We start from the raw sequence: 49,614 nt of genomic DNA, 5'->3' as shown, positions 1-49,614 counted from the left end.
CAAGAGTAAGCGAACGATGCGTTCGAAACTTCCGCCGGCTTCCGTCGCACGCCACAGGGCAATCAGCTCGTCATCTGTCAGGAAACGTTCGCGCTTCGTTGTCGGCGCGACGGGGACTTGCGAAAACGGGTTATCCGCCAAGGTTCCACGCTTCATTCCCCACGAATAAGCAGCCCGTCCATAGGCGACCGTGCGGGCCGCCATTGCCGCGCGGCCCTTGCGGCTTAGACCGTCTAAAACCTTCACGACGGCGGCGCGGTCGAGATCGCCGGCCGGCAAGTTGAGGCGATCCACAAAGGCGAATCGCAATGCTCGCGCCGCTTCCTTGGCGTATCGTGGACGTTTCGCCGAAAGGTGGAGCGCCTCCCAGTCATCAACAAGGCGGCCCAAGGTGAAGGCGCCATGGACGGCTTTGCGGCGCGCGTCAACGGCGGCGGCCTTACGGTCGCTTGCAGGGTCTTTTCCCTTAGCGACGTCGCCAGCGATCGCCCGCGCGGCCTCCCGCGCCTTGGCGAGCGACACCGCGGCGCACGATCCGAGCGGCACGCGGCGCTTACGACCGTGCACTGTGTATTGCGCTAGATAGGACTTAGAGCCGCCGGCCGTTACGCGGACGCCCAAGCCGCGCTGCTCGTCGTCAAAGACGAGCACGTCCTTTTTGCCCTCCGGACAGGTCAGCGCGGCGATCCGCGCCATGGTCAGCTTCATTGCTTCGCAACCCTTGGGAAAGTAAGCGGGCCTATGTGCGGACCCCGAGCGGACCCAGCGAAGGACATTTCCTGTCGCCGCATGTCGCTCCCTGTGTCAGTAATATGCGATGAACTTCAGGTAATTCAACAGCTATTGCGGGTCAGCGCATTTTCTGTCATTTTCTGTCACGTTAATATGACTTACTCTTAATCAGCGGGTCCAAGGTTCGAGCCCTTGTGCGCCCACCAATAAAATCAAAGACTTATGTGAAAACTGCCGGCGATGATTTCTCGCCTAGGTAGCATATAGGTAGCAAAATCGAGCGCCGGAAATGAGCGAGCCGCCTCTCGGGCGGCTCTTTAAGTTTGGCGTGTCGCCATGTTCAACGGCGATGCGATCCTTGCGAAGCGCGGCCGCCGTTCGATTGTCGTCGCTGCGCCGCCGCGTCGTCCTTGTCGTCGTCGGTGATCTCGCGGCAGACGATCTTCCCGTCGAGCGGAAAGGCTTGCAACATGATGTTGAAGCCGCCGCTGTCCTTATGCGGGAAGACCAATCCGACGTTCAGCCAAAAGTCGTCCTGGCCTTCGCGCCGGATGACTGAATAGGCGCGGTGTGTCGGTTGCTTGGGCTGCTCTTTCTCGGCCATGTCGAATGTCCCTTCTGGCTCGGTTGCAATGTCCTGCGTGGGCAGGCGGCGAGGGACGCACGGCCTCGCCGCCCGCCAGCGCGGACAAGCCTTGGGGATGTGGGGAACTATTGGCAGCTTACGCCGCAAACAGCGGCGGTCAAGGAATGGCGGCGGCGCTGGCTTGGGTCAGAAAGCGATCAAGCTCTTGTTCCGGCGGCCGTCGACGATGTGGAGGAACCGCGCTTCGGCGTCGTCGTATTGGAAGAATATCCAATTCCGATCGTGCACAACGCCGTGCAGCATCGTGTCGTAACCGTGGTTGCGCTTTCCGAGTCGCGGTTGGCTTGCGATCAGTTCGCAGAAGCGATTCAAGTCGTCGATGAAAACGTCGGCGCGAGCCGCGCCGAATTGAGCCTCGATATATTGGGCGATCCTATCGGCGTCATCGACGAAGCTCGCAGCGTAAACGACGCGGCGCATAGGTTAGGAGTTAGGCGCGGCGGCGAGTCGCGGCCCGTTTCTTCAGCTCGACTGCCAGCGCGTCCTTGCCTTCGATGACGCGGCCCTGGCGAATCTCGGATAGCCCTCGCTCGATGGCGGCGCGGCCGCCGGGGCTACGCACATAATCGGTCATGGCCGCAACCTCTTCGGTGAGGGCGATCGGCGTCACGTCCAATTTATCGGCTGTCTTGGTCATGTCGAAAGTGTACCACAAAAGGCCGGGAAAAGCATGAAATGGGCGGGATCGCTTCAGGGTGAGATAGCTGCGTCGCATGGATCGAGTCATTAATCCGCTCATAAATTCCGAATATATGACCCGATATATGACCTCGGCGAAAATTGCCGTTTGATTTCAATTGAGTGGAAGAGCGGCGAGGCCGGCAGCCACGCCCGACCCAATAGAATTTTTCCTTGATCTCATTTCCGCGCCGGCTGGCGCGTGTCGCGTCGAAGTAGGGGAAACAGAGGGGGAAAAGGTGGGGGAAACCGTTTCCCCCACTTGCCGGCGATAACAACCTGATTTCGTGAGAGTTTATCTGCGCTCCCGCGCCCGACCCAATAGCCTTTTCAGGTCTTATTGAGGCAGCAGCGGCCGCAACTGTCCGTCCACACTACGCCATGTCGTGGTCAGTGGATCGGTGGCGCGCAGCTCGTCGCGCGAAGCAAACAGGAATAACGATGAGCCAGCCGCACCCGGTGGTTGGATCGATTGCAGCGCGCCGATCATCGAGCGGACGCGATACTCGTCGCTGGTGACGATCAGCACGCGAAATGCCTTCCATCCGAATTGGCGCTCGGGGAGCCGGGCGGCGTGGGCGGCAAGGTAGCAGCGCAGTTTGCGCTCGATGCTGGTCTGGGAAAAATCCGTGCGCATGATCGGCATCGACCCGCGATCGATTTCGACAAGAAAGTTTCGTGGCGCTCCGTTCTTCAACATGAGGGCGAATGCGATGTCGGGGACGAGGCCGATCTCATGTCGGCGTCCGCTATGCGTGACAGCGGCACGCATTGTGAACGGATTTGATTGAATGTGATTCGCACCCGCTCGCGCGCCGACAATCTCGCCGGCGTCGATGAAACGATGGCCGGCGCGCTCGGCCGCAAGCTGCGTCGCAATCTCAAAGTCAGCGATCTGCAACTGATGCTCGATGAAAGGCCGGCCGGCCTCTCGGTTCTTGCGGCCCCAATCGATATGAGACAAGTCGATCTCGCCATGCGCGCGCAAGAGCCGCGCGCCGCGGTTGGCGAGCGCGTAGACGATCGGTGCGGAGCCTGCTGTCGGATAGTAGTCGAGTTGCGCGCGCGGTCGGTCGATATACCCCGCGTGATAGAGGTGGCACAGGCGATCGTTTGTTCGGTCGAGTGATCGCCCGGCAAGCGAGGCGACATGGGTCGAGCGCAGGAAGCGATGTCGCGCGATGTGCCGGATGATCGCGAAGTCGTCTTCGGTCACGCGAAAGGCCGGCGACTCCGACGCCCGGCGGAAGCGCGGCCGGCGGGGCAAAACCGGAGCTATCGCAGCTTTGCTCATAGCCTAATTCTAACAACCGCAGCGCCCTCCTCCTTTAGTCCTGTGTCGCGGCGTGGATAGTATTGAGGCTGTCTGTCGGGGTCGGCCGCGGCGTGTCGGGCTGTGGCGGGGTTGGACGCGCTCCAGCAAGTTTACCGTCCGACACGCGGTTCTGACGTGTACTCGTCGCGACCGAACGCGAAAAAGTGACTCTAAGGCGACATTTCGCCACAAAGATTGCTTCACGCGCGCCCCTAGAAATGGACTCTTGGCTTCTGTAGCATTTCCCCTGACGGCTTGGAGGGTCACATGGAGTATGAACAGCGCCCGTTTGGGGACCCCGATTTGGTGGGGAATCCAGAAAATCGCTGCCCCGTATTGCTGCTATTGGACACGTCAGGCTCAATGCAGGGGCAGCCTATCAAGGAATTGAACGCGGGACTTGAAGTCTTTCGCGATGAACTGTTTGCAGATTCACTTGCAGCCAAACGGGTCGAAGTAAGCATAGTTACGTTTGGTCCCGTTCAGACTGTCGTCGATTTTACTGGTTTGCAGACATTTACTCCTCCCCAGCTTGCCGCAAGTGGGGACACCCCCATGGGGCGCGCCATCGAACAGGGGCTCGAACTGCTATCGGGCCGGAAGAAAGCTTATCGCGACAACGGAATTGCGTTCTATCGCCCGTGGGTCTTTCTGATCACCGACGGCGGTCCCACGGACTCAATTGCAAGAGCGAAGGAACTGATCAGCGCCGGAGAGACATCGAAATCCTTTAGCTTCTTTGCCGTCGGCGTTGAAGGGGCCAATTTCGAAGTCTTGACGAGTCTATCACCTGCTAGAGAACCGCTTCGGCTACAAGGACTTCGATTCCGCGATTTGTTTCAGTGGCTCTCCGCATCTCTTTCATCCGTCTCTCGATCAAAACCGGGTGATCAGGTTGCGTTGCCCAATCCGACCGGGTGGGCAACGGTGGGATGAATAAGCAAGAATGTTGGACTTGGGCTGGGGCAAAGGTCGCAGGAACCTCTCATATCAAGTCCGGCCTCGGCTGTGACGATAACGGCATTTGTTCGGAGGTCGCGACGCCTCGTGGGCCGGTCCTTGTAGCGGTCGTCTCTGACGGTGCGGGAAGCGCCAGATACTCCGCCATTGGGTCGGCGCTCGTTTGCGTTACTCTCACGAAGCTCGCGCGAGGCTTTGTCGCAGAGGGTTATTCTGTCAGCGACATATCTCATGACGTGGGCGATGTGTGGCTTACGCAAGTTCGGGAACGGATTTCAATAAGCTCAAGTTTGAGAGATAGAAGCCCGCGCGAGTATGCCGCTACGCTCGTTGCCGCGATCATAGGTCCGGCAGATGCAACGTTTCTTCACGTTGGAGACGGCGGCGCTGTAATTAAGTGCGAAAACGAAGATAGCTGGGAAATCCCGTCGTGGCCCACGCAAGGCGAATTTGCGTCTACTACGTTTTTTGTTACCGACGACAAAAGGCCTCCTCTGCAACATCGCTACGTTGATCGACCCGTTCGCAGCCTCGGCATCTTTACCGATGGGCTGGAGCGTCTGATTCTAGATTTTACAAAAAAGGTTCCATTCGACCCCTTCTTCGACAAGGTGATCGCTCCGCTCCGTGCTGAAGCTACCGGGCGTTCCCGCCGATTGTCCCGAGAACTTGAACGCTTTCTCGACAGCGCAAGTATCAACGATCGCACTGATGACGACAAAACTCTCATCCTCGCGAATCGGAAGACGGTCTTGTGAGGTGATATGCGTCTGACCACTGCTCAGGGGACGGCGATCTCACTCGGCCAAAAGCTCGGTGTCGGCGGGGAAGGTACGGTCTACAAGTCGGCGACTCGTGATGACATCGCGATCAAAATCTACCATCAGCCGCATAGAGTAAAGCGTGAAGAAAAAATACTCGCGATGACCTCAGCGGGACTGGCTAGAGGGCCGTTCGTCGCTTTTCCAATTGAACCGGTTTTCGAAAATGGGGCGTTCGCTGGCTTCACGATGCCATTCGCGCCAAAGCGAAAGCCAATTCATGAAGTCTATTCCCCCTCGAGCCGCAGACAAGAGTTTCCTCGGGCCAACTTCGCCTTTCTTGTGCGAGTCGCTTTGAATATCGCGAGCGCGGTAGCGGCTGTGCATGAACGAGGATGCGTCGTAGGCGACATGAACCACTCCGGTATCCTAGTCGCGACGGATGCTACGGCGACCCTTATTGACACGGATTCCTTTCAGTTCTCATTCAACAACAAGCTCTTTCTCTGCGAAGTCGGCGTTGAAGAATTCACTCCTCCCGAGTTGCAGGGCAAGTCCCGGGCAGGGTGCATCCATACGAAGAACCATGACAATTTCGGTTTGGCGGTTCTAATTTTCTATTTGCTGTTCATGGGACGCCACCCGTTCGCGGGACAGCCTATCGGCAAAGCCGATCCACCGACAATACAGGAGGCGATCAAGAATTTTCGTTTTGCCTATTCGTCACGCCATAACGAGACGCGGTTGGCTCCGCCTCCTCATACCGCGACGCTTGCCGACGTGCCCCCCGATGTTCGGGATGCTTTCGAGACAGCCTTCGGCCAGATCGGGGTGATAAAAGGTCGCCCAGCGGCACCGGAGTGGGTTCGCATTCTCTCCACCTGTGAGAAGGCGCTTGTTACGTGCAAACAATCACCCAGCCACGAGTACTTTGGGCAAGCGAAGAACTGCCCATGGTGTCGCATGGAGCGGGCGGTTCCGGGATTTTTTGCATTTCCAGTCACATTCCAAGAAAGCTCCGACCAAGCGGATACCCTCAAGGGCCTTTTGTCTCGGTTCCACGCCATCGCGCATCCCGCTCCTACGGCCGACCTCGCAAGCTTAATGCCGTCGCTCGGCTTGTCGCCGTCAATAGACTTCTCAACAGTGGACGAACGACAAAAGCAGCGTGCCGCCTTGGGGCTTATCCTGGCGGTCGCGGGATCGGCGACGTTGGGCGCTCTTCCGAGCAACGTCGCTCCGCTCGCGCTGGGGGCAATTCTGCTAAGCGCAGTTGTTTATTTTTTTGCGCCAAGAGTTTCCCCCCTACTCGACGCCGTCGAAGCAAAGGCCGCGGTCGAATGGAGGTCGACGAAGGAGAATTGGGAAACCCAGAATTCGACGCGGAACTATTACTCGCTACACGAACGGGCCAGAGAACTAGCGCGGGCCGCTGAAAAATTCGACGGAGAGGAACGGGCGAAGATCGAGGCGCTGTATGCGGAGCGACATAAGAATCAGCTCAGGGCTTTCTTGAGCGGCTTTCAAATCGAAAGAGCGGACATCAAGGACATCGGTCCGTCTCGTAAAGTAGTCCTGCGCTCCTATGGAATCGAGACCGCCGCAGACATCGAATTGAATAAAGTTCGTTACATAAAGGGCTTCGGTCCAAAAAGGGCGCAAACAATGGTCGATTGGAGGAAATCGATCGAAAGGAGGTTCACATTCAACTCGCACGCCGCTGTTGATCCCGCCGATGTCGCACGCGTCAAGGCTGAATTTTCTCGCAAACGCTCCGACATGGTCACGAAATTAGGCACATTTCTCGGCCACATTGAAGCCGAGAGATCGAAGATCAATTCGCGCCGAGCGATGATCGACCCCGCGTTCATCGATTGCTGGAAATCGTACCAACAGGCATTGGTGAATTCAGCGGCCGCAAAAAATCACGCGCCACAAACAAGTGGCGGCAAATACCTTCTCGCACTGGGGATCGGCTTCATAGCGTCATCAACCCTCTCGCTATCCTCCCGGAGAGCTTCGACACTTCAGCCGACATTGCACTACGCCACCTTGCCAGCGAAGTCAGAGAACGTAGATCGGCAACCTCCGACGGGTCCGGTGACCGACAGGCCGGATCCGATCTCTAATCAGCCTACTAGTTCATTGCCGGCGCGCCCGAATACGGCACCGGAATCCCCGTCGCTCTCGCAGCCTTCTCCCACAGTCACGGCGCCAGAGCCGCCTGCGTCCGTCACAACTGGCCCGACGAAGCTGACAGAACCCCAGATGTTACCTCCCCTTCCCATGACCGAGGTGAAACCCGCGCCCGGATCGCTAGTGCAAGAGCAACCGACAGATGAACCCATCGATCTGTCCCGGCCGGATGATGCGTTGAAGGTACAAACTCGATTGCATGAGCTGGGCTATTTACACACAAAACCAAACGGCAGGTTCGGCTCCGCGTCCAAACGGGCATTGTCAGATTTTCAGTCCGCCCGAGGCTCTACCGACGTGAGCGTTGTGGATCAAAACACATTTCGGGCGCTCTTCGCGCCTGATGCTCCGAAGCCCCAGCAACCCGCCGGAGTGGTACCCAGTGCGCTTCGCGGATTGTGGTCTCAAGACGCGTGTAATCGCGCAACTGGCAGACCGCCCGTAGTGTTCGACGCGATGAGCGCATCAGTCTACGGCGGCGCGTGTACGTTCGAATCATTCAGCGGCGTAAATGCTCTCTGGAGAGCGAAGGCGACTTGCTCCGCAGACGGCGAAAACTGGAATTCCGACATAACGCTGTCGCTAAAAAATAAAGTCTTGCTCTGGTCTAGCAGCAAGGGGAGCGTCCGATACTTCCGGTGCCCGTGACCAGTGCGTGGTGCTTACGCCCATCCCGCGACGTGTGCACCGAACGCCTTATCCCAAAGCCCCCGAGGCCACGTTTTCCCTAGAGTTTCCGTGCAGCACCACGGTGGTGCCGTCATAACGCGTAACTACTTTATTTATTTGATGCTCCCCAGGGGCGAAGCCTCTCCGTCCATTTTGTTAAAAATCACGGCGTTATCTATCGCGCACCGCGCACCTTTCGCCTACTGAGCCGAGCTTGTTGCGGCTTATCTCATCCAGCAGGACGGCAATTACGCTATCCGCGACCATTCTTTGTTGCTCAAAAGTAACGTCCAATTTTCGCCTAAGCCTTCGCTTGGCTGCAACGAGATTGGTTTCTCTCGCGTGAGGACCGCTTATGGCGGATATTGTTGAAAAACTCCGGAAAGCGGCACCCGTCAAAATTGATGCGAATCACTTTTCAGTCGAGCGTCGTCGGTTAATGCCATCGTGCAGGATCAGCGGAAGCCCACCATTCAGTTGACGCTTTGGCAGGTAGGCCCCCGGCTCGTTTTCCAATCAGCGCACCCGCGGCCTCGAGAAATTTCGACCAGCCTCCCAAAAAGACTTTTTCAACAGTATCGGCGCATAGTGGTCGTTGTCGACGATCTACCTCTGGGCACGGTGCGCGGTATCGCATCACGCCACAAGAAACTGCCGAATCTTTTTCTCAACCTCCGCACGATCTCGCCCGAAGCGCGCGCGGCTCGTGTCGATTAGTCGATGCGCGGACGGTCGCAGCGGCCGGGGCGCTGGGTAGAGATGGAAGGGGATAGGGGAGGACGGCTGTCCGTTCCGCAAGAGGCGCGCCCAGGCGGTGAAGTTGCGAAGATCGAGAAGCGCGTCATCGCCGCCAAGCCCGATCTGCTCGGCGAGCATCAGGGCGTCGGATGCGCCGGTGCGGCAAGCGATGATCGATCCAGCGTTGCCGAAGATCGCGGCGCGCAGTGGCAGGGGAAGCTGGTCGAGATATTGATGAGCGAGGGTGAGGGTCAGTCCGTATTTTCTCGCTTCGCTCAAAATGAGCGAAAAGCTCTCGGTGGCGAAGGACTGAAACTCGTCGGCGTAGAGATGGAACACCCGCCGCTGATCGGCCGGCGTGTCCGCGCGCGAGAGCGCCGCCTGCGCGAGCGCAGTGACCAACAATGCGCCAAGAAGATGCGCGGTGCTCTCGCCGAGCGCGCCTTTCGAGAGATTGCATATAACGATCGCTCCCTCGTCCATCAGCCGGCGCGGGGTGATCGAACTTCGCGGCTGCGCCAGCATGTTACGCAGTGAGGGCGTCATCAGCGCCTTACCGATCTTGTTCTGAATGGGCGCAATAGCCTCGCGTCGAAAACTCTCCGTGTAGCCGGCGTATTCATTCTGCCAATATGCCCGCACGACGGGGTCGCGCACATGGCGATGCACGAGCTGCACCCGATAGGGCGTATCGATCAGCAAGCGGGGGAGCATAAGCAAGGTCGCGCCCGGAACGTCGAGCAACGCCCGCACGGCGTTGGTCAGAATGTAATCGAGGCGCGGCCCCCAGCTGTCCGGCCACACATGCCGGAAGGCGGAGACGATGCCGTCGGCGACGATCGGCGCAAGATCGGGCGGCACGCGCGAGAGGGGATTGAAGCCGATCGGCCGCTCAATGTCCGCGGGGTTGATGTAGACAAGATCATTCGTGCGCGAGCGCGGGATGTGCTCCAGCGCCGCGTGTGCAAGATCGCCATGCGGGTCGAGCAACGCGACGCCCGCGCCGCTCTCGAAGTCCTGGCGCAACAGGTTGAGCAATAATGTGCTCTTCCCGGTGCCGGTCTGGCCGACGAGATACAAATGCCGGCGGCGTTCGTCCTCGTCGAGCATGACGAATTCGCCCGATGCGCGAGCGCCCAGCATGAGGCTGTATGTGTGCGTATCCATAGCCGGAAGAGAGCCGGCGTGCCGTGCGCATCGGACAAGGGAATTGATGCGGGCAGCGCCTTCTTCCCGGAAGGCGCGCCGGGGCTACGTGGCGTCGCTGTCAATTGTGCGTGATGACGCGACTGCCGAGCCCCCCGCTCACTGTCGGCTCGTTTCCGGCCACGATCCGAAAGGGATGGTGGCCTGATAAATTTTACAACGATTTCGGAGACCCGTGGCCACTTAAAACTGGCCAACTATTTCCTCGATGAGGTTCGCGTACCACGCTGCCCCTAACCCCAATTGGATTTCAGCTTGCCCGGCAGGCGTCACCCCGAGCGTCGCCGAATGGACACCGACAAGGTAATATGGCTTTCCAGTTACGAGGTTCGTATTACCCTTATCGTCGACCCAAGCGCTCTTTGGTTTCGTAATCACTGGACTGCCGCTTGTGCCAGGGTGAAGATTTGCGTCGGTCAGAAAGAGTGGCGATCCTCGGAAAGGCACTCCATATGCACTCGCTACCATCGCGTTCCGAAAGATCGGAAGATTATTCACATTGTCATATACTCCCAGCGGGTAACCTATCACAAAAATGTCTTCGCCAGGATCAAGCCCATACTGGGGAGGCAGGAAGTCCTTGGCCGCCCAGGCTCGGACAAAAAATTTCCCTTGAATCTGGGTCTTGTCGATCTTCAACACTGCGATATCCGCATCCGGGAACTTCGGATGCGTTTTCCATAAGTGGTTAGTACCCGCATAGAGGGCAACGTCAAAATCTCCGTTCTTCGTTATGTCGTTCGGATCGAGATGAAGCCTGAGGCGGAGAGTATCTGGAAAAACATTCTTTTTGTCGTCGCGAACGACGTGCTGATTCGTAACTAAAAACAGGTCATCATTCCTGCTGTAGAAAAAGCCTGTGGCAGACCCCAAGATCGCGCCTGCCTTGAGCTGCATAATCAGAGATACTGTTGCGACAATTTCATTGATAGCCATATTCTTAAACCTGCCCGCCTATACGTGTTTAACCACTAATCGAGTCGGCATGCGGAAACAATACACTCGCGCAGTAATTCGCCAAAGACGATCACCTGTTTGTCGCAGACGGCTCCGAGGCCACGAATATTCCCCCTGGTGAGACATGAGCGACATTCCCCCTGGAGCCGACACGCTTCTGCGTGGGCGCTTGGCGGCGGTTCGGTCAAGGCCGGCCGGAGGCCGCCCGCACAGCGGGTCGCCTTGAGGGAAGCGCCCGGCCAAGCGCCATAATTGGTGGGGAGGTCGAGGTGCTGGCTCGATGGGGGAGTGAGAGGACGACGCCCGTCTTGTCTGTCGCGTCTTGAGTCAATCTCGATGCAGGGCCGCGCGCGTCGGCGCTGCTTTCCGTCATGCCATGTTACCGCATGATGCTCGATGTCGATCCTGTCCGGGATACCCGCCCGACTCCGGGGCTTTTCCCGAGGCTCTTTCCCAAAAGAGACGAGGGCGAAGGCGGTGCGAAAAGCGCCCACGCTTTTCGCCCTAGCCGAAGTCGGGCGCGCGCCCACGCGCGGCCCGAAAAAGACACGGAGTCGGGCGGGTAGCCCGACGCGCGCGGCCCGTGCTTCCTCATTCTTTCCACTGTCTACCCCGCCTTACCCTAAAGGCGGGGTGTATGGCGGGGTCGGATGACTTTCGATGATAACGGTCGCGATTGTCCGTTACGGGATGCCTACAGGCTGACAACGGCCGGCTCGGTGATGAGCAAGCTAGTTGACGATGTGTTGTCGTTGGCTGGGTTTGATGTTGCGGGCGCGTTGAATGGGTTGTCGTTGGCGGGTGGCTCTGGCGATTGTTCGGCTGGGGACACGATTACGGTGCGGACGACCGAGCCGGTGAGGCCAGTGGTAGGCGAGGTGACGGTGTAAAGTATGATGTGCTCGCCGGGCGCGCTGGTGTCGATCGAGACGGCGGTCGTGGTCGCGCCGTCGAGCACGATGATTATGCCGAGATTGAGATCACTTTCCGGCGCGACGATGCGTGCGCCGAGGTCGTTGTACGTGTCGCCGACTTCGATTGTGCTCGACGCATTGCCGTTGAGTTCGATGACGGGCGCACTTGGTATCACGGATGCTGGCGCGGCAGCCGCGCCGGTTTGGCCCAACAGGGCGGCGAGTTGTGCCTTGGTGAGGCACAGGGGGGCGTTGTCGTTCGCGCCATCGGTGATGCAGAGTTTCTGGGTGCTGGTCGTCTCAAACGTACCATTGGAGGCGTAGATATCGCGGGCAAAGATTGCCGTGATGCCGTTGTCGGCATTGCCAAGCCACGCGATGAGCGAGCTTTTGAACGCGCCAGCGATCGTGCCGATTTCTTTCGTGGCGTTGACGAGCGCGGCGAGGATGGGGCGGTCGGCGAGCGTCAGATAGCCGCGCGAGTCTGGCGAGACGGCTTCAGGAATCGCCGATTGCACATTTTGCGCAAAGAAGCCCGCGTAGGTGGATTGCGTGTCGAAGCCGGTCTCTGGTCGCCATTTGTACAGCACGGGGGAGATCGCGTTGATGGCGGCGAGGCCGCGGGTGAAGTCGCCCTGCTTGTCCTTGAGCCGTTCGTCGGACGATGCGGTGACGTTACCCAAGGCGTCGGTAACGAGGTTTGCGCCGGCCGAGCCGAGGCCGGCGAAGCGCACCGTGCCGGTCGTGGAGAGTTGCGCTGTCGGGGTCGTAGTACCGATGCCGATGTTGCCGGCGTTCGTGATACTTAGTCGCTTAGTCCAGGCAGTGTAAAAATCTAGACCAGCTTGATTGGCCCCGGCCCCCGAATGATTTGATCCGATTGATTCACCCTGATTCGATCCGAAAGAAATGCCGTGATAGACGCCGCCGCCTTCGCCTCCGGCATCTGTGTGCCCCTGGTCGACATTGAGGTATCCTGCGATGCTTAGTTTTTGCTGAGGAGTGCTGGTGCCGATCCCGACGTTTCCGCCGGATGGGTTCAGCAGAAGCGCGTTGTACCCGACGCCATCGGTCTGTGCTTGCAGCACACCTTGGCTGGCGTTGGAGTATATGTTCAATCGGGTCGCGTTGTCGTAATTGAGGGACAGTTGGTGATTGGCATTCTGAATGACGAGGGCCTGTCCCGGCGTCGTGGTGCCGATGCCGACGTTACCGGAACTATCTATGACCATTCTGTCGGTCCCGCCAGTTCTAAAAATCCCTTTATTGGTGTTGACGAAATCAATGTACGGATTTCCGCTTCCGTCAAAACCTAGTTTGTGTGTTACCGCTGCTGAACCTCCGAGAGCGAAGACATCGCCACTGCCTCGTATTTCTAACTTGTACCCTGGCGTCGTCGTGCCGATGCCGACGTTGCCGGATATGATCATTCCATTAGACGGTGCCGCGTTGGTTCCCGCATAACTGCCTACCGACACGCCGCCACTGACATCCAAGGCCGACTGCGGCGTGATCCCCGCGCCGATCGCCACTTTTCCGTCCCCCGCGATACGAAGACGCTCGGTGTTGTCCGTATAAAAAGCCATTCTCCCCGCTGATCCGGAGTTTCTATACCCATAAATGTACGTGGAATTTGCGCCGGTTGGCCCGCCGAAATAAAGACTTCCATCAAGTGCGTTCGAGTTGAGGATCAGAGTACCCGCAGATGCGCCCCCTGCAATTTCAAGCTTCGCTGTCGGACTCGTGGTGCCGATACCGACGTTGCCATTGCTTTGCTGGATGTACATTTGCCCGGAATTGAAATCGAAGTTTCCGGAAGAATCGACTTGCTGACGCAAGGTACGGACGGTTCCTGTGTACAGCTGGTAGGCGGTTCCGTATAATCTGGCAGTCTGCGAAGCAGACAGGTGCATCCACCCAATGCCTCCTGCTTTGATATAGGTGTCGAGCGGGATGTTGATAGTACCGTTAACATCCAAGGCATAGCCCGGACTCGTCGTCCCGATGCCGACGTTGCCGTTGTCCTGGATGACGACGCGGGGAGTGTTGGCGGAGTCGGCCACGGCGAATGCGAGGCCAGCGCCAGTGCCCGAGCCGGTAATCGAAAGTTTGCCCCACGGTGTCGTGGTGCCGATGCCGACGTTGCCGTTTTGATCGAGGACCATTTTGGTCGTGGCGGACGATGCGTTGTTATCGGCCTTGGTCTGGAACTGAAGTTTCCCGCCGAATCCATTGGCCCCGCCGCTACCGCTGAGAGAGCCGAGAATGCCAGCGATGTACGGATTGCCGGAGTTATTCGACATGACGAAGAACGCGCTGCCTGCGGTATCGTTCGCGGCCAATGATCCGGAGGCCCTGGGGTTTGCGAGTTCGAGTACGCCTCGCGCATTTACGAGTGTGCCGTCACCGACGATCGACAAGACGCGAGAGTTCGAGTTGACTCCCGCAATACTGGGAGCTGCCGTCCCAATGCCCACATTCCCATTCTGCAAGATCGAGAAGCTGCCGTTTGCTGCCGTGAGCCCGCCCGCGAACGTGCTCGTCGCGGTGGTCGATGTCGCGCTGAAATATGGCGCGAAGAGCGCGCCGCTCGATGAGAGGCCTCCGATATTCAGCGTGCCCGCCGTGAGCGCGCCGGAGAGATTGAGATCGGTGCCGCTAAGTGCTCCGGTGAGCGTGCCGCCCGAGAGGGGAAGGTAGCCCGATACGGAAGCGCCCGAGATGGTGCCGCCGGTAATCGTCGGCGTGTTGATCGCAGTATTCGTGATCTGGTCGATGCGCTGCGAAGCGGGGAAGAAGTTATAGCTTCCGGCGTTGCCACCTGCGGCAACCTGTGCGGGGATGGTCGCTGGCGGGGGATTGATCGCAGTGATTCGGCTGCTGATCGATTGCTCGAAGTCGGCGAGGATCGCGGCAAGCGTTTCCGCAGATATCGTACCGCCCTGCGGGATGATCCGCTCGATGATGCGCTCGATGACAGGCTGATTGATAACGGTCTGCGATGGCGGGGGAGTTGGCGCGGGATCGGCGGCCGAAGCCGCCACGACAACGGATGCCGCAGCTGCGTCGTTGAAGGGATTGCCCGCGATCTCGGTTTGCGCGACAGCTGCAGCGGCAGGTTGCGACGCTCGAATATCAGGAGGGGAGTTGGAAGCGAGAGGCGGCGCGAAGAAGCCGCTCACGAATGTTATGATGCTCGCGAAGAACGCGGCGACGGAATGCATATAGCGAAATTATAGCAGGCGATCTTTCAGAGCTGGCGGCCATGAGTGGAAAACCGGCAACCATTGACTTTCTTTGAAAGTGTGTCGGAAAAAGAATCTTGTGCGACCTTAGCGGAGTGGCCTTGTTGAGCCATGCCCTGCTGAATTGGGGGTGGGGAAATTTTTTGGAAGACGTTTAGGGTTCGCGGTTCATTGCACGCACAAGAAGTGCGCGGTATAATTCGGTCACACAATGGCTTCGGCCTCCGAGAAACCCCGCCTCGTGCGGGGTTTCGATTTATACGGCCGGAAAGAGACGCTTGAGTGCGCGCACGGCTGCTTCGAACTGACGCTCGTCGAGCGTGCGAATCTTGCGCACAAGCCGCTTGCTGCTGATGAGCCGAAGTTGGGACAAGACAACGGCCGATTGGCCGCCTTCGTCGTCGTCAAGCTGGCAATAGAAGCGATTTGGTTTGAATGTTCGGGTGAGCGGGAGCGCCCATAGGACGTTATTGTTGAAGTTGGCGATGACCAACACCGGCCGCTCGAAGCTGTCGCCAACGCCGTCCTGTTCAGACCCGACGTTGGCTCCGAGCGCGCACCACCAAATCTCGCGTTCGTGGAACAGGATCGGCTCCTCTCGCCGATGCACGTTTTTCTTGATGCCGTTCCAACGGTCGAAGTCCTTTTCCATAGGGTTCGGAACAGCATACCATGCTGGGCGCTTCCCTCTTCTTTTTCAAAGAGCATCCCCTACTGGGTATTTTTAGTATGAGTATTCTTAAATGCGTATTCTTATATAGAGAGACCGGCAAAATTTGCCGGTCAGGAGCGGCAAATATGGCCGGTCTAGACCGGCCAATTTGGCCGGTCAGGGTCGGCCGCGTTTGGCGATGGTTTTCTTGACGGTTAGAAAGAGCCGATAAATATTGGTCTTTCCAAGCCCGCGCTGCGTGATTTCAAGAAGGCCGGCCTTTTCAAGTTCCTCCAAATAACGCCGGACGCTTCGCTCACCCGATCCCATATCGGCGGCGAGCTTTGTTTGTCCAGGGAAACAGGCGTCGTCCGCCCAGGCGTATTTGAGCAGCATCGCATAGGCGAGCTTTGCTCCAACGGAAACGTCTTCCTTGGTGAGGATAAAATTTGGCACTTGGGTGAAGCCGTGGCGCGTGACCGGATCGGCTCCCACGATTTCGATATTGCGGGCGATTTCATTGAGCCGGCCGGCGACATGCTCCATACATGTGCATTATACCTCGCTGGCGCGCATGAGCGGCGTCATGCGGCGTTTGTGGGGATAGAACGTCTCGTTCGTCGGCCACTGTCACTGCTGGCCAATGCCTCTTCCTTCGTCGCCCATTCGCTCGTCGGCCGCCTCGTGATGCGCGAGTGGTGTTGGGGGCGTCGGCTCCCCTCCCCTGCCTAGCAGTGGCGCAAGCATCTGCTGCAAACCGCGCACGAGATAGTTTGTTTCCTTGTCGCGCTCCAAGAGCGCTGCGATCTGCGTGTCCTTCACCAGGGTTTGATCTTTCAAGAAAGCGACATGCTCTTTCAGCATCGCGTTCTCACTCTCCACCTGTGCGACATAGCGCGACATGTCGGACTGCGGCGGCGTCTGTCGCTCCGAGATTTCCTGGGCATTATTGTCGCGCTCGGCCGCGCTCGCGCGCGGTGTGTCGACGGGCGGGCTTGGCTCAACGACGGGCGCGACCCTGTGCGACATGTCGGGCTCGACCGCACCGTGTCGTACTTCGTCGGTGATGCCGTGCATTTGCGCAAGCTGTGTGATCGCACGGCCGACTGAGTCGGGATCAACAAAGAAGGTGAGCCCGGTCACTGTTTCTTCCTTGATGCAATCGAGCCGGCCGGCGGCGCAATAGCGTTGCAATGAACGGATGTTGCGGGGAAGGCCGGCCTCGGCAAATAGCCGGGCGGTGTCGTCGAGGGTCAGAGAATAGCGTGTCGCGCTCGGGCGCGGTGTGTCGGGCTGTGGTTGTCGGCCTTCGTCGGGCATTGCCGTCAGTATACAACGGCTCGCCGCACCTCTCGCCGTTGTCCACAATGCCTCGAACTATGGGAGCGCAATCAAAAACGCCGCCCAGCATTCCAACGCATCCCGCTTCTCGTCGAGGTATTTGTGTTTGTTGTAGATGCCGCTCACGCCGGGAATGACGTGGCTTAGAACGCGATCAACGGTGGTGTCCTGAATGCCAAGGGCGTTCATCTGCGTGGCGACGGTCCGCCTAATGTCATGTAGCACCCAATCGGCGACGCCGCTCAATTGGTCGAGCCGGCGCTTGGCCTTCGAGAAGCCCGAGACGACATTTTTGCTGGCGTTCGTCCGGGAGCGGAAAAGTCGATCGTCGCCTCCAAAGCGGGGAAGGTCTTTCACGATCTCGGCGACTGGCGGGGACATGGGCAGCAAATGTTCCCGGCTGTTTTTCATGATGGTTGCGGGGAAGGCGATGACACTCTTCTCCTCGTCAATCCATGACCAACGAAGATTGGCGATCTCCGTCCGGCGCTGCCCGGTCAACATGAGCAGTTGGACGAGCGGGCCGAACGGCCATTCGATCTCTCGCGCTGCAAGCCAAACCGCCCGCACTTCTTCGGTCGAGAGCGCGCGCTCCCGCTTCGGGGCTTTGCCGGGAGCCTTCACCCGGTCGCAAGGGGAGCGGTCGAGCAAGTCGCGGCTTACGGCCCAATTGAACATTTTTCGCACGGCCGCCAAAGTGTTGCGCGCCAGCACCGGCGCGCCGCGATCGGTGATCGTCTCTATCAGTCCGATCATCTCGGTCTTGGTGATCGACGCGAAGTCCCGTGTGCCGAAGACAGGTTCGATTTCGCGGCGCAGGATGCGCTCGGTCTCTTTGCCGCTCTTGTTGAAGCTCGCGTGGCGCTTCACGAACTCGTCGATAAGCGATGAGACGGAGCGTTCCTCGGGCTCCGGGGTTTTCTTGTCAGCGGCCGGGTCTTCGCCTCGGGCGATGCGCGTCTTGTATTCCATCGCGGCGGCGCGTGCGTCGGCCAAGGACAAATCGGGATGGCGGCCGAGCTTGATGCGCTTCTCCTTACCGCGACCGTTGCGATACTTGAGGGAGAAAGTTTTGATGCCATTGGATGTCACACGCAGAGACAGCCCGCGCACCGTGGCGTCCCACAAATCGACCTGGGCGCGGCCCAGTGGGGTCTTGGCAGCCTTAACCTGAAGTTCCGTGAGGCGAGTGCTCGGCATAATCCTAGGTAGCAGCTAGGTAGCAAATTGTCATGCGCTGGCCTGAAACCATATGGGACGCTATGTTGAATAAACACGTTCATTTTCAAGTGACTGTGACAGTTTTTGAGATGAAGCGTAGCCGTATGAGCAGCCGAAAACAGGAACTCTTAATCAGCGGGTCCAAGGTTCGAGCCCTTGTGCGCCCACCAATGCAATCAAGCGCTTGTCATCGACAGGACGCGCCCCGCTGGCCATGCGGAGCAAGCGGCGCTTCACGGCAGGTCAACGGTTGCAGCGTCGTCGTCAGTCGACGTCGCTACATCGGCGTTGCTATCGCAAGCATTCGGACCGCGCGCACTTCCGAAAACGCCTGTCGAAACAGACCGCGCTTCTTTTCGAACACGATGACCGGGACATTATTCATCCTCGCCCAGGTCAGGCCCAGACGTTACCCGACGATGGTGAAGTCGCTTGCCGCGAGCGCGGTCGTTGCGCCCAGTCTCGCGAAGGCTTGCGCATCGGCGCCGCTGCCGCCATTGGCGTCCCAGTAGAGCGTTCCCGCATTCGCGCCGGCGTTGTCGTAGATGAAGGCGCCCGCGGCATTGTTCACCGAGGCAATGTCGGCCGCCGTCACCAATGTCGCCGCGCAGCCCGCCACGAGCCCGCCGCCAAACCCGCTTGCCGAAATCTGCAGCCTGTCCGCGCCGCTCGCGAAATCCATGACGATGTCGATCCCGTCCGACAACGACCTGAACACGAAGGCGTCGTTGCCCGCCGCGCCGGTCAGCGTGTCGGCGCCGGCGCCGCCGATCAGAACGTCATTGTCCGCGCCCATTCAGCACATCCGCGCCCGCCCCGCCGTCGAGCGTATCTTTCCCCGCGCCGCCCAGGATCGTGTTGTTGATCTCGTTGCCTTGCAGGCTCAGCCCCGGCGCGTTGGAGGCGGCGCGCAGCGTTTCCACTTCCTGCCCGGCGCTGAGCGCGTAATTCACGCTCGCGACGACGGAGTCGGTCCCGCCGCCGGCGGCTTCGTAAACCACGGAGCCGGCGTTGCGGACATAATAGAAGTCATTTCCGGCGCCGCCCTTCAATATATCCGCGCCGGCCCCGCCGCCGTCGTCGAGCGCATCATTGCCGTTTCCGCCATAGATCGTATTGGCGAATGCGTTGCCGATCAGGCTCAATCCCGGCGCGCCAGCCGCCGCGCGCAGCACTTCGATTTCCTGCCCCGCCCTGAGCATGTGGCCGACGCTGGCGATGACCGTGTCGACCCCGCCGCCCACGGCTTCATAAACGACGACGCTGCCGTTACTGACGTAGTAAGTGTCGTTGCCCGCGCCGCCATACATCCTGTCGTGACCGCCGCCGCCGTCGACGAGCGTATCATTGCCGTTTCCGGCATAGATCGTATTGGCGAATTCATTGCCGATCAGGCTCAATCCCGGCACGCCCGCCGCAACGCGCAGCACTTCGATTTCCTGCCCCGGCCTGAGCATGTAGCTCACGCTGGTCATCACCGTATCTCTGCCGCCGCCGACGGCTTCGTTCACGATGTCGCTGCCGCTGTTGACGTAGTAGAAATCGTCGCCCGCGCCGCCATTCATCACATTGTTGCCGCCGCCGCCGCCGTCGAGCACATCGTTGCCGCCGGCCCCATTCAGCGTGTCGCTTCCGGCGCCGCCAAAAATCGCATTGGCGCGTTCATTGCCAGTCAGGTTCAGTCCGGCCGCGCCGGCGTTGGCGACGAGATATTCGATCTCCTGTCCGGCCTTGAGCGCGTAATGGGCGCTGGCGAAGACCACATCGATCTCGCCGGTCACGGCCTCGTTCACCACATCGCCGGCATTGTCGACATAGTAATAGTCTCTGCCCGCGCCGCCATTCATCGTATCCGCGCCGGCCCCGCCGTTCAGCACGTCGTTGCCGGCGCCGCCATTCAGCGTATCCGCGCCATTCGAGGTGGTGATTCCGTCGCCGCCATCCGTCCCCTGAACTGTGGCGGATCGCCCGAACAATTGAGTGGTCAGATTGACGGCTCCCGCCTGGCTCAGCGAGAGAAAGACCCCCGCCGCTAAATTTTCGGGGGCGAAAGCGATAGTCGAGAAGGCTTGAAGTTGCTGCGGCGCGGCCGTCACCTGGAAGCCGGCAGCAAACAGGTTTTCAACTCCGGTGATCGGATTGTTTGAAATGTCCGCTTCGCTGTCAAGGAGGATGCTGTCAACGCCCGCGCCGCCGTCGATTTCCATAAAGGAATCGATCAAACTCGTGAACGTGTCATTCCCTTCTCCGCCATCGAGAAGAAGCGTCTGAAACCCGCCGTAAAGCGTATCGTCGCCTGCGTCTCCATGGAGTTCGAGATTCCAATAAAAGCCGCCGCCATAAAGCTGGTCGTTGCCTTCACCGCCAGACAGACTGGTCGACCAACCACTGGCGTGCAAAATATCGTCTCCGGCATCGCCGAAGAGCGTCAGTCCGCCGGTCAGGCTATCATTGCCTTCGCCGCCATGCATGCTGTCGCCGATGGGGAGCGCAAGATCGAGAAGGCTTGTGCCTGTGAGCGTGTCATCGCCGGCATCGCCATACAGATCCGCACCGCCGTCGCCTGATATCGTGTCATTCCCTTCCCCGCCATAAAGCTGCGTGAAATGTAGCGAGGGAGAGAAGAGATCGAGGCCGCCGCCAAAGATGGCGTCGTCGCCGTCGCCACCGTAAACAGCGCCACCAAAAGCAAGCGTTACGGTGTCGTCGCCCGCCCCGCCATAGATAAGATCGGCAGCGGGAAAATTGTTGGAGCCGGCTTCGATCTGATCATTGTCCGTCGCCGGTCCTTCATCCCCCGGCGCGTTGTTGGTGAAATCCCAGCCGTAAATGACGTCGGGTTCGGTTGTTCCAAAAAGAATGTCAGGGTTATTGGTTCCGATGATGGTCGGCATGATCTAAATCTCCCGCTGATCGCGCGCCGCTCGGGAAGGCGGCGACGCCGAATCCTGCAAGGTCATCATCCCAAGGGAAACTGTGGTCTCTCCCAGCCCAGGGTTTTCCACCGCACGTTTTGTCAATCGACCCTGCGGCATGTGGCGACCCCCTGACTTCCGCTCCAGTGAGCAGTGGGTAAGCAGAACACAGGAAACGCCATCGCTTACCTGAAAGCAATGGAAACGATCTATGACGAATGAACGCAGGCAAGTCCGCCGGCGTCTCCCACAACGCTCCGACTGTTCCAGTGTTGCTGGCAACGTCGTGCTGAGCTTGCGCTTGCTCAAACGTAAACTCTCGCGATCTTCCTCGCCGCAAATTGGGCGCTACAATTTCAAGGGGCTTTGGAGGGCAACGCCAAAACAGCAATTTTGGAGATTTGCCATGAGGACGACCATTGCACGAACATGCGCGCTCGCGCTCATTTCTTCTGTGACTGTCTCGGCTGCGATTGCGGCGCCGGTTGGCGCCGTTATCTCGGCGTGCGATCGGATGCACGATGCAGGACAAACCTGCAATTATGGCATCAAAGGCAATTCCTTGGTTGGATGCACAAACGACGTCGTCTTCGAATGCCCCGCCGACGGGAGCCGGCAATGCACGGGCTCGAAAAACACGAGCGGGAAATGCAATGAAGACGGCACCGCCGCGCGCGTCTCTTCGCTGAAGGGCAATGAGCTATTGGACGCGCTTCATGCGAAAGATCTTCACCAATCGAAATAGCGATTCTCTCGACCAAGGACTCCCTGAATCGAGAAAAACGCTCCGCGCGTGGATCCGGGCTCGGGGCGTTCTCAGGCTCAGGCTCAACCGGGGATGCAGTACGAGCGCAGGGCGCTACCCGTCGATCACCGTCTTGCCTTCGGTCCAGAATTGCGCGGACCGATTTGCGCGTGCGATAACGCTGGCGATCGGCGTCCCTAGCTCGGATTGAAAGAAGTCATGGATCATTCGCGCAATCCCGGATCCCCACTCCATCTGAGGCTGGCGAAAGTCTTCCTCGGGCTGCTGAACATCGCCCTGCTCGTCGCGGTTGCGCTCGTCCTGCTCCCGCTTGTCACGCCTTATTTCAAGCATGCGGGGTCATACCGCTGGATTGAACATGTCGAGGTCTTTGACGCGCGGATGATCCGGTGGGTCAAGTCGCTGGTCCCGACCAACTTCAAGGGCTATGAGCTGGCGCGTTGGTTTATCGTCGGCGGACTCGTCTTCGCGCGCATGTGGGTCGACACGCTGCGGCACAAGGTTTCGACCGCGATCTACCGTAAGACGGTGCAGCGTGACTTCGAGGCGCTGCAGTCCGCAGCTCCGACCGACGCGCGGGTGCTTGCGCCGGTCAAGGAAAAAATGAAGACGATGGACGCGCGCAACCCCAAGAGCCGTGCGGAGTTGCTCAAGGTCATGGGCGACGCCAAGCGTCAGTTGGAGTCGATGGGCCGCGACCTCGCCTTCCTGTCCATCGACGTCGTCGACTCGACCAAGATGAAGCTCGGCGAGGACAAGACATTCATCGAGCACGATTTTCGTGAATACAAGGACCTCGTCGACAGCAAACTCCGCAGCAACGGCTCGCTGAAGGCGGCGTGGACGCCCGACGGCGTCATGGCCTGCTTTCCTTCGATCGACGCAGCGCTAAAAGCCGCCAAGGAAGTGATCGGCGGTCTCGACGCGTTCAACGCCAATGTGAAGATGATCAAGTCGAACTTCACCGTTCGTTGCGGCATCAACGCCGGACACGTTTATTACGACGAGCAGACGCCAATGGAGGAAATGAGCGACCGCGTCATCGATATCGCCGGCCATATGCAGAAATATGCGCTGCCAGGCACGATCGCCTGCGCGAAGCAGATCATCGAGCCCGTGCAGCAGCGCGGAGGCTTCAATGATGCAGGCAAGGTGGTGGACGGTTACGAGGTCTACCAATGGACTCCGGCGAGCCGTCTGCAGGACGAGGGGGCGGTTTCCTAACGCCGCCTCAAACGCGCGACGGTTTTCGCGTGCTTACGATGCTGATGCGACGTTCACGAGCAATAAAATCGAGCCGCGGCCGTCAGGCTCATGCGCCAAATCGCCTGTGGCTCGCTCGGGCCTATTAAGCCTAGCCGTGGAATCCTCATCGCGGACTGGCAAAGTTGAGTAAGCTGCGGTCTCGGAGCGTTTGCGTTTGCGAGTGGGGAGCCATCCGTGGCTTGGCTTAAATGAGATGGGCCTTTTTGCTGACATTGATCGCCTTGGCGTCGATTTCATTGGCCGACGCCGCCGCTGAGGATGCGTCGACGCGGCCGGAGGCGATCGGGAACGCTCCCGTTGCAGCGCTGTCGGCGAAGCCGACGATGATCAATCCGGGTCAATCGGCGACTCTGGCGTTCTCCGCAACGAACGCCGACGTCTGCAAGAGTTCCAGCCGCCCGCGCGATCCAAATTTTGTCGTCCGCGACTTGTCGGGCAATGTTCTCGTGCGGCCCGCCCGCACGACGACCTATACGATAAAGTGCAAGAAAGGCGCGGCGTCCACGTCGCATCGCGCTGTCGTGACGGTCACGCCGGAACGCATCGTCCTTTCCGAGATTTTTGACAGCGCGGTTCCTCACGCGCCTGAAACCCGGATCGAAGATGGCGCGCTTCTCGCTCACAAATGGAAGTCCGTTTATCACGGCTATGGTTCGAACTCGGTCGCCCGCCTGTTCGATGGCCAGGCGCTGGCGATACGCCCGAAGGAGTCAAATTCTGGGAACGAAACGCATGCCGGGCTGATCAGCGGACCGCATCCGTCTTGGCCCGTCGAGATCAAAGGAAATTTCACCATCGAGGCCTCGCTGCACACAGAGAAGCAGTTGCGTCGGCAGAATGCGCCGAATCCGTGGGAAGTGGGCTGGCTTTTGTGGGACTACGTCGACAAAACGCATTTCTATTACCTCATCCCCAAGCCGAACGGCTGGGAGCTCGGCAAGGCGGACCCTGCTTATCCCGGCGACCAGCGCTTCTTGGCGTCGGGAAATCGACCGATTTATCCGATCGGAAATCGATATGTCGTCAAAATTGTTCAGGCCGTCACCCCGACGTCGACGACGATTTCGGCATTCGTCGACGGCGTTCTCTTGACCACCTTCACCGACCGAGAAAGACCCTATTCGAATGGGCTTGTCGGATTCTATTCCGAGGACGCCGCAGTGTATTTCCATTCGGTCGTCGTGACGATTCCTCGCGCTGTAGCGGATTTGAAATAGGGACGCGCCTCAGATGCGGACCCCGGATATGCATGCCGTCAAAAGGAAATTCCGATTGTCGCGTTGAGACCGCCTTGACGGCGGCTCTCCCCGAAAGGGAACAAATAGCCAATTTGTGCAGTCAAGATGCCGTCAAAGGCGCGATAGAAATCTCCGCCCAGCCATGTGCGCGCGACCAGCGCCGGACCCACCCCAAAGGCAAATCGGCGGGTGTCCGCGCTATCATATGTCGCCATGCCCATTGCAGCCGCCCCGAGCACGACGCGGGAGTCAGCGTCCCAGTAGGAATAGCCAAGCAAACCCACCGCGTTCTGCAGATACCGACGCTCGCCGGCCCTGTAGGTGCCATAGGTCGCAAAGCTCGTCAGCGGCTGCCATGTCGTCTCATGGGGATAGCTCATGTCTGTCGGTTCGATCGCGCCCGCCGCTCCCGCGCTTGGGGCGCTCGAATAGGCGAATCCGCCGTAGCCATAGCCCCATGACAAGGCCAGCTGATTGAACGGCGCGTTTCGCGTGAAATAGTGCTGCCACTCAGCGCTCACCGAGAAATTGACGCCGTCGAAGGGACGCAAGCGCAAACCGAGCCGCGAATAGCTCTCGGTGAAGCGCGTCTGGTCCTGGGACCAAAAGCCGCCGATCAAACCCTCGAGGCCAAATATGTACGGCAGGTAGCGCCCATCGAATCGGATGACCGTTTCAAAGCTCGGCTGAAGTTGATGCCCGCCCCAGCGTTTTCGACGATCGGCGATGCCGTTGAACACCACATTGGTGCGAACGCTCGCATCCGCCTCGACAACCTGCGTTCTGATCACCTCTCGATCGCGGGCCGGCCGGGCTTTGAGTGAGGCATCGCTCGACCAGCGGTCGAGCGCTTCTCGAAAGAACTGCGACTCCTTAGAGCGATCGACATAGACGCTCGCATAGCCAGCGTTCAGCAACACTTCGCCGCTGCGCTCGAGCGCGAGGCTATTCTCAAAGGCCGCGACGGCGGCGGCATATTCCTTTTGACGCGCATAAAATTGGCCAAGCGTCGACCATCCGGCAGCGTAGTCAGGATGCGTGTGCGTGAAGTTGACGAGCTCGGCGCCCGCGCGCGTCACATCACCCTGTTTTTCGAATGCAGACGACCTGGCGGTAGCGATTTCGAGTTCGACCGCCACTCTTTGCGCCGGAGGCAAACCTCCCCGGTCAATCGCTGTCACAAAGTCCGCAAGCGCGCCAGCGACGTCTCCGAGAGTCTTACGAAGATAGGCCCTTTGCGCATAGGCTTGGCCCGTGGCCTTGCCGCGTGCGATGAGCGCGTTTGACGCCCGTAACGCCTCCGCCGTGTGGCCAAGCCCTGCAAGCGCGGCGATCGTCACGCGAAAAACGGCCTCGTCGGCGCGGGGGAAAGCCTCCGCCGCCCTGCCATAACGCAGCGCGCTCACCCAATCCCGAGCGGCCAGAGCCTTGAAGGCCTTTTCGGCGACGAGCGTGTAGCGCGCCTCGTCAAGCGCCCGCGTGACGTTGAGCTTCTGATCGGCCGGCAGGTCATATTTCAAGGCCTGCTCGAAATCTGCGGCGGCGCCGCTCACATCCTTGGCCTGCCGACGCATGAACCCGCGCTGTGCAAGAACCCCTGGGCTTTGCGGGAAAGACGCAAGGTAGCGGTTCGCTTCCGCAAGCGCCTCAGCTTTGCACCCTTGGCGAAGGAGCGCCGTCAAGAGGAGGAGAATAGGCTCCTCCGCTTGGGGATCGAGATCATGCGCCTCTCTTGCCGCACGCACAGCCTCGTCCAGCCGCCCCACTTTCAGCGCGTCATAGCCGCTGTTAAGCGCTTGCTGCAGAGGCGTCGCCTGCGCGCCGACCTGAGAACCGCCAGGTTCACTCGCGCGTTCCGCCTCCGCAAGCGCAAGTTTTAGCCTCTTCACTTGCGCGGGCTCGATATCCGGCTGCGCGAGCGCATCCCGAAAGTCCGCAATGGCACCGCTCAGGTCTCCAATCGCGCGCCGGCTGTACCCGCGCTGCGCGAGCAACGTCGAACTCGGCTTATTGTCCTTGATGAAGGCATCCGCTTCTTTTACCGCGGCTTTAGCCTGCCGGGATTTGGTCAAGGCCGTCATGAGCGCAAATAGCGGCGCTTCGGCGTTCGGATATTTCGCGCGCAGGTCGCGCGCCGCCTTCACCGCCCGAGCGTAATCGCGTTTCGCGATCGCTGCGTAAACCTGCGCAAGTTCAGCTTGCATAATGCTATCATGCTCAGCCTTGACAGCTTCTGCGAGCGCGTTGCGCAACGGCAACGTTTGGCTTGGCTCAATGTCGGGCGCGGCGAGCGCGGCTTCGAAATCCGCCGCCGCGCCTTTCAAGTCCTGCATGGCGCGACGCAAATATCCGCGCTGGGCGAGAAGGCGCCCGCTCGCCTTATTCTGCGAAATATAGCGATTCAACTCGTCGAGAGCCGCCTGAGCCCGGCCCTGTCGGCTAAAAGCTTCGGCGATAAGCCCGACGGGAGCTTCCGCATTTTTGTCCAGTTCGCGCGCCGCTCGCGCCTTCTCTATGGCTTCATTCAGCCGAGACTCGTTGAAGTCCTTATATGCGGCGCTCATTGCAAGGTCGAAGAGCGCGACGTCGACCGCGGCGGCCTGCTCTTGGGTCAACGCGCCGCTGTCTCGTGCGCTGCGCAGATCCGCCTCGGCGCCGGCGACGTCCATGAGTCGCTTGCGCAGATGACCGCGCTGGGCGATCAACGCCATAGAATGCTTATGGCTGGCGACAAAGTCGTTAATAACGTCAACCGCCTCGCCAATTCGCCCCAATTTGTTCAGAATGTCGGCCAGCAGGCGGACAGGCATCTCGTAATTGGGCGCGAGGCTTCGCGCGCGCTGCGCGTATTTGAGGGCGGCATCGTAATCGCCCTTGGCCAGACGCGCGAACGCCAGGGCAAGCTCTTGGTAGCCGGGCTGGCCTGGCCGCGGCTCCTCGCGAACGCCGTCGTTGTCTCCAGCGCGAGCAGCGGTTGGCGTCGTGGACGCGAGCGCCAGCGCCAAAAAAAGGATTGTTGCGCAAGGCCTTCGAAAAACCCGCCGCACGATTGCGCTCCATCAGCGTTGCAAAAGCCGAAGATTCCGACATCGGAATCTTCGAACGCGCTCACGCGAATCAGGAACGAAACGTATTGTTTTTGCTAACCTACAACCGTGAATGAAGCAAAATCGGGCGGAGGCGCGTTGAATTTGGGGCGCTGACTCTTCCCAAGGTCGCCGCATTCCTATGTTTTGATTCGCACTAGAAACTTAATTTAAAATTAATACTTAGGCCGATGGGGGCGCCCAGAAGGTTTGTACACGGAAACCAACTTCGCCGCCGATATAGGAGCAGAAGCCAAATGCAACTTATGGTGTTAATCCTCGTGCTGTTTACATTGATATCCCTCGCCGGATTCATCGGAGCGTTTTTTTTTGGCGCGGCGGGAGCCGTCGCACTGATGGTGCTAGGTTTATCTATCTCCTTTATCGGAATAGCTTTTTTTATCGGCCGCTAAGATGTCGAAATGTTCATTCGACAGCTCGGAAATTCTAAATTATACAGGCCACTAAACTGGCATCCCTGAGCAGAGTTGAGATGAACGAGTTGACAAACCTCATGAAAAGCGAGAGTCGCCTAACTCAATCAAAACTTTGCTGTTTATGCATCGTTGGGACGCGACCCGAAGCCATCAAGATGGGCCCTGTCATCGCCGAACTCAATCGTTCGGATTGGGCATTTCCCTACGTGGTGACGACCGGCCAGCATGCTGATGTCGTCGAAGGAGCCCTAAAGGATTTTGGCGTGGTTCCTTCGCGCCGGCTGGACCTCGAACGTCGAAACGGCTCGCTGAACGAGCTGTTCGGCAAGGTGATGGCCGAGATGGATCGCGTGATTGAAGAAGTTCGACCTGACTGCGTCATCGCCCAGGGCGACACGACGTCGGTTGCGGTCGTGTCGCTCGCCGCGTTTCACATGAACGTGCCTTTCATGCACATAGAGGCGGGTCTCCGCACGGGAAAGCTCAACGATCCCTATCCGGAAGAACTCAACAGGCGAATCGCCGGGCTGACCGCGGCCATGCATTTCGCGCCGACCTCAGCGTCGCTCAATAATCTCCTGCGAGAAGGCGTCGCCCCTGACGACTGTCTCGTCACGGGCAATACCGGCATTGACGCCTTGCTGCAGATGGCGGCGCACAAATTGCCTGCCCCGAAGGGGTTTCCGAATTTGCCGCGAGTCATTCTCGCAACGGCGCACAGGCGGGAGAGCTTCGGAGCGCCCATTGAAAACGCGCTACGGGGCATAAGGACGGCGGTCGACCGGCATGACGACCTCGGGGTGTTTTTCGTCAGCCATCCCAATCCGAAGGCTCATGAGCCGGCGCGCCGGATTCTTGGCGACCATCCGCGCATCGTGGTTACGGATGCGATCGAATACGCCGACATGGTCGCGGCGCTGAAGAGAAGCTGGATTGTCGTCACGGACAGCGGCGGCCTCCAGGAGGAAGCGCCCGCGCTGGGCAAACCCGTCCTCGTGCTGAGGAATACCACCGAACGGCCTGAGGCGGTTCGCGCCGGCGCGGTTCGCGTGGTCGGCACAAACTCCGCCGCGGTGTCGAGCGCGATCTCTCAGCTTTGCGACGATCCGGCGCGATGCGTGCGCGACTGGTGCGCGCGATTCCAGCATTGTCGGCGGCCTAGGCTGCTTCAGCGCTTCGCCTTGCCGCCCTTAGCGGCAAGGCGCACAAACAAAAAGTCCGACGCGCGCTCAATCTGCCGAACACGCGAGGCTGAAGAGCTTAAGGACGACCCATGTTTTTTGACCTGACCGACGCCACCGTCGCCTACGTCGATGCGCTCGTGGGACTTTTCATTGTTTTTGGCGTCGCCATTATTCTTTACAGCCTCGACGATGTCTTCATCGACGTTGTTTACTGGCTTATGAGACTTTCAGGAAGGATCCGCGCCGAACGATTTCAGTTTTCTGAACAGGCGCTGCTTGAGCAGCGGCAACGCCCCCTCGCAGTCATGGTGCCGGCCTGGCGCGAAGAGGCTGTCATCTACGAAATGTTGAAGACCAACGCCGTCCATTCCGCGACGACGGTTTTTTTTGTTGGCGCCTATCCCAATGACGCCGCGACTCAGCTGGAAGTGCTGAGGGCGGCGGCGGAACTTCCAGAAAATATCCGTCTTGTCATCGGTCCGCATGATGGGCCGACGACAAAAGCCGATTGTCTCAATGCGGTCATCGCGGAAATCGGCGAATATGAGAAAGCCTCAAACATAAAGTTTGAGGGATTTGTGCTCCACGACAGCGAGGATGTTATTCATCCGCTGGAATTTTCGCTATTCAGCGCGCTCCTCGCCAGCTTCGATTTCATCCAGATCCCCGTATATTCCTTCAGGCGCTCGCCCTTTCAGATGACCGCGGGCACCTATATGGATGAATTCGCGGAGTTTCATAATAAGGATCTGTTTGTCCGGCAGCGTCTTACAGGCGTTGTTCCGTGCGCCGGCGTGGCCGCATGCTTCAGCCGTAGAGCGATCGAAGCTCTGAAGTCGTGGCGTCGGGGCGAGGTGTTCGACCCGATCGCTTTGACGGAGGACTACGACGTCGCCTTCGCGATGAAATCGCTTGGCTTGAAGTCCGCGTTCGTTCTCAATGAAGCCCCCTATACGCTCGATATTCCGCTCGGGACCGATCAGGTGCAACGGATCGCAACGCCGCTCGCGATCGCGACGAGAGAAAATTTTCCGAGCGAATACCGGGCCGCCTACCGCCAGCGCGCGCGCTGGCTTCTGGGAATCGGATTCCAGGGAGCCGCGAAGCTCGGCTGGGGGAACACGATTACCGAGAGGATCTTTTTTCTACGCGATCGCAAGGGCATCCTGTCCGGCATCATCGCCGTCGTGGCCTATTTCCTCGCTTTCAACGCGGTTGCGATCCTTGTTCTTGGAACAGTGAGCGAAGAATGGCTCATCGCCGGCTACGCAATGCTCAACCCTACCCTGCGGCTGCTGTTCTTCGTCAATGTCGTCCTGCTCATCAACCGGCTCGTCCAGCGAATGATCTTTACGACGTCGATCTATGGGTTTGGCCAAGGGTTGATGTCGTCGCCGAGGGTCGTTTTCTCGAACTTCATTAATTTCTCTTCGGCATTGCGCGCGCTCTATATTTTCGTTTGGCGCCACAAAGTGCGCGGAGAACCGTTGAATTGGGACAAAACGAGCCACACCATTCCCGCCCAAAATGCTGAAGCAGTTCAAGCTTAAATTGAAGCATCTGGGTGGATGGCGGCCTTGCTGACGCGCTAATGATTTACGCATAGTCCGGCGGAGGCGCGAAACTGCCGAACTCCCGCTCAAGGAGTTCGGCGAAGCCGATCGTGGTGCGATCTTCAAGGTAAGGTCCTATGATCTGCACGCCAATCGGAGAGCCGGACTCGGTTCGATCGATCGGCGCCACGGTCGCCGGGAGGCCGGCGGTGGTGGCAAGCTCCGCCCACACAATTTGGGCGTCGAGGTAGGCGTAGGATCGGCCGTCGATCTCGATGCGCCGCGACTCGATCGGCGAATGATCGTGCGGAAAAGCGGGCGTCGGCATCGCCGGGCAGAGCACGACGTCCCATTCGCGAAAGAATTCTCGCCAGCGCTCCTGAAGCGCGCTCCGCGCCCCGTCGGCCGTGAGCCAATCCCGATGGCTGATGACCGCGCCGCGCGTACGTTCGGCCGCGAGGCTCCGGTTTCTCGGCGACAGCGCTGCGGCCGCGCCGCGAAGCCTGGCGTAGACGCTGGGGCGTAAATCCGCGCCCCAAAAGGCGGACAGCAGCCGAACATAGAGACGCGCCGATTCGGCAAGGTCGGGCAGCAAGGGACTCGCGTGCGCGAGTTTGGCCCCCGCACCGACGAGCCGCTCCGACAATCGACCAAGCGCCGCCCTCACCACGCCCGCGGTACGGCCAAGCGGATGCGTGTCGATGACGAGAACACGGAAGTCCTTGAGGGTGTCGTGCCGAGCGGGGCGCAAAGCCAGCCGGTAGCCGGCGCCGGCGCGTTCCTCGTCGGGTCCTGCGATCACATCGAGCGCAAGCGCGAGGTCCGCAGCGCTTCTGGCCATTGGACCGACAACCCCGAGATCGCAGTCGCGCGGCAAGGGCGGCGCGCCCGGCGGCGTCAGTCCGCGATTAGGCACAAGACCCGCTGTCGGCTTATGCGCATAGACGCCGCAATAATGGGCTGGCGCGCGCAACGAGCCGCCACGGTCGGAGCCGATCGACAGCGGCCCGAAACCGCAAGCAAGCGCCGCCGCCGAGCCGCCCGAGGATCCCCCTGGCGTGAGCCGAAGATTCCAAGGATTGTTGGTTGTGCCGTAAATGTCGTTGTAGGTCTGCCAATCGCTCAGCATCAGCGGCACATTGGTCTTGCCGAGGATGACGGCGCCCGCATGTTTTAAGCGCGCGACGGCCAAGGCGTCTTCTTGGGGCATGAAGCGCTTGAACTGCGGGTCTCCCCAGGTCGTCGGCAGTCCAGCAATGTTGAAGGATTCTTTTACCGTCATCGGGACGCCAAGCAATGCGCCCCTTTCTCCGCGAGACAGCGCGACATCGGCCGCCTTGGCCGCCTCGCGCGCGCGTTCGAAGTCTCGGGCAACGACGGCATTGACGCGCCGGTCCGCCGTCTCAATGCGCGCGATCGCGTGATCCGCGAGCTCCAGCGCGGACGTCTTTCGCGCCCGCAACGCGGCCAGGAGATCTTTGATCGTGCAGTAATCCCACTCCGATACGGGAAGGGAATGGGTCTTCTGAGCCAACGCCCCGCGCGACCATGGGGCGGCGGCGGCCGCCAGAGCGGTTGTCCCTGCGCCGATCAAAACATCGCGTCGTGATGCGCCAGTCATTGGACGATCCGTGACCGCCGATCAGTCAGTCGCGCTGGCGACTCGCCGTCAATCGGCGAGCGGCGTTGAATCGCTTTGAACGCCGCGTCCCATGGCGATCTGGCCGACCGACCCTTCGACGTGAAACGCGAGGCCCGTCATTTTCGCAAAGAGGTCGATGTCGCCGACGCCAATCGCGCAGGCGCCCATCTCCATCTCGGCGGCCATCAGATAGAGCGTCTGCATCACCACGCCGACATGTTTCAGAACAAGCGCATAGGCGAAGCCGCTGTATTTCCAGGACACGCGGCTAAAACGCGCCGCCATAGTGACGAGGACTTGCGGGACCGCCGGCGCGCCCATGGCGAATTGCGCGTCCTCCAGCATCGCCGTAAGCCAATGCGCCTTCGTCTCGATCAAAACAAGAGCGTGGCGGCTGGCGTCGTAATGATAAAAGCCGCGCGCCAAGCCCTCACATCTATCAACGGCGAGATAGAGCTCCAATTCGTAGCTCGCGCCGCCTGACGGATAGGGGCGAGGCGCGATCTCCAACTCCGGCTCATCCTGGCCTTCGTCGGGCGCGCGCTCTCGCGATATGATTCTTGCGGCGCCATCGAGCAGCCGCGCCACCTCCGCCAGCGTGATCGGGCGCTGCTCATCGAAGGCGCGAGTCGAGTGTCGGCGCCGCAGTAATGTTGCAAAAGCCGAAGGCGACGCCGCATCAAGCGAGGTCAAGTCGATCGCCGGTCCTGGCCAGCTCGGCCGTATCGCGGGCGGCAGCGCTGCGAGATGCGCATGGGCATAGATCCCGCCGGAGGGATTGGCGTGACGTCCATTCGTGCTGCGGGCGTGGAACAGTAGATCGTGGAAGTCCCATAAAACGAGATCGTCGTCGCCTTCGGCTGCGCGCGGCGCTTTGTCGGCGCCCGGACCGGGCGTGAACAGAATCTGGCTATCGAGGAGCAGCGCCAGCAGCTCGACTCCCGGAAAGTCGGCCAAGGCGCGAAGCTCTCTCACCTTACGCGCCTGCGACAGATGCGCGATCATTGCTGCGACGCTCGGATCGCACAGTCGGAAGAGCGCGCATGCGCGCGGCGACTCGAGCACCATGTCGTCGCCGCGCCGCCGCATATAGGCGAAGCGCGACAGCGCCAGAGCGCAATCCTCGTCGATCTCGATCATCCGTGGCGCATAATCGCGCATCTGCGGCTCGACGACGATGAGATCGGGACCGCTCGGCCCGCGCGCCAGGCGATATTCAACGAGTCCGTAAAGCGCCAGCCGCCGGACGAGTTCGCTCGTCTCCCCGTCCCGCGCCCCATCGAACGCCACGCCCGTCTCGAAGTCGGCGACGCGCTCCGTGACATCGTCGCCAAATTTTCCGAACTCCACGGCGCGACCGTCGAAAAGGGCGGAGACGCCGCCCGTGGCGTTGCGCTCGAGCGTGACGCCAGGATTGAGTCGCGCGAAGAGCCGTGCCGGCGGCGCGGGCGGTTGGGAGGTTTCGCTCAGCAAATTAGGTACGGGGGAACAAAGGGTTGACATCGGCTTCGCGCACCGGCCGCTTGCGCAGACCCAGCGCGATGGGCACGTCGTAGAGACGGCCGGGGCCGAAGCGGCGATAGAAATGCCGCAGTCCCGGAACAATCACCCGAACCACGGGCACATCAATATCCGGACGCGTCTGATCGAGGACGAGAAAATCATGTCCAGCCCGCGCGGCGAGCTTGACGCAGGCCAGCACCTGGTCGCGGCCGTCGAGTTGGGCGAAATTCTTGAACCGCGACCGACCGAACGACGCCTTTCCTTGCGGTCGCAAATAGGCGTGCTTACGCAACGGCAGAGGGTCGCTTCCATAATCGTCGTCGGGCCCGAACTCGGGGCGGCCGCCGAGGCTCTCGATGGCCAGAAACTGGTTGAGCTCGGTCATGGCGCGCAGCGTCGCGATCCTTGGATCGAAATGGGCGCCCGCCGCGACTTCGATATATTCCCGTCCATTCTCGATCCAATGGGCGACGGCGACGACGACGGGGATGCCAAGATCGCTCGTTACGTCCAGCGCCCAGACATCGCGGCCCATTCTGGCGAAAACGGCGCGCAGGTCGCGCACATAGCTGTCGCCGAGCTTGTCGAGATCAATCTCCGGACGACGCAAACGGTTGTACCACCAGATCGCATATGCGTCCCGCTCAATGAGTTCGAGGAAACCCTGAATGATGGCTTCCTCGATCGTATTGCCCGCCGCGCAACCGTTTGAATCGGCGCTGATCTGATTCGCGCAGCCGGACTCGTGGAAGAAATACAGAAGGCCGGTGGGAATGTATTTGAAGCATTCGTCGCGCAGCGACCACACGGGCGACCATTCCGTCTCCGCAGCGGGATCGAAGCGCTGTGCGCCCTCGCCGCAGCCGCCGCTTTTCGCGCCCTGCTCATATTGCGCGTCGCTATAAAGCAGGATGTCGTTGGGCAGGATCGCCTCGCCGGCCGGGAAATCCGTAAACCGTCTGACCGTCCTGATCTCGTCGCCCTGGAAAATCCCGCAGTAGCGCTCGATCGCCTCCATCAGCGCGCTGGCCTCGCCCTGTTCGGCGACGCTGCCCTTGCCATAGCTGTCTCCGCTCAGCCCGGCCTGTAGGGCGTCGACAGTTTCGGGGCGCGGCGAAAAATTGTGTCTGGCGACAAAGCTCGCATCGAGCGGCTGTTGGCTCTTGATCCGATCAAGATGCGACACGACGCCGGTCAGGGGGCTTACGTGCTTGCGATTGCGGGCAAGAGTGTCGCCAGGCGCGACCGATCTGTAGCCCCCGCTCGTGACGACGCTCGCGCTGCCGGCATGCAGCGGGATAGGCGCAGGCGTTCGCGCGGGATCGCGCAACTCGGGGTCGCCGCAGCTTGGGCATTGCGGCCGCGCGGGCACATAATGACGGGCGACCGTCGAGCCCATCAGATCCAGGCTCACGATATGCTGGTGCAGATCGGTGCGGAAGTCGCTGGCGATCGCCTTCGCGATCTCCGCGGCGGCGAGGCCAACGCCGCTCAGGCCGAGCGGATGGGCGCCGAGCGGCGAGACAGCGACGCAGCGCGCCTCCTTGCGGCCCAAGAACGCCTTGACCTGTCGATTCCAGTTCATGCGATCGGCGAGGCATCTCCAGCAGGCGCTCTTGCCCGGGCTGAAGATCGGGCCGACCAGCGGGAAAACGCCGGAAGGCTGCACCAGCAGCCAGTCCTGCTTCTTCTCGAGCCGCCGGCGGTTGAATTCCGCGAGCTGGCTTTCGAGATAATCGCCGACCAGCGCGATGGTCAGATCGCCTCCACGCTTCACCACCCTGACGCCGAAAACGTCCAGCGCCTCCTCTAGCGCCCGCGCGCCGCCGATCCCGATGGCTTCGATCTGAACGGAGACCTTCTGCAGATTTTTCGCGGCGACGTCGGGCTGCAGGCCGAGACTCGCCCAATAGGCCGCTGCAACGCCATCGGATGCATGCGTCGGGACGACGAAGCGGCGATCGAGCAGCCGCTTGAAGGCTTCGTCTATTGCGTCGACGGGAAACTCTGCGGAGAGCGCCTTGCGTATGGCGTCGGCGTCCTCTCCCGCGCCGATCCGCTCGGCCAGCGCGCAATAGAGCGCGCCACGAAGGAAAAACTTTCTGTCCTCCGAATAGAGACAGACAGCGTCAGGCGGCAGGACATAGACAGAAAAATTGGGCGAGAATCGAAGGGCGTCGCCTAACCGCTCTTGTGAAATCGGCTTCGGCGCAAGCGGTTTAGATACGTCAATCGTCATTTGGCTGTCGCGCGCCCCCGTCTCGTCGCGCCCAGGAGCGACGAGATTGTTCGATTCAGGAATCCGAGAGACGAACCTAGACCCACAGACGCGCGCGGAACACTATGTAAATGCTCCGCACGACCAAACTGCACGCCTCGCCTCGGCCTTCGGCATCGGCCCGAAGCGCTGGCGGCCTATCGAGACCGGCCGCTCAGCCGTCAAATGTGCAACGATGCGTTAACCGCAACCACGGCAGCCACAGCCGCGACAGCCACAGCCCCGGCATCCGCAGCCGCGACAGCCACAGCCGCGACAGCCACGGCATCCCCACCACCAAGCGACCTGTTCGGTCTTGACGGCCGGGACTTCTTCGCGATCGAAAAGGCGGAACGAATTCAGCCCCACGTCGAACACTTCCTGTTCGCGGAGGTCGATCGTACGCGTCCGGCTCGTGGTCGGAGCCGTCGACGCGTCAGCAGGAGAACTATCCACGCAGGCAGCGCCTGCGAGCGACAAAGATACACCCATCACGCCGAGGGCTTTCTTGCCTCGATGTTTGTTCTGTGGGTTGTCCGATGAACGCGCCATAGACTCCTCCCAAAAAATCTGAAAAACCGCACGGATGCAGACAATAGCGCTCCTCGCGTGTTGGTCAATACTACTCATCCGATAAAAGGCGAGACGCCTTTGCGATCGCCGATCAAATGAAGCCGGCTACGCATGAGCACGCCAACGCCTTCCCGCGCATCTTCAATGTTCACATCGTTAACGTCATGGACCGCCTCTCCTTATTGGTTCAGTCGATCCGACGTATCGCCTCTTTGGCAACGCGCGACACGGCGGTGAACCGCATCCGAGGCCGCGCGATCAAGAAACATGTTGGCCGCCGGAACTGCTGAGCTAACGGCCGGCTTCGGACCGCCGACGATGACTATTGGCGGCCTATGCGCCTTGGCGTAATGAACTAACGGTCGCGCTACCGGATTTGTGCTGGGTTGGACCGCATGGCGGAGGCGCGAACAGCCGGAGCCGTCATATGCAGCGCGTAACGATAACGATCGACGAAGAGCTGATGAGCGCGCTCGATCAGTATATGGAGGCAGGCGGCCATCGAAATCGCTCCGAGGCCGTCCGCGATCTCGTCCGCGCAGGGCTGCTCAAAACGCCCGAAGCCGATGACAGCGCCCGCCCCTGCATGGCGGCGCTCGTTTACGTCTACGACCACGAAACGCGGCAGCTGTCGAAAAAGCTGATGCATGACCATCACTCTCACGCCGACATGTCGATCGCGACGCTGCACGTGCACATGGATGAGGCGACCTGTCTCGAAGTGTCGCTGCTTAAAGGCCAGAAGACGGATGTCGAGCACTTCGCCGGCCATGTGATCGGCGAGCGCGGCGTTCGATACGGGCAGCTCGTCGTCTTGCCGGCGGGTCTCGAGCAGGGCGAAGCGCCCCACCTCGATCGTCACACGACGGGCCGCCACCCGCACCATTCCAGCTAGAGCGCGTCGTCTGTGGCAAATCGGCAACGCTTTCGGCAAATTGTTTCGAGCCAATTGACCCAACGCATCGCGTAAGACAATTTTCTAAAAAAATCACAAAAGCGCGCATGTACGGGAACCCACCAAATGAGCCGCCGCCGCCTCGCGACCTCCGTCTCCTCCGTCGTCGGCTTCGTTCTTCTGGGCGCGGAAGCTCATGCGCATATGATTTCCCTGCCGAAAATCGACGTTGGCGGGCAGCGGCGCACCGTGACCGTTCCCCATGTGCACACGGCATCGGGGACGCGCATCGTCACTTCGGCGCGCCCGTCGCCGGTCGTCGCCGCTGTCAGTCGCCCCCCAGCTGAGCCGACGGGACCGCAACCGCCGCCAATCACCTCGTCGAGCGAGAAATTCTTCACCGGCAAGGAAGTGAACGCGCTGCCCTTCAAGCAACCCGGCGAGGCGCTTGAAATCGTGCCAGGTCTTGTCGTCACGCAGCACAGCGGCGACGGCAAGGCCAATCAATATTTCCTACGCGGCTTCAACCTCGATCACGGCACCGACCTCGCGCTCTATCTCGACGGCATGCCGCTCAATATGCGCACCCATGGCCATGGACAGGGATATGCCGACGCGAATTTCCTCATTCCCGAACTTCTCGCCTATGTGCTGGCGCGCAAAGGGCCTTACGACGCGCAGGACGGGGACTTCTCCTCTGCCGGCTCTATCTATCTGCAGTATAAGGACAAGATCGACAAAGGCTTCTACCAGCTCACTGGCGGAAGCTTCGGCTATGGGCGGGCGCTGGCCGTCGTGCCCTACCAGGATTTCGCCGGAGGCTCCGCCTACGGCGCCGTCGAGGCGCAATATTATAATGGACCCTGGGAGCGCGGCGACAATCTGCACCGCATCAACAGCGTGCTGCGCTGGGCGCGCGGCACGCAGCTCGATGGCGCCGCCGTCACCTTTATGGGCTACGCCAACAAATGGTATTCGACTGACCAGATTCCGGAGCGAGCAGTCTACAGCGGGTTGAAATCGCTCTGGGGGACGCTGGACCCGACCGACGGCGGCGACACCACCCGCTTCTCGCTCTCTGGCCGCTGGAGCCAGACGGAGGGCAATCACGCCTCTCGCGTCGAACTCTACGTCATGCATTCGACGCTCGATCTCTACAACAACTTCACCTACTACCTCGCCAATCAAACTCTTGGCGACCAGTTCCGCCAATTCGATCGGCGCACCATGCTGGGCGTCAACGCCGAGCATGCGATCAAGTGGGACAGTTTTGGTCTTCCGGTCCAGACTCGCGTCGGCCTACAAAGTCGTTACGACGACATTCGACTCGGCCTGCAGAACAGTTTCCGGCGCACGCCCTATGACACGGTGCGCAATGATGCGGTCGGCGAAGGCAGCGTCAGCGTGTGGACGGACACGACGGTGCAGTGGTCGCCATGGCTGCGCACGGTGACCGGCGGCCGTTTCGACTATTACAACGCCAACGTCAATTCGCTGCAGAGCCTTCTGGGCGCCCCGGTGATCGCGACCAGCGAGGGGCTGCCGGCCTTCCTCTGGACGGGGCCGTTCAACAGCGGCTCGAAGGATGCGTCGCTGTTCAGCCCCAAGGCCTCGATTATCGTGGGGCCTTTCCAGAAGACGGAATTCTATTTCAACTATGGCGAGGGATTCCATTCCACAGACGCGCGCGGCGCCGTGCAGAGCTTCTCGGCGTCGGAGCTTTCCGACACCGACGGCTTCCTTGGGGTCTCCTCCATTCCGCTTCTGGTGAAGTCACGCGGCGCGGAGATCGGCTGGCGCACCAAATATATCGAGGGACTTGATTCGAGCGTGAGCTTCTTCTGGCTCAATCTCGATTCCGAGAACCAGTTCGAGGGCGACAGCGGCACCACGACTTTCGGCCGACCGAGCCGCCGCTACGGCATCGAAATCGCCAATCATTATCGGCCGGTCTCGTGGATCAGCTTCGACGGCGACGTGGCGCTGGTGCATGCGCGCTATCGCGGCGTGGATCAGCTGCAAACGCTCGCCTGGCTCGACCTGCTCACGCCCGAGGCTCTGCCCTATGGAACGTTTTTAGGAAACGCGCCGGGCAATTATCTGCAAAATTCCGTTGGCGTTACAGCGCTGGGCGGGCTTGAAATCGGCGAAGCGACGGGTTGGTTCGGCGCGCTGAAATATCGCTACATCGGCTCTCGCCCGCTGACCGAAGACGGCTATCTCCAGTCTCCTGTGACGGGCACCTTGAGCGCGCGGCTCGGCTATCGCTGGGCGGACGGCTGGCGGCTGCAGGTCGATGCGTTCAACGTGTTCAATTCACGGTCGGATCAAATCACCTATGGCTATGGCTCGCTACTGCCGACCGATCCGCTTTATTCGGCCTGCGTCAATGGCGTCGCGCCGGGCGCGGTCTGCGGCGTCGGGGTGATGGACCGGCATTTCAAGCCGCTGGAGCCCACAGCCGTGCGTTTGACGTTTAGCGGGCCGCTGAATTTCGATGCGCTGCCCGACTTTTCCGCGCCTTTGCGGGTCGTGCCGGACTGACTGAGCCGCGGCGGATAAGTTGGATGTAATTTCAAGAATTGATTTTGTGAAATCAATATGCAATTATGCCTTTCAGACGCCTCCGGAGGCCGCTATGTCGACTCCGATATTGGCGAAGCGCCAAGCGCTCAGTTCGTCAATGACGAGGTCCGTGGAGATGAGGCGGTCACGCGCGACCGGAGTTAGAAGAGCCGAGTTCGAATAATGTCTACTGCAGTGCGTAAAGTTTTAGACCATCTGCGCGAGGACGGCGGGCTTCAGGGCAAGGATATCGCCAACATTGTCGCCGTCTCGCCGGCGACCGTGTCGCGCTGGTCGAGCGGCAAGGCGACGCCGGATTTGCGCACGCAGACGGTCATCGCCGAACTGCGCTATGTCGTTGACCGCCTCGCCGACTTTTATTCGCCGGAGGAAACGCGGCTATGGCTTCATGCGAGCCATCCGATGCTGAAGGGCGAACGCGCCATCGATCTTATTAACGCCGGCCGCACCCAGGAGGTGCTTGCCGTGATCGAAGCCCTCGATTCAGGCGCCTATCTGTAAATGACCGAACGTCGCGCTCGCGATCTTGACCTTCTCGACGCGATCGACGCTTTCAAGCGGAAGCCTTTCGCGCAGCCTGTTTGGCGCGTGGCGCGAGAAGGGCGTGAGCCGACTCTTGGAGCCGCGACGCGCAGTCGCTGGTGCGATGGGAACTTCGACGTTCTCTACACATCGCTCGAGCGCGAGGGGGCGCTCGCGGAAATCCATGCGCTGTTGAACTTACAACCCGTGTTTCCTTCGAAAATTCGCTCCTTCGTGCACAGATTGGCGATCGACGCCAAGGCGACGCTGCGGCTCGCCGATCTACCGACTCTCGCCAAGCTCGGCGTGGACGTTAAGCGCTACCGCGAACGCGATTACACGAAAACGCAAGCGATCGCAGACGCCGCCTATTTTTTGGGTTTCGACGGGCTCGTCGCGCCGAGCGCCCGCTGGGATTGCCTAAACGCGGTACTTTTTACCGACCGCATTGCGTCAGGCGGGATCACGCTTATCGAAACTGAGGGCGAATCTATCGATTGGGGCGCTTGGAGGCGTATGAGCAGAAAGTGAGGGCAAACTGCTATCCGAAGTGGATAGCGGGGCAAATACGCGGTCTCCCGTGCGCATTGCGCTAAGATGAATGCTTCTTTCAGAGGTTCGCAACCACGATGCGCTTTTCCCCATCCTTCCTCGACGAGATACGGGCGCGCCTGCCCGTCTCCGAGGTCGTGCGCCAGAAGGTGAAGCTTCGGAAGGAAGGCCGGGAGTGGCGAGGCCTGTCGCCCTTCAACGCCGAAAAGACCCCCTCCTTTTACGTCAACGACCAGAAGATGCGCTGGTTCGACTTCTCCGCGGGGAAGAACGGCAACATTTTCGATTTTGTCATGGAGACGGAGGGGCTCTCGTTCCCCGAGGCGGTGGAGCGACTGGCGGCGCTCGCGGGGCTCCCCCTGCCAGTCGAGACCAAAGAGCAGCAGGAACAGGACCAGCGGCGCGCGACGCTTGACGAGGCGCTTGAGGCGGCGGCGGTCTTTTTCGAAAAGCAGCTCGCCGGCGCCGCGGGTCGCGAAGCGCGCGCCTATCTCGACCGCAGACAGATTTCCTTAGCCGCGCGCGAAAAATTTCGCTTGGGTTTTGCGCCGCCAGAGCGTCATGCGCTGCGCGATCACCTCGCCGCCAAGGGCGCAAGCGTTGAAACGATGATCGAGGCGGGCCTGCTCGTCCATGGCGAAGATATCGCGGTTCCCTACGATAGGTTCCGCAATCGGGTGATGTTCCCGATCTGCGACCGCGCCGGACGGGTCATCGCCTTTGGCGGACGCGCGCTGGAGGCCGACGCCCAGGCGAAATATCTGAACTCCCCCGAGACGCCGCTCTTTCACAAGGGCGCGACGCTCTACAATCTGCATAACGCCCGCAAGGCCGCCCATGAAACCGGCGCGGTGATCGCCGTCGAGGGCTATGTCGACGTCATCGCGCTGGCCGCCGCGGGCTTCCCTAACGCCGTCGCCCCCCTTGGCACGGCGTTGACTCCCGAACAATGCGCCCTGCTCTGGCGCCTGGCCGAGGAGCCGATCCTCTGCTTCGACGGCGATAAGGCCGGCTTGAAAGCGGCCTTTCGCGCGGTCGATACGGCGCTGCCGCTGATTGGCCCCGGGCGATCGCTGCGATTCGTCCTTCTGCCGGACGGCCAGGATCCTGACGAACTGCTGCGCTCAAGCGGGGCGGAGGCGCTTGCGGAAGCTCTGAACCACCCGCTGCCGCTCGTCGATCTTCTGTGGATGCGCGAGACCGACGCGGCGACGCTCGACACGCCGGAGCGCCGCGCGGCGCTCGAGCGGCGGCTGCGCGAGATCGTCGGTCAGATTGGCGACGACGATCTGCGACGTCATTACCTCCAGGAGCTGGCGCAGCGGCTGGACCGCCTCTTCAGCCGCGACCGGCGCGGGCAGTTTCGACGCCCAGACGCCGCGCGGCGCGGCGCGAGCGGTCGCCGGCGCGCTTCCGACGAGGGCCCCATGACCATTGGTCCAGACCTGGCGAATTCGCCGCTGTTTCGCGGCGTCAAGTCAGGGATTGCGCCGCGCGAGGCGCTTATCCTTTTGATTCTCATTAATCATCCAGATCTCATCGACTCCCGTGCGGAGGATCTGGCGACGCTTGATCTTGAGTCCGCCGAGGCGCGCGACTTGCGCGATGCGCTCTTGCGATTCGCGGAAAGCAGCGCGGGCGAGAAGCTTGAGCTTCACCCGTTTTTGGCGTCGCTTGGACTTGCGCGGACGGTCGCGCGGCTCGAGGCGATGGCCGCCCATTCGACGCTCTGGAGCGTGCGCCCCGAGGCTGCGGCGGCGGACGCCGGCGAGAGCCTGCGACAGGCTTTCGCCTTGCATCGCAGATCATTGGCGTTAAATAGAGAGTTGCGCGCGGTGCAAGCTCTGCTAGCCGAGAACCCCAACGAGCGGAATAATGCGCGACTGAAGGATATTCAGACTCAGTTGTCGGCGCTAGATGGCGCAGAAGCAGCGGTGGAAGGATATGGATCGCTTTCCGGCCGGCCGTCGCGGAACTTGTGAAGTCAGCGCGGGGGTGAAGAGGGGACGGAAAGCGCGCCGCTAGCGGGCGGTGCGAGGGTTTGGTGCGGTCGGCCGGGCTTTTCGTCCGCTTGCCGCGCTTTGGCGTAGAGAGGGCCGGCCTCTCTGGCTATTTTTGGAAAACTTGCGCCTTGCCTGGTTCGGGGAGCCGATCCGGGGCGAGGCGTTTGGAGCTTGTGGATGGCGAAGAAAGACGAAACTAAGGTCGAGAACGAAACCGTAGCGGCGACGGAGGCTTCCGACGGACCGCTTCTCGATCTCAACGACGCCGCCGTCAAGCGGATGATCAAGCTCGCGAAAAAACGCGGCTTCGTCACCTATGCCGAACTGAACGCGGTGCTGCCGTCCGAGGAAGTGTCGTCGGATCAGATCGAGGACGTCTACGCGATGCTCTCGGAAATGGGCATCACCGTCTCCGAAGGCGACGATCCGGACGACGTCGAGGCTGAGGAACAAGCCGCCGAAGAGGAAGAACCCGAAGGCGGCGAACTCGTCGAGAGCCCGCGCGCGACCGCGGTGGCGACGCGCACGTCGGAACCCGCCGATCGCACCGACGACCCCGTGCGCATGTATCTGCGCGAGATGGGCTCGGTCGAACTTCTGTCGCGAGAAGGCGAAATCGCCATCGCCAAGCGCATCGAGGCCGGGCGCGAGGCGATGATCGCCGGGCTCTGCGAGAGCCCGCTGACCTTCCAGGCGATCATCATCTGGCGCGAGGAGTTGGAAGCTGGCAAGGTCTTGCTGCGCGACATCATCGATCTCGAGGCGACTTACGCCGGCCCCGAGGGCAAGGCGGCAAAGACCGCTGAGTCGGCGCCTGCGGCCGACCTGGCGCCGGCGACGGCGCCGCGCACCCCTCCCGCCGGGCTGCAGGAGGACGTCCCGCCCGCCGAAGAAACATTCGAGGAAGAAGACGACATGGAAAACTCCGTGTCGCTGTCCGCAATGGAATTGGAGCTGAAGCCGAAAGTCCTCGAAACCTTCGCGCGCATCGCCGACGCCTATAAGAAGCTGCGCCGACTTCAGGATCAAAACGTCGAGAACAAGCTCAAGAACGAGACCCTGACGCCCGCTCAGGAGCGCAAATACAAGACGCTCAAGAAGGAAATCGTCGCCGACGTCAAATCGCTGTCGCTGAACCAGAACCGCATCGAAGCGCTGGTTGAACAGCTTTACGACATCAACAAGCGACTCATCGGCTATGAGACGAAGCTCCTGCGGCTCGCCGACAGCCACGGCGTGATGCGCGAAGATTTCATCGACAAGTTCCACGGCTCGGAACTCGATCCCAAATGGGTCATGCGCGTCGCCAAGCTCGGCTCCAAGGGCTGGAGGGAATTCGTCGCGGCGGATAAGGATCGCATCAAGGATCTGCGCGCCGACATTCATGCGCTTGCGACCGAGACGGGACTGGAAATCTCCGAGTTCCGCAAGATCGTGCATATGGTGCAAAAGGGCGAGCGCGAAGCCCGGCAGGCGAAAAAGGAAATGGTCGAGGCGAATCTGCGTCTCGTGATCTCCATCGCCAAGAAATACACCAATCGCGGCCTGCAATTCCTCGACCTCATCCAGGAAGGCAACATCGGTCTGATGAAGGCCGTCGATAAATTCGAATATCGCCGCGGCTATAAATTCTCCACCTATGCGACATGGTGGATTCGCCAGGCGATCACCCGCTCGATCGCCGACCAGGCGCGCACGATCCGCATTCCCGTGCATATGATCGAGACGATCAACAAGATCGTGCGCACCTCGCGCCAGATGCTGCATGAGATCGGACGCGAGCCGACGCCCGAGGAACTTTCCGAAAAGCTCGCCATGCCGCTCGAGAAAGTGCGCAAAGTTCTCAAAATCGCCAAAGAGCCGATCTCGCTCGAGACGCCAATTGGCGATGAGGAAGATTCGCATCTTGGGGATTTCATCGAGGACAAGAACGCCGTGCTGCCGATCGAGGCGGCGATCCAGTCGAATCTGCGCGAGACGACGACGCGCGTTCTCTCCTCGCTGACGCCGCGCGAGGAACGCGTGCTGCGCATGCGCTTTGGCATCGGCATGAACACCGACCACACGCTGGAAGAAGTCGGCCAGCAGTTCTCGGTGACGCGCGAGCGCATCCGTCAGATCGAGGCGAAGGCGCTGCGGAAGCTGAAGCATCCGTCAAGGAGCCGGAAACTGCGGAGCTTCCTGGATAATTGACGCGACGCGCGGCGGAGAAGCAAGGGATGACAACGAAACCGGTCATTTTCACGATTTCCGCGGCATGGGATGACGCGGCTTCGGTCTGGAGTGGCCATTGCGATGAAATTCCGGCGGCGGCCGACGCTCCAACGCTCGACGAACTAGTCGTGAAGATATCGGCCATGACGCTCGACTTGCTGGCGGACAATCATCCCGGCGTCGACCCGGCATCGGTATATTTGCAGATTTCCGCGCTGCGCGAGGTTGAACGGGCGGTCGCGTGATGGCGCCGCAGTTCGATCGTCCCTTGCGCGATTTATTGCGCGCCGCAGGATGCATCATGGTGCGCCAGGGAAAGGGAAGTCACGAAATTTGGCGTAGTCCCGTCACCGGACGAAATTTCGCGGTTCGCGGCCGCCATACGGCCAATGCTTTTTTGCGTCAGGCGGGACTGAAAAAGGCGTTTTGAACGATCACGCTGAGTCGGTCTTCATTTCATACGGAAATGATTGCGCAGACCAAGGCCGAACCTGCCTGCTTCAGGATCTGAGGCACATGGCTGAATAATTATCGCCCGCCTTTTCGATCACGACCGCGTAACGCATCACGGCTCTCCTCCAGATATGACTGCTTCAGAATGCTGCTCAGAGTGACGTGTCATTCCCGGCAGGCGGCAGCCTGACCGGGAATCCAGAGCAAACTCTACGAGACTTGTTGGGGCTCTGGCTTCCAGATCGCGCGCAAAGCGCGCATCGGGAATGACATTCGGTCCGATATTTTTAGATCACGCTAAATTTCTTCGTCCCGCTCAATGCGCGAACTCGTCTTCGTGTCCGGCATCGTCGCATAGACGATGAGCGAGATGAAAATCGCCGCGCTCGCATAGTAGAAGAACCAACTCTCATGCCCATGCGCCTTGAACCAGAGCGCGACATATTCCGCCGAACCGCCAAAGAGCGACACCGTCGCCGCATACGGCAAAGCCACGCCGGTAACGCGGATCGCCGCCGGAAAGAGTTCGGCCTTCACGACGGCGTTGATCGACGTATAGAGCGCGACGATCAGCCAAGCGCAGCAGATGAGCGCAAAGGCGATCCATGCGGAGCGCGCATTCTGAATGGCTGACAATAGAGGCGCGGTGAAGATCGTTCCCAGCACGCCGAAGGCGATCAGCATCGGCCGACGGCCGACGCGGTCCGACAAGGCGCCGTAGATCGGTTGAAGACAGAGCGCGAAGAGAAGCGAGCCGGCCGCGATCCACGTCGTCTCAGCGTCGCTCAGCCCGACGGAGAGCTTCAAGAATTTTTGCATGTAGGTCGTATAGACATAGAAGGCGATGGTGCCGCCGAGCGTCAGTCCAACGACCGTCGCCGTCTCGCGCTTATGCGCGAGGAGCGCGCTGAGAGATCCGCGCCGCCGTTCGGCGCGGGAGGCTTTGAAGGCGGGCGTCTCGACAAGGTCGCGGCGCATGACAAGCGCCACGATCGCGAGCAGCGCGCCGAAGGCGAACGGGATGCGCCAGCCCCAGTCGCGCAGCGCCTGAGCGTCGAGCGCGACATTCTGCAAAATGAGCAGCACGCAAAGCGCCAGCAATTGGCCGGCGATCATCGTCACATATTGAAAGCTCGAATAGAAACCGCGGCGCTCGGGATGCGCCATCTCGGCGAGATAGGTCGCGCTCGAACCATATTCGCCGCCAAGACTGACGCCCTGAACGAGGCGCGCCAGGAGCAGCGTCGCCGGCGCGCCGACGCCGATCGTCGCATAGGTCGGCGCGAGCGCGATGAGCAGCGAGCCCAGACACATCAGCAGCACCGAGAGCATCAGCGCGGCGCGTCGGCCGCGCCCGTCCCCGATCCGGCCGAAGACATAGGCGCCGATCGGCCGCATCAAGAAGCCCAGCGCAAAGACGCCGGAGGCCGACATCATCTGCGCGAGGGGATCTTCGCCAGGAAAGAACGAGTCGACGAAGTAAAGCGAAAAGGCCGAATAGACGTAAAAGTCGTACCATTCGACGAGGTTGCCGACCGAGCCGATCAATATCGCCCGCAGCCGCGCCGCTTCGCCTTTAAGATCGATCGCCACGTCATGCATGTTTTCTTCAGACCAGTTGGCTGGCGACGTTTACCATCAGCGCGAGGATCGTGGTGTTGTAGAAGAAGGCGACGATGCCATGGATCGCCACGAGCAGTCTCATCGGCGACGAGCAGGTTTCGATGTCGGCGGTCTGAAAGGCGACGCCGATAACGTAGGAAAAATACAGGAAGTCGACGTATTGCGGCATCCTGGTGTTGGGAAAATGCAGTCCGCCTCTTGCGGCGGGCGGCTCTTGCGAGTCGTGCTCTTCCTCGAAATAGAATTCATGCGCATAATGAAAGGCGAAGGTCAGGTGCAGGAACAGCCAGGAATTCAGCACCGTGATGATGGTGAGCGCAATCGCGGCGCCCTTTTCCCAGCCTTCCATCGACTTCACTGAACCAAGCTCGATGACCACCGCTCCAAATGAGGCGGTGGCGATCGCCGTGGTCAGCAACAGCATCACGACGCGGCCTTCGTCGAGAATTTGGGCGCGCTCGCGAATTGTTTCATGAGTGGCGCCGGCGACGAGCAGGTAGTCGAGCGCAAAATAGCACAGCGCGACCACGTTCCATGCGACGAGCGCGCGTGCGACCGGCTGCATCGCCTGCGGCAGAATAAATCCGACCAGGAGACCGAGCGCGAGACTGAGAAAGAGCTGCGGGCGCGCGCGAATAACACGAAACGGCGCCAGAATGGCCGAGGCGCGCGGCCGGCTCCTTACTCCTTGTCGTGACATCGCGCGATTCCTCAGTTGCGCCGCGCGGCGACGAAACGGGCGGCCTCCGCCAGAATGTCGGTTCCCTCTCCCAGTCCTGCTTCGCGCAGCGCCGCCGTCGCCTCGGCGACCAGCGAGTCGCGCCGCGCGCGCGCGGCGTCGAGACCGAGAAGGCCGACAAGAGTCGCCTTGCCGCGTTCGGCGTCTTTGCCCGCGCGCTTGCCAAGCGCAGCGCTGTCGCCCTCTGCGTCAAGAATGTCGTCAGCAATTTGAAAAGCGGCGCCGAGCGCTTCGCCATAGCGCGTCAGCGCACGCGCCTGCGACGCTGAAGCGCCGCCAAGGATGCCTCCGGCGTCGACGGCGAAACGCAAGAGAGCGCCGGTCTTCATCGCCTGCATCTGCAAGGTTGCTTCGAGCGTGAGCGGCGTCGCCGCGGTTTCAGCGGCAAGGTCGAGCGCCTGTCCGCCGACCATCCCGCCAAGCCCTGCCGCGCGGGCCAAAGCGAGCACCAGCGCCGCGCGCACGCCAGCGTCTTGATGCGTCTTCGGATCGGCGACGACATCGAACGCGTAGGTCAGGAGCCCGTCGCCCGCGAGGATCGCCATCGCCTCGTCGAAGGCCTTATGAGTCGTCGGCCGGCCGCGGCGCAGATCGTCATCGTCCATCGCCGGCAAGTCGTCATGGACGAGCGAATAGCAATGAATCATTTCTAGCGCGCAGGCGGTGCGCAGCGCCGCCTCGCCGACGACGCCAAAGAGTCGCGCGGATTCGATCACGAGAAAGGGCCGCAGCCGCTTGCCGCCGCCGAGTGAAGAATAGCGCATCGCTTCGAGAAGGCGCGCGGGACGGGCGATCTCGCCGGGAAGCGGCGCAGGCGCGAGCAGCGCGTCGAGCGCAGATTCGGCGGCGTCGGCGGCGGCGTCGAGACGACGCCTAAATTCCTCGGCGCATGCGGCTGCATCCATGAGAGCGATGTCCTTCAAAGCAAACGACAGTGGCTGCTAGCAAATTTACGGTCCAACCCCAAGGGCGCCGTGCGCGCTCCTTTATGGCGAAAACTCGTCGGCTTTCGGTCTTTTCCTCAGCGGCGAACGCCTGAAACTCGCACGATGTTGTATTTTTGCGACAGTCATCGCAGACGGCTTTTATTAAACTCCGCCCCGACGCCAATGCGGCTTGCGGCTTACCCAAGCGGCCGTCGGCCCGTGGCGTCATACAGACTTTCGCGACGCGCATATGAACGGACTGGTCCGGCGCCGCTTCGCCTGGACGCGGACGATCCAGCGTCACCCTTAGGAGAAACGCATGAAGAAAGTTCTGCTGCTGACGACCGCCCTGGCGGCGGCCGCGCCGCTTACGGCGTGCAATACTCCCGGTGAACGCGCAGCAGGCGGCGCCGTGATCGGCGGACTTGGCGGCGCGGGCATCGGCGCGCT

At 60.5% G+C, this 49,614-nt stretch carries 38 protein-coding genes; 17 read left to right on the top strand and 21 right to left on the bottom strand.

What is annotated here, in order from left to right; translation table 11 throughout:
* The 5 genes from NEI07_RS02045 to NEI07_RS02025 all read right to left on the bottom strand — a co-directional run.
* Positions 1 to 708: Arm DNA-binding domain-containing protein (locus NEI07_RS02045; protein ID WP_256032370.1), on the bottom strand; the 708-nt coding region annotated here is incomplete at its 3' end.
* A gap of 364 nt (positions 709 to 1,072) precedes the next feature.
* On the bottom strand, positions 1,073 to 1,336 hold the full coding sequence (locus NEI07_RS02040) for a hypothetical protein (RefSeq protein ID WP_256032369.1): 264 nt from the start codon (positions 1,334 to 1,336) through the stop codon (positions 1,073 to 1,075).
* A gap of 168 nt (positions 1,337 to 1,504) precedes the next feature.
* A complete protein-coding gene (locus tag NEI07_RS02035) occupies positions 1,505 to 1,798 on the bottom strand; it encodes a type II toxin-antitoxin system RelE/ParE family toxin (protein WP_256032367.1) in 294 nt (97 codons plus the stop codon).
* Positions 1,799 to 1,808: 10 nt separating this feature from the next.
* The gene (locus NEI07_RS02030) at positions 1,809 to 2,105 is read right to left on the bottom strand and encodes a hypothetical protein (protein WP_256032366.1); all 297 of its coding nucleotides are present in this window, start codon (positions 2,103 to 2,105) and stop codon (positions 1,809 to 1,811) included.
* A gap of 288 nt (positions 2,106 to 2,393) precedes the next feature.
* Positions 2,394 to 3,272, bottom strand: coding sequence for a replication-relaxation family protein (locus NEI07_RS02025; RefSeq protein ID WP_256032364.1), 879 nt, complete (start codon positions 3,270 to 3,272; stop codon positions 2,394 to 2,396).
* 366 nt (positions 3,273 to 3,638) lie between these two features.
* On the opposite strand from NEI07_RS02025, the gene NEI07_RS02020 reads away from it, so the two are divergent.
* From NEI07_RS02020 to NEI07_RS02010, 3 genes are read left to right on the top strand one after another with little or no spacing between them, the layout of a single operon-like run.
* Positions 3,639 to 4,307, top strand: coding sequence for a vWA domain-containing protein (locus NEI07_RS02020; RefSeq protein WP_256032363.1), 669 nt, complete (start codon positions 3,639 to 3,641; stop codon positions 4,305 to 4,307).
* Positions 4,304 to 5,089: a PP2C family serine/threonine-protein phosphatase gene (locus NEI07_RS02015; RefSeq protein ID WP_256032362.1), complete on the top strand. Its 786-nt coding sequence runs from the start codon at positions 4,304 to 4,306 to the stop codon at positions 5,087 to 5,089. The genes NEI07_RS02020 and NEI07_RS02015 overlap by 4 nt, the downstream gene beginning before the upstream one ends.
* 6 nt (positions 5,090 to 5,095) lie before the next feature.
* Positions 5,096 to 7,936 carry a protein kinase domain-containing protein gene (locus NEI07_RS02010; RefSeq protein WP_256032361.1) on the top strand — a complete coding sequence of 947 codons (2,841 nt, stop codon included), beginning with the start codon at positions 5,096 to 5,098 and terminating at the stop codon, positions 7,934 to 7,936.
* A gap of 657 nt (positions 7,937 to 8,593) precedes the next feature.
* Here NEI07_RS02010 and NEI07_RS02005 read toward each other — a convergent pair.
* From NEI07_RS02005 to NEI07_RS19460, 9 genes are all read right to left on the bottom strand, one after another.
* On the bottom strand, positions 8,594 to 9,862 hold the full coding sequence (locus tag NEI07_RS02005) for a type IV secretory system conjugative DNA transfer family protein (RefSeq protein WP_256032360.1): 1,269 nt from the start codon (positions 9,860 to 9,862) through the stop codon (positions 8,594 to 8,596).
* Positions 9,863 to 10,084: 222 nt separating this feature from the next.
* Positions 10,085 to 10,837: a S1 family peptidase gene (locus tag NEI07_RS02000; protein WP_256032359.1), complete on the bottom strand. Its 753-nt coding sequence runs from the start codon at positions 10,835 to 10,837 to the stop codon at positions 10,085 to 10,087.
* A 715-nt stretch (positions 10,838 to 11,552) separates the two neighbouring features.
* Positions 11,553 to 14,996 (bottom strand): beta strand repeat-containing protein, encoded by a 3,444-nt coding sequence (locus NEI07_RS01995; protein ID WP_256032358.1) that lies wholly within the window; start codon positions 14,994 to 14,996, stop codon positions 11,553 to 11,555.
* Between the two features lie 277 nt (positions 14,997 to 15,273).
* On the bottom strand, positions 15,274 to 15,669 hold the full coding sequence (locus tag NEI07_RS01990) for a type II toxin-antitoxin system PemK/MazF family toxin (RefSeq protein WP_256032357.1): 396 nt from the start codon (positions 15,667 to 15,669) through the stop codon (positions 15,274 to 15,276).
* A gap of 177 nt (positions 15,670 to 15,846) precedes the next feature.
* Positions 15,847 to 16,215 carry a helix-turn-helix domain-containing protein gene (locus NEI07_RS01985; RefSeq protein WP_256032356.1) on the bottom strand — a complete coding sequence of 123 codons (369 nt, stop codon included), beginning with the start codon at positions 16,213 to 16,215 and terminating at the stop codon, positions 15,847 to 15,849.
* Between the two features lie 84 nt (positions 16,216 to 16,299).
* On the bottom strand, positions 16,300 to 16,989 hold the full coding sequence (locus NEI07_RS01980) for a hypothetical protein (RefSeq protein WP_256032355.1): 690 nt from the start codon (positions 16,987 to 16,989) through the stop codon (positions 16,300 to 16,302).
* Positions 16,990 to 17,046: 57 nt separating this feature from the next.
* Positions 17,047 to 18,210: a tyrosine-type recombinase/integrase gene (locus NEI07_RS01975; RefSeq protein WP_256032354.1), complete on the bottom strand. Its 1,164-nt coding sequence runs from the start codon at positions 18,208 to 18,210 to the stop codon at positions 17,047 to 17,049.
* Between the two features lie 430 nt (positions 18,211 to 18,640).
* The gene (locus NEI07_RS19465) at positions 18,641 to 19,027 is read right to left on the bottom strand and encodes a M10 family metallopeptidase C-terminal domain-containing protein (protein ID WP_305123588.1); all 387 of its coding nucleotides are present in this window, start codon (positions 19,025 to 19,027) and stop codon (positions 18,641 to 18,643) included.
* Positions 19,011 to 21,125, bottom strand: coding sequence for a calcium-binding protein (locus tag NEI07_RS19460; RefSeq protein WP_305123587.1), 2,115 nt, complete (start codon positions 21,123 to 21,125; stop codon positions 19,011 to 19,013). The genes NEI07_RS19465 and NEI07_RS19460 overlap by 17 nt, the downstream gene beginning before the upstream one ends.
* A 232-nt stretch (positions 21,126 to 21,357) precedes the next feature.
* On the opposite strand from NEI07_RS19460, the gene NEI07_RS01950 reads away from it, so the two are divergent.
* The 3 genes from NEI07_RS01950 (at position 21,358) to NEI07_RS01940 (ending at position 24,395) form a co-directional block, all read left to right on the top strand.
* The gene (locus tag NEI07_RS01950; protein WP_256032353.1) at positions 21,358 to 21,891 is read left to right on the top strand and encodes a hypothetical protein; all 534 of its coding nucleotides are present in this window, start codon (positions 21,358 to 21,360) and stop codon (positions 21,889 to 21,891) included.
* Between the two features lie 219 nt (positions 21,892 to 22,110).
* The gene (locus NEI07_RS01945; protein WP_256032352.1) at positions 22,111 to 23,136 is read left to right on the top strand and encodes an adenylate/guanylate cyclase domain-containing protein; all 1,026 of its coding nucleotides are present in this window, start codon (positions 22,111 to 22,113) and stop codon (positions 23,134 to 23,136) included.
* A gap of 230 nt (positions 23,137 to 23,366) precedes the next feature.
* Positions 23,367 to 24,395 carry a hypothetical protein gene (locus NEI07_RS01940; RefSeq protein WP_256032351.1) on the top strand — a complete coding sequence of 343 codons (1,029 nt, stop codon included), beginning with the start codon at positions 23,367 to 23,369 and terminating at the stop codon, positions 24,393 to 24,395.
* A 38-nt stretch (positions 24,396 to 24,433) separates the two neighbouring features.
* Here the strand turns inward: NEI07_RS01940 and NEI07_RS01935 are convergent, their stop codons facing one another.
* Positions 24,434 to 27,463: a bacteriophage N4 adsorption protein A gene (locus tag NEI07_RS01935; protein WP_256032350.1), complete on the bottom strand. Its 3,030-nt coding sequence runs from the start codon at positions 27,461 to 27,463 to the stop codon at positions 24,434 to 24,436.
* Positions 27,464 to 27,759: 296 nt separating this feature from the next.
* Here NEI07_RS01935 and NEI07_RS01930 point away from each other — a divergent pair, with 296 nt between their 5' ends.
* The 3 genes from NEI07_RS01930 (at position 27,760) to NEI07_RS01920 (ending at position 30,673) form a co-directional block, all read left to right on the top strand.
* Positions 27,760 to 27,915 (top strand): hypothetical protein, encoded by a 156-nt coding sequence (locus tag NEI07_RS01930; protein ID WP_256032349.1) that lies wholly within the window; start codon positions 27,760 to 27,762, stop codon positions 27,913 to 27,915.
* A gap of 179 nt (positions 27,916 to 28,094) precedes the next feature.
* Positions 28,095 to 29,228 (top strand): non-hydrolyzing UDP-N-acetylglucosamine 2-epimerase, encoded by a 1,134-nt coding sequence (wecB, locus tag NEI07_RS01925; RefSeq protein WP_256032348.1) that lies wholly within the window; start codon positions 28,095 to 28,097, stop codon positions 29,226 to 29,228.
* A complete protein-coding gene (locus NEI07_RS01920; RefSeq protein WP_256032347.1) occupies positions 29,213 to 30,673 on the top strand; it encodes a glycosyl transferase family protein in 1,461 nt (486 codons plus the stop codon). Before wecB ends, NEI07_RS01920 begins: the two co-directional genes overlap by 16 nt.
* A gap of 46 nt (positions 30,674 to 30,719) precedes the next feature.
* Here NEI07_RS01920 and NEI07_RS01915 read toward each other — a convergent pair whose 3' ends face one another.
* The 3 genes from NEI07_RS01915 to NEI07_RS01905 are packed head-to-tail and all read right to left on the bottom strand — an operon-like array spanning position 30,720 to position 36,060.
* On the bottom strand, positions 30,720 to 32,297 hold the full coding sequence (locus NEI07_RS01915; protein ID WP_256032346.1) for an amidase: 1,578 nt from the start codon (positions 32,295 to 32,297) through the stop codon (positions 30,720 to 30,722).
* 48 nt (positions 32,298 to 32,345) lie between these two features.
* Positions 32,346 to 33,821 (bottom strand): SagB/ThcOx family dehydrogenase, encoded by a 1,476-nt coding sequence (locus NEI07_RS01910; protein ID WP_256032345.1) that lies wholly within the window; start codon positions 33,819 to 33,821, stop codon positions 32,346 to 32,348.
* Entirely contained in the window at positions 33,793 to 36,060 is a 2,268-nt protein-coding gene (locus NEI07_RS01905; protein ID WP_256032344.1) for a TOMM precursor leader peptide-binding protein, read from the bottom strand. Before NEI07_RS01905 ends, NEI07_RS01910 begins: the two co-directional genes overlap by 29 nt.
* A 1,018-nt stretch (positions 36,061 to 37,078) precedes the next feature.
* Here NEI07_RS01905 and nikR point away from each other — a divergent pair.
* The 8 genes from nikR to NEI07_RS01865 all read left to right on the top strand — a co-directional run bounded on the left by nikR (position 37,079) and on the right by NEI07_RS01865 (position 45,853).
* Positions 37,079 to 37,546 carry a nickel-responsive transcriptional regulator NikR gene (nikR, locus tag NEI07_RS01900; protein WP_256032343.1) on the top strand — a complete coding sequence of 156 codons (468 nt, stop codon included), beginning with the start codon at positions 37,079 to 37,081 and terminating at the stop codon, positions 37,544 to 37,546.
* A gap of 126 nt (positions 37,547 to 37,672) precedes the next feature.
* Complete coding sequence (locus NEI07_RS01895) at positions 37,673 to 40,090, top strand: TonB-dependent receptor (protein WP_256032342.1); 2,418 nt, start codon at positions 37,673 to 37,675, stop codon at positions 40,088 to 40,090.
* Between the two features lie 204 nt (positions 40,091 to 40,294).
* Positions 40,295 to 40,633, top strand: coding sequence for an antitoxin Xre/MbcA/ParS toxin-binding domain-containing protein (locus NEI07_RS01890; RefSeq protein WP_256032339.1), 339 nt, complete (start codon positions 40,295 to 40,297; stop codon positions 40,631 to 40,633).
* Positions 40,634 to 41,185, top strand: coding sequence for an RES family NAD+ phosphorylase (locus NEI07_RS01885; protein WP_256032338.1), 552 nt, complete (start codon positions 40,634 to 40,636; stop codon positions 41,183 to 41,185).
* Positions 41,186 to 41,283: 98 nt separating this feature from the next.
* Positions 41,284 to 43,188 (top strand): DNA primase, encoded by a 1,905-nt coding sequence (gene dnaG / locus NEI07_RS01880; RefSeq protein ID WP_256032337.1) that lies wholly within the window; start codon positions 41,284 to 41,286, stop codon positions 43,186 to 43,188.
* 198 nt (positions 43,189 to 43,386) lie between these two features.
* Entirely contained in the window at positions 43,387 to 45,402 is a 2,016-nt protein-coding gene (gene rpoD / locus NEI07_RS01875) for an RNA polymerase sigma factor RpoD (RefSeq protein WP_256032336.1), read from the top strand.
* Between the two features lie 26 nt (positions 45,403 to 45,428).
* Entirely contained in the window at positions 45,429 to 45,668 is a 240-nt protein-coding gene (locus tag NEI07_RS01870) for a DUF1902 domain-containing protein (protein ID WP_256032335.1), read from the top strand.
* The gene (locus tag NEI07_RS01865) at positions 45,668 to 45,853 is read left to right on the top strand and encodes a type II toxin-antitoxin system HicA family toxin (protein WP_256032334.1); all 186 of its coding nucleotides are present in this window, start codon (positions 45,668 to 45,670) and stop codon (positions 45,851 to 45,853) included. Before NEI07_RS01870 ends, NEI07_RS01865 begins: the two co-directional genes overlap by 1 nt.
* Before the next feature lie 320 nt (positions 45,854 to 46,173).
* Here NEI07_RS01865 and NEI07_RS01860 read toward each other — a convergent pair whose 3' ends face one another.
* Genes NEI07_RS01860 through NEI07_RS01850 form a run of 3 tightly spaced genes read right to left on the bottom strand, consistent with a single transcriptional unit; the run spans position 46,174 to position 49,143 of the window.
* The gene (locus tag NEI07_RS01860; RefSeq protein WP_256032333.1) at positions 46,174 to 47,478 is read right to left on the bottom strand and encodes an MFS transporter; all 1,305 of its coding nucleotides are present in this window, start codon (positions 47,476 to 47,478) and stop codon (positions 46,174 to 46,176) included.
* A 7-nt stretch (positions 47,479 to 47,485) separates the two neighbouring features.
* The gene (locus tag NEI07_RS01855) at positions 47,486 to 48,199 is read right to left on the bottom strand and encodes a DUF1345 domain-containing protein (RefSeq protein ID WP_256032332.1); all 714 of its coding nucleotides are present in this window, start codon (positions 48,197 to 48,199) and stop codon (positions 47,486 to 47,488) included.
* A gap of 11 nt (positions 48,200 to 48,210) precedes the next feature.
* The gene (locus NEI07_RS01850; protein ID WP_256032331.1) at positions 48,211 to 49,143 is read right to left on the bottom strand and encodes a polyprenyl synthetase family protein; all 933 of its coding nucleotides are present in this window, start codon (positions 49,141 to 49,143) and stop codon (positions 48,211 to 48,213) included.
* Positions 49,144 to 49,614 lie beyond the last annotated feature (471 nt).

The organism is Methylocystis suflitae, from assembly GCF_024448135.1.
GTDB lineage: Bacteria > Pseudomonadota > Alphaproteobacteria > Rhizobiales > Beijerinckiaceae > Methylocystis > Methylocystis suflitae.
This window is presented reverse-complemented; position numbering and strand designations above follow the sequence as displayed.

Bases quoted from the DNA above. Each gene is read 5' to 3' on its own strand.
- NEI07_RS02040 (WP_256032369.1), bottom strand. From the start codon at position 1,336: ATGGCCGAGAAAGAGCAGCCCAAGCAACCGACACACCGCGCCTATTCA.
- NEI07_RS02035 (WP_256032367.1), bottom strand. From the start codon at position 1,798: ATGCGCCGCGTCGTTTACGCTGCGAGCTTCGTCGATGACGCCGATAGG.
- NEI07_RS02030 (WP_256032366.1), bottom strand. From the start codon at position 2,105: ATGACTCGATCCATGCGACGCAGCTATCTCACCCTGAAGCGATCCCGC.
- NEI07_RS02020 (WP_256032363.1), top strand. From the start codon at position 3,639: ATGGAGTATGAACAGCGCCCGTTTGGGGACCCCGATTTGGTGGGGAAT.
- NEI07_RS02015 (WP_256032362.1), top strand. From the start codon at position 4,304: ATGAATAAGCAAGAATGTTGGACTTGGGCTGGGGCAAAGGTCGCAGGA.
- NEI07_RS02010 (WP_256032361.1), top strand. From the start codon at position 5,096: ATGCGTCTGACCACTGCTCAGGGGACGGCGATCTCACTCGGCCAAAAG.
- NEI07_RS02005 (WP_256032360.1), bottom strand. From the start codon at position 9,862: ATGGATACGCACACATACAGCCTCATGCTGGGCGCTCGCGCATCGGGC.
- NEI07_RS02000 (WP_256032359.1), bottom strand. From the start codon at position 10,837: ATGGCTATCAATGAAATTGTCGCAACAGTATCTCTGATTATGCAGCTC.
- NEI07_RS01995 (WP_256032358.1), bottom strand. From the start codon at position 14,996: ATGCATTCCGTCGCCGCGTTCTTCGCGAGCATCATAACATTCGTGAGC.
- NEI07_RS01990 (WP_256032357.1), bottom strand. From the start codon at position 15,669: ATGGAAAAGGACTTCGACCGTTGGAACGGCATCAAGAAAAACGTGCAT.
- NEI07_RS01985 (WP_256032356.1), bottom strand. From the start codon at position 16,215: ATGGAGCATGTCGCCGGCCGGCTCAATGAAATCGCCCGCAATATCGAA.
- NEI07_RS01980 (WP_256032355.1), bottom strand. From the start codon at position 16,989: ATGCCCGACGAAGGCCGACAACCACAGCCCGACACACCGCGCCCGAGC.
- NEI07_RS01975 (WP_256032354.1), bottom strand. From the start codon at position 18,210: ATGCCGAGCACTCGCCTCACGGAACTTCAGGTTAAGGCTGCCAAGACC.
- NEI07_RS19465 (WP_305123588.1), bottom strand. From the start codon at position 19,027: ATGGGCGCGGACAATGACGTTCTGATCGGCGGCGCCGGCGCCGACACG.
- NEI07_RS19460 (WP_305123587.1), bottom strand. From the start codon at position 21,125: ATGCCGACCATCATCGGAACCAATAACCCTGACATTCTTTTTGGAACA.
- NEI07_RS01950 (WP_256032353.1), top strand. From the start codon at position 21,358: ATGACGAATGAACGCAGGCAAGTCCGCCGGCGTCTCCCACAACGCTCC.
- NEI07_RS01945 (WP_256032352.1), top strand. From the start codon at position 22,111: ATGGATCATTCGCGCAATCCCGGATCCCCACTCCATCTGAGGCTGGCG.
- NEI07_RS01940 (WP_256032351.1), top strand. From the start codon at position 23,367: ATGAGATGGGCCTTTTTGCTGACATTGATCGCCTTGGCGTCGATTTCA.
- NEI07_RS01930 (WP_256032349.1), top strand. From the start codon at position 27,760: ATGCAACTTATGGTGTTAATCCTCGTGCTGTTTACATTGATATCCCTC.
- wecB (WP_256032348.1), top strand. From the start codon at position 28,095: ATGGGCCCTGTCATCGCCGAACTCAATCGTTCGGATTGGGCATTTCCC.
- NEI07_RS01920 (WP_256032347.1), top strand. From the start codon at position 29,213: ATGTTTTTTGACCTGACCGACGCCACCGTCGCCTACGTCGATGCGCTC.
- NEI07_RS01915 (WP_256032346.1), bottom strand. From the start codon at position 32,297: ATGACTGGCGCATCACGACGCGATGTTTTGATCGGCGCAGGGACAACC.
- NEI07_RS01910 (WP_256032345.1), bottom strand. From the start codon at position 33,821: ATGTCAACCCTTTGTTCCCCCGTACCTAATTTGCTGAGCGAAACCTCC.
- NEI07_RS01905 (WP_256032344.1), bottom strand. From the start codon at position 36,060: ATGACGATTGACGTATCTAAACCGCTTGCGCCGAAGCCGATTTCACAA.
- nikR (WP_256032343.1), top strand. From the start codon at position 37,079: ATGCAGCGCGTAACGATAACGATCGACGAAGAGCTGATGAGCGCGCTC.
- NEI07_RS01895 (WP_256032342.1), top strand. From the start codon at position 37,673: ATGAGCCGCCGCCGCCTCGCGACCTCCGTCTCCTCCGTCGTCGGCTTC.
- NEI07_RS01890 (WP_256032339.1), top strand. From the start codon at position 40,295: ATGTCTACTGCAGTGCGTAAAGTTTTAGACCATCTGCGCGAGGACGGC.
- NEI07_RS01885 (WP_256032338.1), top strand. From the start codon at position 40,634: ATGACCGAACGTCGCGCTCGCGATCTTGACCTTCTCGACGCGATCGAC.
- dnaG (WP_256032337.1), top strand. From the start codon at position 41,284: ATGCGCTTTTCCCCATCCTTCCTCGACGAGATACGGGCGCGCCTGCCC.
- rpoD (WP_256032336.1), top strand. From the start codon at position 43,387: ATGGCGAAGAAAGACGAAACTAAGGTCGAGAACGAAACCGTAGCGGCG.
- NEI07_RS01870 (WP_256032335.1), top strand. From the start codon at position 45,429: ATGACAACGAAACCGGTCATTTTCACGATTTCCGCGGCATGGGATGAC.
- NEI07_RS01865 (WP_256032334.1), top strand. From the start codon at position 45,668: ATGGCGCCGCAGTTCGATCGTCCCTTGCGCGATTTATTGCGCGCCGCA.
- NEI07_RS01860 (WP_256032333.1), bottom strand. From the start codon at position 47,478: ATGCATGACGTGGCGATCGATCTTAAAGGCGAAGCGGCGCGGCTGCGG.
- NEI07_RS01855 (WP_256032332.1), bottom strand. From the start codon at position 48,199: ATGTCACGACAAGGAGTAAGGAGCCGGCCGCGCGCCTCGGCCATTCTG.
- NEI07_RS01850 (WP_256032331.1), bottom strand. From the start codon at position 49,143: ATGGATGCAGCCGCATGCGCCGAGGAATTTAGGCGTCGTCTCGACGCC.